The sequence below is a fragment of the Bacteroides sp. ET71 genome (genome assembly GCF_023336905.1).
GTDB lineage: Bacteria > Bacteroidota > Bacteroidia > Bacteroidales > Bacteroidaceae > Bacteroides.
This window is the reverse complement of sequence record NZ_JAMBLS010000001.1, coordinates 173,015-230,685: the sequence shown is the minus strand read 5'-3', so window position 1 is coordinate 230,685 and position 57,671 is coordinate 173,015. Positions and strand designations below refer to the sequence as shown.

The window sequence follows — 57,671 nt, the reverse complement described above, 5'->3', positions numbered from 1 at the left end:
ATTTCCCGATTTTTTTTCTTATTGCTGATGTGTGCTCTTGGGGGCAGGCATCCGTTTTTTATTCAGCCTCCTTTTCAACCAGTTTATGGGCCGGTATGCGGATGACCTTCTCCTTCTGTTCGCGGATAACTGTCAGTTTCATCTCCTGTTGCTGTCCGGCAGATTGCTTCAGATACTTGTGCAGGTCAGCAAATCCTGTGATGCGTACTCCGTTGATGCTTTGCAACAGGTCTCCGCTTTTCAGTCCCGAAGAAGCGGCAGTTGATTCTTCCTCCATTTCGCCGAAAGCGATTCCTGCTTGGTCAAACCCCACGCCAAAAGCCGACAAGCCATAGCCTTTGACTTCGGTGATGGTAGCTCCCATCCATTTTTGCGGAGCGGTGTCCGGGGTGGTCTGCTTTATGCGTGGTATCGGCAAGATAGGTTTCCGGGCCATCTGCTTGAGCCAGGCACTGCGTACGCCGAACTCATTCATGGAGAAATTCTGAAACCCGATAGCCTTGGCTGGTGAATCCTGGCTGACCCGATAGTCTCCTTGGGCAGTATTTAGGAAAAGAGGGTCGCCGTAACGCGAATGCGGGTCTGCTCCGTTTGCACGAAACTGCTCCATGTCCTGCTTTCCACCTACAAAGAAGTTGCGGTCTAATTCTTTGCCCCACTTGTCGTTGGCCTTTAGGTCGCTTTGCATGGCGGCAGGCTGATAGGCTGTAAAGACGATGTTGTGCATGAATACGTCGCCGTTGTCATGCGGCCAGACATGCGGGTGCAGGCTATTGTTCACAATAATGTTGTTGGTTACGATGCGGTCATAGCCTTCGCGCATTTTCAGTCCACCGTTCAGGAGCAGGTTGTTGTAGATTCGGTAGTGGCTGGAGCCGTCATCCAAATCAATATCCCAACCGTGGTCGCAGCGCCAGCGGTTGTGTCGGATGATGTTGGGTTCGGTCATATCCCACCACGTCATTTCCGGATTCCGGTCCACCAATCGGGCAAAGGTACGCACGTCCGGTGTCCAGTAACGGTCTCTTCCCCAGGAGTTGAAGCTACCGTGGTCTCCGGTTTCAAGCACCGTGTTGAAGATGTCGCAATATTCAATAAGGTGTCCTCCGAAAGTACCTTCGCTGATGTTGATGCCTGCACGCGGCACATCGTAGATAGAGCAATGGCGGACGGTTATTCTTTTCGACATAGAGATTTGTATGGGAGCGGTCTGTTTCTCATCCCGTCCTGTTCGGGTAATCAGGCAGTCTTCTACGAGGCATTCCATGGGGTAATTCTGTCCTTTGGGGCCGGGCAGTGTGTCCATGTGGGCATAGTCTTGGTTCCCGTAGCGGAACAGAGGGCTTCGTACCATCTGCGGGTCTCCTACGAAAGCGATGCCGTTGGCACCACTGTCGTGAATGTAGCACTCCCGGATGGTGATGCGACGGTTGTAGTTGTTGATGAAAATGGTATTGCCGCCTACCTGGTCGAACTCACAACGGGTCACCTGGCAGTCTTCTGCTCCGTTGTAGACGATAGCTCCTCCGCGGTAAACGGTCCAATCCGAGCGTAACAGCGGTTCCTTGTTTTCCATGAAAGTACGGCTGCTGTGCCTGAACACCAGTCCGTCCAGGTTGACACCCGTTACCGGTGCCTCTTGCGTACCGTTGAATTCTATCAGATGTTTGAGTCTGACTATTTCCGTGGTGGCTGCTTTCATGTCAGTTCCCGGTCCGGGTATGAAGCATAGTTCTTTTTCTTCCGGGTTGTAGAACCATTCTCCGGGTGCGTCCAGTTCTTCTTGGATATTCTCTACCATGCGATATACCGGATGCATGGGTGAGGGGCGGTTGTTTTGCCAACCTCCTTCCAACAGCAGAGAGTCTTTACCGGCTTTTCCTGTGATGAGCCAGTGCATATCGCCCCAGAGAGCGGTGTGCATGGCATGTACAATGCCTCCTTCCGGATGCTTCCAGCGGGTTATCCGCTGCGGGGTTAAAGGGGCTTGGGCGGCATCATATACGGCATTGTGTTCTAACGTCCAGGTGTCGAACACATTCTTTCCTTCTCCCGGTGTTGCGTTGGGGAAGCGTGCCATACGTTGCCTTTGTCCATTGATGTAAAGTTGGTCTATCTCAAAAGTGTCCGGCAATGTGGCCGCCCAAATGCCTTTGCCGCGTTGGTGCCATGACAGGCTCAGTTTCAGCCCGCCGCTGAGGATTGCTTTACCGGGATGTTGGGCGCGGTAGGTTACCGTGGCAGGATATGTCTTGCTGTCTTGTGCTGTAAAGCAGAAGGTTTCCGGCAGGTAATAGGTGCCGTCACCGATAATGACTTCTACGTTCGTATCGGGACGGTAAGTACGGGCGAGTTCCTGCGCTTTCTTGAGGGTGGCTACGGGTTGTTCCTGAGTGCCCGGCCATTGGTCTTTTCCTTGCAGGGATACATAGATGGTTTGTGCCCAAGTCCCGCTGATAAATGCCAATAGTCCTATGCAGGCAGCGGCTATTCTTTGGGTCCGGTTGACTTGGCAGTGCTGTTCTGTTTGTTTTCGCATGTGTATTCAGGTTAAGTGATTGATAAGAAGAAGGTCAGTCGGGAAGGCACAGAGAGAATCCTTGTGCTGTGCCTATCCGACTTCGTTGTTCTATTTCTGCAAGAACTCCGCAAACCGCTCCAGTCCTTCCAGCATCCGGCTGCGCGGGCAGGCAATGTTCCATCGCATGTAACCTTCGCCTTCGGAGCCATACATGGTACCGGCATTGAGCCAGAGTTGTGCTTTCTCCAGGAGAACGTGTTCCAGCTTTCCCGAAGACAGGTGCAGGGCTGTGCAGTCCATCCACTCCAGGTAGGTCCCTTCCAGTCGGGTGAGGGGGAATTGGGGCAGGTGTTCGGCACAGAAGGCGTGGAAGGCACGGTCGTTTTCCTCCAGGTAGGCGATTAGTTGGAGCAGCCATTCTTCGCCTTCAGCGGAATAAGCAGCCTCGGTCGCGATGACACCGAAGGGATTGACATCGCACACCTCGTTGATATTGATGGCCCGGTCGATGCGTGCGCGGATGTCGGCATCGGACGAGATGATGCTGGCTATCTGCAGGCCTGCGGTGTTGAACGCCTTGCTGGGCGATACGCAGGTGATGGAGTTGGCCAGACATTCCGCAGACACGGAGGCAAAGGGCGTATAGGTATGGCCGGAGAATACCAGCTCGCAGTGTATCTCGTCTGACACGACCCGCACGCCGTGGCGCAGGCAGATGTCGTTCAGGCGTGCCAGCTCGTCGCGCATCCAGACACGTCCGGCGGGGTTATGCGGATTGCAGAGCAGGAGCAGCCTGGCACGCGGGTCGGCAGCCTTGCGCTCCAGGTCGTCGAAGTCCATGCGGTACGTATCGCCCTCGCGCCGCAGCGGATTGGCCAGCAGTTCACACCCATTGTTGCGGATGGAGGAGAAGAAGCAGTTGTAGACCGGCGTCTGGGCAATCACCTTGTCGCCAGGCACGGTCAGCCCCTTGATGATGGCCGAGAGGGCAGGCACTACGCCCGAGGTGTACATAATCCAGTCAGTCTGCATGCTCCATCCGTGCCGGCGGGCAAACCAGGAGGCTACGGCTTCGTAATACGTCTGAGGCACGCGTGTATAGCCAAAGATGCCGTGCTCCACCCGCCGGCGCAGGGCTTCGGTGATGGCAGGGGCGGTGCGGAAGTCCATGTCAGCCACCCACATGGGCAGCACGTCGGCATCGGCAGCCGAGTCCCACTTGTAAGAGTTTGTGCCACGCCGTGTGATAAGTTCGTCGAAATTATAGTCCATAGTGTTCAGCAATTAGTAGTTAAGTAATTGTTCACATTTTTATATTATGAATGAGGATTTAGTTAGGACGCAAATAGTAGCTGCCTTTTACGTAATCATTCCGGTTTAGAGCCTTTCGTTTAAAAATCGCTCTCTCTGTCATGTTGAGTATTGTTCTCCCCCGTTTGGCGGGGGAGAACAACGCCCGGGGCAATGGTTACATCTGTGGTCATCTGTTATATCTGTGTTATCCGTGGTTTAAATCCTCATTTATGGCACAAACTGAATTTCAGCGTCTACTGTCGGCTGATTTTCATCCATTTCCCCCTTTCCAATCTTATCAGGAAGATAAGGCCGCGGAAGCAAAGCTCGATGCACATAGCCAGCCATACTCCGTTCAGTCCCATCGAAGGAGCCAGGGCGGCAGCCAGTGTCAGTCGTACAGCCCAGATGCTGAAGAAGTTCATCAGGCAAGGCACCAATGTGTTGCCTGCACCCACAAACACGCCGTAGGCCACGATGGCGGCGGCGAACATCGGCTCGGCAAAGGCTTCGATGCGCAAGGCCTCCACTCCTAAGCGCTGCACCTCGGCATCGGGTGTCATGCTGCCCATGATGAGCGGCGCCCCCACGTAGAGTATGACGCCCATCACCCCCATCACTGCCATGCCCATGCCCACGGTGATGCGTGCAAAGCGGCGTGTCAAGTCCTTGCGCCCGGCACCCAGGCTTTGGCCCACCAGGGTAGTGGCGGCATCGGCAATGCCGTAGCCGGGCATGTAGCACAGGCTCTCGGCGGTGATGCCGAACGAATTGGCGGCAATGGCAAAAACGCCTAGCGGTGCCACGATGACGGTGGTCATAATCTGTGCGCCGCAGATGACGATGTGCTCCACACCCATCGGCAGACCAATGTGCAGGGCCTTGCGCACGGTGCCCCACGTCGGACGGAAACTGCCCCGTTCGCCTTTCAGCTTCAGGTCGTTGGAGCGGGCTATCAGATACCACATCATCAACCCGGCCACCACGGCTTCGGCTGCCGCAGTGCCCAACGCAGCGCCTGTCACGCCCAGTCCGGCGCCCGGCATGTGCAGGCTGAGGCCGAACCACTCCACCTCGCGTGTGGGAAAGATAAGGAAGAAGTTGAACACCACGTCCAGCAGACACATCAGTACGTTGAGCAATCCCGGCACCCGCATATTGCCGCTGCACCGCAGCATGCTGCCCGCCAGGAAGTTGAGTTGGAGCAGCGGGAGAGAAAGGGCGAAAATCAGGAAGTAAGCGGATGCCCCTCTGTTGATTTCCTCTGTTCCCCCCAGCCATACAGGCAAGCTTCCGCTGATTAAAGCCCCGATGCCTGCCAATGCCAAGCTGAAGATGGATACGGAAAGAATGGCCTGCCGCAAGACAGCCCGTGCCTCGGCCAGACGTGACGCCCCCACATGGTGTGCCACCTGCACGGAAAAACCCGTGGCTGCTGCGCTGCAAGTCCCCCAGAAAAGCCAGGTAGTGGTAGACACCAGTCCGATGCTGGCTGCGGCGCCGGCACCCAAGCGGCCCACCATGGCTGCGTCGATGTATTGCATGGCAATGGCCGATATTTGTGCCACAATGCTGGGGATGCTGAGCTCTACGGTCAGTCGCAATTGCTGTCGCAGGGTCATGGCCTGACCGTTGCGGATGAGCAATAAAAGGCTGTCTGTCTTGTCTTTCTTCATAACATCGGCAAAGGTAGATGTTTTTTATGGTTTGGCAAATACCCGAATTACGGAAGCTGTGGTTTCAGTGCCTCATTATCCCGTCCGCCTCTGTCTGAAGCTTGCCGGATATGTCTTTTTGAGAGACTCTCCGGCAGGTGTTTCTCTCTCCACAAGCCCGTACCAAATTCGTACCTTGTCCCTACCTCGTCCTTGTCTTATAACAGGGACGAGGTAGGGAGGAAGTAGGGAGGAGAAACGACTTTGGTAGGATTTTGGGCTAGATATAAGAAGGTACTGAAATCTAGTTTATGCATTGTGTAGTATCTGTCATGTTGAGCGGAGCGCAGCGAAGTCGAAACATCTCTCTAATACTTTTCAGACGTATAGTGGGATCCTTCGACTGCGCTCAGGATGACAGAGAAAATGAATTTTAAACAGACTTTAAGCCGGAAAGACATTTTTGAAGCCAATTATCGCCTTCCGAGGCTTGTCTCATGCTTTCCGAAGTGGCTTTAGAGAAAAAAAGATAAAAAAAAGCATTTTTTTCTTGGTGGAACGAATAATATTAATCATATTTGCACCGTATTTCGTACGGAGCCAAGGAAAGGAAAGGAATAATAGCGAAGGCAAAAATACGGAAAAATAGCATAAATAACATAGTATTAATCAATTAAAATTAAACAACAATGGAGAAAGTTTTGAATTACGTGGCTCCCGAAGTGGAGATTGTAGAAGTGGAGGTTGAGAAAGGGTACAACTTCAGTATTCCGAAGGATGAAGAATGGTAACCTTATTGGTGGAGTAAGAGAATAGAAATTTATTAGTAACAAAAGCAAGAGGCTATCATAGCAAGACGGTCTCGCAAAAAAAACAAGAGAACCAAACAAATTTATAAGTAACATGAAGAAAAGAGTTTTATTCAGCGCATGTGCACTGGCAGCCTGCTTCGCCGCTTGTACAAACGACGATTTTCAGACTGAACAAAACAACACCGTCATTAACGAGGCAGGTGAAGTGATCGGTGCAGACCTCGTGTCGTCCGGCATGAAGATGAATATCAATGACGGATCGGCCGATACCCGTATTAATGAGAATGGACAATGGGAGACGGGTGACCAGATTGGATTAGGTTGGTACAAGTACAAAACTGCTATTGATAAAGAGCAGCTTTATTCTGACTGGGCAAGCGGCTCAGGTTGGACTACTGACAATAACCTTTATGCCAATATCCTCTTTACATTGCAAAGTGATGGTTGGTGGCAAACACAGGCCGACGTTTATCAAGGTGCTTACTTCGCTTACTGGCCTTTCCAAAGAATGACCTCCGGTAGCAAGCTGAAGGTTGTTGCTCCAAACGATGTGCCTCAGACCGACGATTCTTTCAAATCTGATGTTTATAAGAACTCTCTTTACCTCTCTGCTCAAGACTTCATTGAGTATGCCGATGTAGACGAGAGCACAATGACTTTGGAGAGCGAGTTCGTTCTCAGTCCTATGGTGAACGCCATCGGTGTAGTTGCTACTCCGGAAGCTAAGATCGCTTCAGATTATCTGAAGAGCATGATCATCACGGAAATGCAAATCAGCGTAGGTGGTTCTAATAATAATATTATTACGCCTTCTGCTACTTTGTCTCCTCGCTACTTGCCGAAGACTATCAATGATGATGGTTCTGCACGTGGTGACAAAGAACTGAGAGAAGAACTGGATAAGGCTGCTGTAGCTGCTACCGGTACCAGTAAGGCTATTCTTACTGACCAGGCTCCTAAGGTTAACTATCTGCGTACTGCTATTGCGAACAATAACTTTACGTTGGCAAAGAACAACACGCTGCGTGCTTTCGCTTTCCCCTTCCAAAAGGGTGCAACATATACGGATCGTCAGTTCCCCTCTGTAAAAGTTACTGTTAAGAGTGCAAACGGTGATTGGAAGCTGGGTACCTTTGCTGTAAACAACACTAACAGTGAAACACTTGCTACTAACTTGAAGCAGATGTTTGACGATGCTCAGAGGGGTGAAAAGTTCTCAATGGTTCAGAACATCTTGGGCGAACCGGGTTCCAGAGGTGTACCTCAGACTCCCGAGTCTATGACTGCTAACCTGACAGTTAAGGACTTTACTCCTGCTACCAGCGGCATCAAGACAGTTAAGCACTGGAACGACTTGGTAACTTTGGTTAATGAGTTGGAAAATGCCGGTAAGGTATTTGCCAACAATCAAGTAGTATTTACGCTGGGTGGTGACTTGAACTTCATCGAAAATGGTGAACAGCTCAAGACTCCGGATAATGTTGACATCGTGCTCAACACGGGTAGCCGCAAGTTGGTCATCAATGGTGAAGTAGAATGGCCCGCTCACTTGATTACTAACGACACTCGTTATACTACGAACATCGTCGTTAATGAGGGTGCTACACTGAAAGTTGGTATCGACCGTAACGAAGTGGTTAACCTGATTGCTTCCAGCATTGAAAACAACGGTACTATCAAGGCTGGTGCAAAGGCTTCTATCTCTGCTGACAAGAACAATCTTACCTATGGCAACAAGTTGGAAAACAACAATATGGTTATCGTAGAATTCGGTGCATACGTTTATCCCGCTGTTGGTCAAGAAGGTATCATTGCTTACGAAATGGATAACAATGAGCCTAATACTATCGGTGAAATCAACACGTTGATGGAGCTGGAGTCAAGCAATAGCCAGAAGGGTTATGCACAGATCAACACGCTGATCCTGAGCAATGGTGTTGAGCTGGATCTGAACGCTCAAGCACGTGCAGCCGGCGAAGGTAACAGATACGAAGAAGGTTCTAATGCAGAATACCTCAACTCTCTGGAGAATATTGACATCATCATGCGTGGTGCTTCTATCGTTCGCAAAGCTGGAGGTAAGTACAGCAAGGTGGCCGACATCACGGTTGAAGAAGGTGCAAACACGATCACTGACGTAGAGCCGCAAGGTAACATCGATATCTTGAAGGGTAGCGAACTGACGCTTGCTTCTGAAATTGCTATTCCTCTGGTTGATGATGGTACTCCTCTGGTATTGGCAGACGATGCTGTTATCAACAACGAAGGTACGCTGTATGTGAACAACACTACTACTACGAAGGATTTCATCAATAAGGTTGGTACAGTTAAGGTAGAGAGCGATGAGAAACTCTACTATGTTGACCAGTATATCCAAGGCGGTATTGCTGACGGTACTGTAGAAAAATCAAGCGATCCCAATGCAGCGTTGGCACAGGAAGTTAAGTCTACTTTCGATACTTATGCAGCAGCAATTAGCGCCGTTAGTTTGGATGATGTAGTAACTGATTTGAACTCTAAAGGTCCTAATCTGTTTGACCATCTTCCTGGTAGTGATGAACCTTGGGCTTCTGCTGCCTTCTATATGGCACTGAGCGAGTGGATGAAAGCTGTTACAGGTGAAGGACTGGCTGAAAGTGGTACGCCTACTGCAATTTCAGTTCAAATGCTGACTCTCTTCCAGAGCCAAAGTGGTATCATATTGCTTTAAGACAAGCATTGACTGATAAATAATTAAAGAAGGCCGCCTCAAAAACAAAATGGGGCGGCCTTTTTTTCAACAACAAATCAGTGTTCATCCGCACAATCAGTGCCATCTGTGGTTTAATCCCATTCCGTTCACCCATTCATGAACAAGCTCAAAATACAATTAGCTTGGCAGCACCGCCGCTTCCTCCTGAAAGCCGTCGGCATTGGTCTTGTGGTAGGCCTGTTTATCGCCCTCTGTATTCCCAAAGAGTATGAGGCAGGCATCCTTCTTGCCCCCGAGAGCATCAGCGAACGCACAACCAATGATGCCCCGGAAGGTTGGTCGGGCACCTTCCTGAACGAGACCAAGGAGCGCGACGCCATCACCCCCGACTACTACCCGCACATTGTCAGCTCGCCCCTTTTCCTCACCGCCCTGTTCGACATCCCCGTACAGACCATTGACTGTCCTCCTGACAGCACCCTTACCCTTTACAACTACATCGACCAACACCAGCATCGCCCGTGGTGGTCCTTCTTACAGACCGCTTTCAGCAAGGTGGTCGGCCTTCTCACCGGCTCTTTCTTCGACAATCCCCGCAAGGTGGAGAGCAACTACACCGCCGCCCTTTCAGACAGCATCCCCACCATCCTCGCCCTCTCTGCCAAGGACACGGGTATCGCCTCTGCTATCAATTCCCGTATCAGCATATCGCCAGACGTAAAGACCCGCACTGTCAGCATTGCTTGCCGTATGCAAGACCCGCTGGTAGCCCGCATAGTGGCCGATAGTGTAAGTCGTCGCATACAGGCCTATGTCACCGAATACCGTACCAATAAAAAACGGGAGGCCTTGGTTGCTGCCCAAATATTGCAACAGCAAGCTCGAGAAAAATACTATCAGGCGCAAGAAATACAGGCCGCCTTTGAGGATCGCAACCGTAATCTGGCTACCCGTAATGCTCAGAAGGAACTCGTCAAGCTGCGTATCCTGACTGCGCAAGCTTATCAAGAATATACCCGCACCACTCTGCAAATGCATGCCGCAGAAACACAAGTCATCCGTGTGCGTCCGGTCTTTGCCGTCATACAGCCTGCCACGACGCCTGTCCGTCCTGCTTCGCCTTCGAAGGTGAAATACATGGCGGCCTTTGCCTTGCTGGGCCTGCTGACAGGATATGCCAGGATTGGTTTCTTCGGAGTTAAAAAGAAAATAAGCGTCGGCAAGAGCGTGTATTAGGAGATGCTGCATCTTTGCGGCACGCCATCACACGTTTTCTGAATGTTTTTTTAGTATGTTGTATAGTAAATGTGCCGCAGGATGCGGCACCTCCTATAGCACCTGGTGAATGTGCCGCAAGGATGCGGCACTTCCTATGTCTCCTATATCGCTAACCTTTATGGAGCAGGGGAAAGATTTCTTCCCACGCATCGCACAAAGCCTGCATGGAGGGGAACAGCAAGTCGGCACCGGCATCCAGCAGCACTTGTCCGTCCAGCGGACCGGTGTTGACAGCGATGGTGAAGATTCCGGCCGCGTGTCCGGCTTGTACGCCGATGGGGGCGTTTTCCACTACGATGGCTTCGTGGGCTTGTACGTCGGCTTTTTGGAGCCCCATCAGATAGGGCTCGGGATTGGGCTTTCCGTGCTTCACGTCGAAGGCGGTCACCATATGTTCCGGGGTGAAGATACCGGGATAGTGGTGGTTGAGGCGGTCCAGCAGCGAGCGTTGGCCCGAACCTGTCACCAGTACGGGGGTGAGGCCGACACCTGTCACCTTTTGCAACAATGCAGGGGCGCCGGGCATGGATACAGGCTCGGGATAAGTGCTGAAGGCTTCGCTTTTCTCGGCATAAATCTGTTCGATGAGTTCGGGCGGCGCATCGTGTCCATACTGCCGGTTGTAGGCGATGTTGATGGTCGATGCCCCTGTGCGTCCTTCGTGCAGGAACGCTTCTTGTCGGCTGAAGCGCAGGCCGTGTCGGTTCATCACAGTGGCCCAGGCTTCGGCGTGGTAAGGCATGGAGTCGAACAAGACGCCATCCATGTCGAAGAGGACGGCTTTCAAACAAATCTTCTCTTGTCTTGTAGTTTTCAGGTAGTTTCTTATAGCCTCTTGGTACATATATGTATGGAAGAGTTGGTAAAATGAAAGGATGCCCGGCTTTTTGTCGTCCGAACATCCTCTCTTGGGTTTATGTTTTGCTTACATTGGTTTAGAGTCTTGCCTGGATAGCTTTCGAGGCTTCCTCATAGCCCGGTTTGTTAAGCAGGGCAAACATGTTCTTCTTGTAAGCTTCTACGCCCGGCTGGTTGAAGGGATTCACGCCCAGCAGGTAGCCGCTGATGCCGCAAGCTTTTTCGAAGAAATACAGCAGGCCGCCGATACTTGTTTCGTCCAAGGCGGGGATAGTGAGGCGCAGGTTGGGGACACCGCCATCCACATGGGCCAGTTGAGTGCCCAGTTCGGCCATCTTGTTTACTTCGTCTACGCGTTTGCCGGCCAGGTAGTTCAGGCCGTCCAGATTTTCTTCATCGCTGGGTACTTGCAGCTTGTGGTTAGTATGTTCTACGGAAATGACAGTTTCGTAAATGGTGCGTTCACCTTCCTGAATCCATTGCCCCATCGAATGAAGGTCGGTAGAGAAGTCTACGGCTGCGGGGAAGATGCCTTTGTTGTCTTTACCTTCCGATTCGCCATACAGTTGTTTCCACCATTCGCTTACATAATGCAGTTTCGGGTTGAAGTTCACAAGGATTTCAATCTTCTTGCCGTTTTTATAGAGTTCATTGCGAGTGGCGGCATAGATGGCGGCAGGGTTCTCGGCAAAGGGTACGTCTTTGCCACAAGCTTTCTCCATGGCTACGGCGCCGGCTACTAACTTCTCAATGTCGAATCCGGCTACGGCGATGGGCAACAGTCCTACGGGCGTCAGTACGGAGAATCGTCCGCCTACATTGTCGGGGATGATGAACGACTTGTAGCCTTCTTTGTCAGCCGTTACACGGGCGGCGCCTTTCTTGGCGTCGGTGATGGCTACGATGACTTTCTTGGCCATCTCTTTCCCACGCTGGTCTTCGCATTGCTTGCGTAGCAAACGGAAAGCCAATGCTGTTTCGGTGGTCGTGCCTGACTTGGAGATGTTGATGACGCCGAACTTTTTGCCTTTCAGGTATTCGGTCAGTTCATACAGATAGTCTTCGCCGATGTTGTGTCCGGCGTAGAGGATGACGGGAGCATCTTTCTTCTCCTGCAACCAGGTGAAGCTGTTGGACAGAGCTTCGATAACGGCACGTGCGCCCAGGTAGCTGCCGCCAATGCCGGCAACGACTACGACGTCGCAGTTTTCACGCAGTACTTGTGCGGTAGCTTTCAAGTCATTCAGGTGTTCCTGTGTGATGGAAGAGGGCAGGTGTAGCCATCCCAGAAAATCATTACCCAGTCCGGTGCCGTTTTCCAGCATGTCTTGTGCTTCTTTTACCTGCTTTTCATAAGCGCACACATTTTCCTTGGAAATGAATCCGAAGGTCTTTTCAATGTTCAAAGTAATCATAGCTCAATGTTTGTTATATATAAATGTATATATGGTTAATCCGCTACCGGAACGAGTCCGTCAGCAACTTAATCTCGATAGTGGGGGAAATGCGTTCGTAGAGGATGTTGTAGACAGCGTCCAGTATCGGCATGTTTACGTGATAGTGCTTGTTGATTTCCTTGATGCACTTGGTGCCGTAGTAGCCTTCGGCAATCATTTCCATCTCTATCTGTGCGCTCTTCACCGAATAGCCCTTGCCAATCATGGTGCCGAAGGCCCGGTTGCGGCTGAAGTTGGAATAGCCTGTCACCAGCAGGTCGCCCAGGTAGGCCGAATCGTAGACATTGCGGTTCAGCGGGTAGACGGTGGTGAGGAAGCGGTTCATCTCCTGCACGGCGTTAGACATCAGCACGGCCTGGAAGTTGTCACCGTATTTCAGGCCGTTGCAGATACCGGCGGCAATGGCATAGACGTTCTTCAGCACCGAGCCATATTCAATGCCGGCCACGTCATTGCTCACCGAGGTTTTGATGTATGAACTGGCAAAGCGTTCGGCTATAAGCGAAGCTTTGGATGTGTCCGGACAGGCGATGGTGAGGTAGGAGAGTCGTTCCAATGCCACTTCTTCCGCATGGCAGGGGCCGGCAATGACGGCGATGTTTTCGGTCGGCACGTTATACTCCTTGGTGAAGTATTCCGACACGATGAGGTTGTCGTCTGGCACGATGCCTTTAATGGCCGTGATGATGAACTTGTCCTTTATCTTGGTCTTCAGCTTCTTCAAGTGTGACTTGAGGTAAGGTGACGGCGTGACGAATATCAACGTGTCTGACTCCTTCACCACGTCGTTGATGTTCGAACTGAAGCTGATGCGCTTGATGTCGAACTTGACGCTTGTCAGGTAGGCCGGGTTATGCCCCAGCCGTTTGAAGTCGGCGATGCGGTCGTCACGTCGCATATACCAGTTGATTGTCTCGGTTTTCGAGAGGACAATCTTGGCGATGGCCGTTGCCCAACTGCCCCCGCCCATCACGGCTATCTTTCCGGGGAGTTTCATTTCTCAATCTTTTCAATCCAGGCTTGCACGTCGGCCACGCTTGGATTGGCCAGTTCCAGTTTGTATTTCTTGTTGATTCCGCAAATGTCCATGTGAAGTTTCTGCGGGTTGACGTCTTTCATGTCGCTCACCAGGTTGTAGCCGGCTTTCTGGATGACGGGCACCCAGTCGGCAGGGATTCCCAGTTCGGTGTATTTGGCGGGAGCGTCCTTGGGGGCGACTTTCTCCGGGCGCATCTGCGGGAAGAAGAGCACCTCCTGGATGAAGGGCTTGCCCGTCATGAGCATGGTCAGGCGGTCAATGCCGATACCGATGCCCGACGTGGGTGGCATGCCGTATTGCAGTGCCTTGAGGAAGTCCTGGTCGATGAACATGGCTTCGTCGTCGCCCTTCTCGCTCAGGCGGAGCTGCTCTTTGAAGCGTTCTTCCTGGTCCAAGGGGTCGTTCAATTCGCTGTAAGCATTGGCCAGTTCCTTGCCGTTCACCATCAGTTCGAAACGTTCGGTCAGGCCGGGCTTGCTGCGGTGCATCTTGGTCAGTGGCGACATCTCCACGGGATAATCCGTGATGAAGGTGGGCTGGATGAAGGTGCCTTCGCAGAACTCGCCGAAGATTTCATCTATCAGCTTGCCTTTGCCCATGGTGTCGTCTATTTCCATCTTCAGTTCCTTGCAGATGGTGCGTATCTCGTCTTCTGTCTTGCCTTCCAGGTCGTAGCCCGTCTTTTCCTTGATGGCCTCAAGGATGGGTAGGCGTCGGTAGGGAGCCTTGAAGCTGATGGTCTTGCCGTCTATCACCGTCTCCGGGCAGCCGTTCACGGCAATGCAGATGCGCTCCAGCAGCTTCTCGGTGAAGCTCATCATCCAGTTGTAGTCCTTGTACTGCACGTACAGTTCCATGCAGGTGAACTCCGGATTATGGCTCTTGTCCATGCCCTCGTTGCGGAAGTTCTTGCCAATCTCGTAGACGCCTTCGAAGCCGCCCACGATGAGACGCTTCAGGTAGAGCTCGGTGGCGATGCGCAGGTAGAGGTCGATGTCCAATGAGTTGTGGTGGGTGATGAAGGGCCGTGCACTGGCACCGCCGGGGATGGATTGCAGGATGGGTGTTTCTACCTCGGTGTAGCCGGCTTCGTCGAGCACGGCGCGCATGGTGCTGATGATTTTAGAACGCTTCAGGAATGTGTCCTTCACGCCATCGTTCACGATGAGGTCTACGTAGCGCTGGCGGTAACGCAGTTCGGGGTCTTCGAAGGAGTCGTAGGCCACGCCGTCCTTGTATTTTACGATGGGCAGGGGGCGCAAGCTTTTGGCCAGCACGGTCAGCTTTTTGGCATGTACGCTGATTTCGCCCGTCTGTGTGCGGAACACGAAACCTTCGATGCCTATGAAGTCGCCCAAGTCGAGCAGGCGTTTGAACACTGTGTTATACATGTCCTTGTTCTCGTCCGGGCAGATGTCGTCGCGTGTGATGTACACCTGGATGCGTCCTTTCGAATCTTGCAATTCTACGAAAGATGCTTTGCCCATGACGCGGCGGCTCATCATGCGTCCGGCGATGGACACTTGGCGCGGTTCGGCGTCGTCTTTGAAGTCCGCTTTTATGTCGGTGGAGAAAGCATTGGTTACATACTCGGCGGCGGGATAAGGGTCAATGCCCAAGGCGCGCAGCTCGTTGAGGCTGTTGCGTCGGATGATTTCCTGTTCGCTCAGTTCTAATACGTTCAAGTTCATATCGCAATATTTCATCAATTTGGGTACAAAAGTACAAAGTTTTTTTATTTTCTCGCGCTTTTCCGGTTAATAAAGTAGGGATGGTGCTTCAAAACTTCGGTGTTGAGCCTGACTTTTTGTCGGAAAAGGCGGGCTGGGGAGGCGTTGTTTGTGCCAAGCGCGATGGCCTTCCTTCTTGTTCGGCGTTTGCTCCTCTTGTGTTCGGTGTAGCCTTGCTTCTTGTTCGTCTCCACGTGTCCGGTTGTCGGGACGGAACAAACGAATCTTGTTCTGTAAGGAAATACATTTTGTCACGTGACAGATAATTATTACTTTTGCATCCGTCTTTATTCACCATTTTGGTCATTCAATGGAAAAGAAAACTACAAGCAAGGAGAAGGAGCCGGGGCTCTCGTTCGCAGGCCGGTTGAAAGCTGTGTTCAAGAACGAAACAGCCCGTTTTATCATCGGGTTGCTGCTCATCATATTTTCTGTCTATTTGTTGCTGGCTTTCATGTCGTTCTTCTTTACGGGAGCGGCCGACCAGAGTATCCTTGAGAACGCTACGGCCGAAGAACTGGCTTCGGTGAACAACGGTGTGAGCAATTACGCCGGTTCGCGTGGGGCGCAGTTGGCCAGTTATTTCATCAACGACTGCTTCGGCGTCGCCTCGTTCTTTATCCTGGTTTTCCTGGCTATGGCCGGGCTGAAGCTGATGAAGATTCGGCGCGTGCGCCTGTGGCGCTGGTTCATCGGTTGCACGGTCTTGCTGGTGTGGTTCTCCGTCTTTTTCGGTTTCGCCTTCCGCCATCAGTACCAAGACTCCTTTGTCTATCTGGGCGGCCTGCACGGCTATAACGTAGGCAACTGGCTTGCCTCGCAGGTGGGCGTGCCGGGCGTGTGGCTCATCCTGCTTGCCACGGCCGTCTGTTTCCTGGCCTATCTCAGCGCGCGCACCGTTGCCTGGTTACGCCGCCTCTTCACGCTGAGTTTCCTGAAGCGGAAGCCGAAGGAAGAAAAGTTTGAAGCCGGCGAAGGCGAGGTGCCCGAAGAGTTTGACACGTCGTGGGGCGTGCAGCGCAAGAAGAAAGAAGAAGCACCCAAAGACTCCGGTGAGCCGAAGCCGATGCCTGCCGAAGTGGAAGAAGCGCCAGAGGAGATAACACTCGACCTGGACATACCGGCTGAGAGAGTGGACGACACACAAGCTTCGCCTGCCGGCGTCGACGTGCCCATCGACATCGAGGTGCCGCAGTCCGACCCCGTGGTTTCCGTCGTTCCCGCATCTGCCGCTGCCAAGGAACCGGGGTTCGAGATAGAGTCGCATGCCGACGAACCGGTCGTGGAAGAGCGAGAACCCTACAACCCACGGCTCGACCTGGAGCACTATCATTTTCCCACGCTCGACCTGCTGAAACATTTCGACGAGTCCGAACCTGTGGTGAACATGGAAGAGCAGAATGCCAATAAAGATGAAATCGTGAAGACGCTCCGCAGCTTCGGCATCGAAATCAACAGCATCAAGGCTACCGTTGGCCCCACGGTGACGCTTTACGAAATCACCTTGGAACCCGGCGTCCGTATCTCGCGCATCAAAGGCTTGGAGAATGACATCGCCATGGCCCTCGCCGCCCTAGGCATCCGCATCATAGCCCCCATCCCCGGCAAAGGTACCATCGGCATCGAGGTACCCAGCAAGAAACCGCGCATCGTTTCGGGGCAGAGCATCATTGGCAGCAAGAAGTTCCAGGAGTCCACCTACGACCTGCCCATCGCCCTGGGGAAGACCATCACGAACGAAGTCTTCATGGTAGACTTGGCCAAGATGCCTCACATCCTCGTGGCAGGTGCTACGGGACAAGGTAAATCTGTCGGACTGAACGCCATCATTACTTCCTTATTATATAAGAAACATCCGGCCGAACTGAAATTCGTGTTAGTCGACCCGAAGAAAGTAGAGTTCAGCATCTATTCCGTCATCGAACACCATTTCCTGGCCAAGCTCCCTGACGAGGCCGAGCCCATTATCACCGACGTCACCAAGGTAGTGCAGACGCTCAACTCCATCTGCGTGGAGATGGACACGCGCTACGACTTGCTGAAAATGGCGCACGTGCGCAACGTCAAGGAATATAACGAGAAGTTCATCAACCGTCAGCTTAACCCCGAGAAGGGGCATAAATACATGCCCTACATCGTGGTCGTCATCGATGAGTTCGGTGACCTTATCATGACTGCCGGCAAAGACGTCGAACTGCCCATCGCACGCATTGCCCAGTTGGCACGCGCCGTAGGCATCCACTTGATTATCGCCACCCAGCGACCTACGACCAACATCATCACCGGTACTATCAAGGCCAATTTCCCGGCCCGTATCGCTTTTAAGGTATCGCAGATGATAGATTCGCGTACCATCCTCGACCGTCCGGGGGCTGATAAACTCATTGGACGCGGTGATATGCTCTTCCTGCAAGGCGCCGAACCGGTGCGCGTGCAGTGTGCTTTCATCGACACGCCCGAAGTGGTCAACATCACCGAATACATTGCTCGCCAGCAAGGATATCCCACCGCCTTCTTCTTACCCGAAGTGGAAGATGAGAACGGTGGAAGCAGCCTGGAAGGGGTAGACATGGACCGGCTCGACCCACTGTTTAAAGACGCCGCCCGTCTGATTGTTTCCAGCCAGCAAGGGTCTACGTCGCTCATCCAGCGTAAATTCTCCATCGGATATAACCGTGCGGGGCGTATCATGGACCAGTTGGAAAAGGCCAATATCGTAGGGCCCGCGCAAGGCAGTAAGCCGCGCGAAGTCTACTTCGCAGACATTGTGATGCTGGAAGAGCATTTGAATAATTATTAAACTCTTGATAGATGGGAAAAAACAGCATACTTTCTTATTGCCGTTGGCTTGCGTTTTGCTTCTTCGCCTGCTGCTGCCTGGCTGTCTGGGGACAAGAAAACGAAGCCCGCGACGTCATGCGCCGCACGGCCGATGCCTTCCGGCGGGCAGGCGGCATCCGGGCTACATTCTTGGTTCATTCGTCCGAAGGAAACACCTCCGGTACCATTCAGTTGAAAGGAGAGAAGTTTGTGTTGGAAGCCGGGGGAATGACCACTTGGTTCGACGGGCGCACGCAATGGACTTACCTGAGTTCGTCTGACGAGGTGAACATATCCGAACCTACTCCCGCCGAGCTGCAAACCCTCAATCCCTACGCCTGGCTCTCGCTCTATGACCAAGGCTATGCGTTGCAGCTCCTTGCGGGCGGCACATCCGATGTCTATCAGGTTCAGATGACCGCTACTTCTTCCGAAACGCCCATCGAGAAACTGCTGGTTTGGATTAAGAAAGACACGTTGCTCCCTTCGCGCGTCAGCCTGACTTTGGCAGGCAGCTTCGAGCCCACAGTCATAACCATCCGCGATTGTCGCGTCAAGCAAGATTATGCCGATTCTTTCTTTACGTTCGACCGCCGGGCGTATCCTACGGCCGAAATCATCGACTTGCGCTGAGGTCCGTCATTCAAACGGAGGCTGCACCGTCTGCCGGAAGGAGATGCTTTGTAAACAATGTCTCACTCTTTAAATAATGAACTGAAAATGGAAACAGAACAAGTAAAATGCCTGATTATCGGTTCCGGACCTGCCGGCTATACCGCTGCCATCTATGCCGGACGGGCCAACCTCTCTCCCGTGCTTTATGCAGGTTTGCAGCCTGGTGGGCAGTTGACAACGACCACCGAAGTCGAGAACTTCCCCGGTTATCCCGCCGGCATCGGAGGCCCGGAACTGATGGAGGACTTGCGGAAGCAGGCCGAACGTTTCGGGGCAGACATCCGTTACGGAGAAGCTACGGCGGCAGACTTAAGTTCTTCTCCCTACAAGATAACGATAGACAATGAGAAAGTCATCGAAGCACGCACAGTGATAATTGCCACCGGGGCTACGGCTAAATATTTAGGTCTGGACGATGAAAAGAAATACGCCGGAATGGGTGTCAGCGCATGTGCTACGTGCGATGGTTTCTTTTACCGCAAAAAAGTGGTGGCCGTGGTAGGCGGAGGTGATACGGCTTGCGAGGAAGCATCCTACCTGGCCGGTCTTGCTTCAAAGGTCTACCTCATCGTGCGGAAGCCTTATTTGCGAGCTTCGAAGGTGATGCAGCAACGCGTGTTCAACAATCCGAAGATTGAAGTCCTTTTCGAACACAATGCCGTAGGCTTGTATGGCGAAAACGGTGTGGAAGGCGTGCACTTGGTGAAGCGTCGGGGCGAGGCCGATGAACAGTCCTATGACTTGCCCATCGATGGCTTCTTCCTGGCCATAGGTCATAAGCCTAACTCAGACATCTTCAAACCGTGGTTGGAAACGGACGAAGTGGGCTACATTTTGACCGAGCCGGGTACGCCGCGTACCAAGTTACCCGGAGTGTTTGCCGCAGGCGATGTGGCAGATCCACATTATCGCCAAGCCATAACGGCCGCGGCTTCGGGCTGTAAGGCTGCCATAGAAGTTGAACGATATTTGTTAAGCTGATTCATCCTATGAAAGTACTTTCTTGGACTCTTCCATTGCTTCCGTGCCTGTGTACAACATCGAGTCTTGCTGCGCAAGAGCGCCCCAATGTGCTCTTTATATTGGCAGATGACTTAGGTTATGGAGATTTAAGCTGCTACGGGCAAGAGCGTTTCGAAACGCCGGCCATTGACGCCTTGGCTCTCGAAGGCATGCGTTTTACTCAGGCTTATGCGGGCACTACGGTCAGTGCACCCTCGCGTTCCTGTTTGCTGACAGGCATGCACAGTGGGCACACTTATGTCCGTGGAAACATTGAAAGGGAACCAGAAGGACAATATCCTTTGCCGGCGGAAGCGCATACTATTTTCCATGTATTTAAGGAAGCGGGGTACAAGACTGCGGCTTTTGGTAAATGGGGCTTAGGTTTTGTTGGAACCACGGGTGATCCGCAAGCACAAGGCTGCGATACTTTCTTCGGTTTTAATTGCCAGCTTTTGGCGCATAGCTATTATCCGGACCATTTGTGGGACAACAGTCAGCGTGTCGACCTGAAGGACAATGTCCTTCAGGTACAATACGGACGTGGAACGTATGCTCCGGATCTTATTCACCAGAAAGCCTTGGAATACTTGGACAATGCCTCGTCGGATGAACCTTTCTTTCTGTGGTATCCTACCATCTTGCCTCATGCAGAATTGATTGTGCCCGAGGACAGCATTATCCGTAAGTTCCGCGGTAAGTATCCGGAGAAAGCTTTCCAGGGTACTGAACCCGGTCATCCGGCTTTCCGCAAAGGAGGCTATTGTACTCAGCTTTATCCGCATGCTACTTTTGCATCGATGGTGACCCGCTTGGACGTTTACGTGGGGCAACTGGTGGAGAAGCTGAAAGAAAAAGGTTTGTATGACAATACTATCATCATCTTTGCCAGCGATAATGGTCCTCATAAGGAGGGAGGTGCTGACCCGGATTTCTTTAACAGCAACAGTATCTATCGGGGGTATAAGCGCGACCTTTATGAAGGCGGCATCCGTATCCCGCTGATTGTTTCTTGGCCGGGGCATGTGCAGGCGGGTACGGAGACTGATTTTATGTGTGCCTTCTGGGACATGATGCCTACGTTTTGTGACATACTTTCTTCCGATATTCAGACTTCTGTTGAGGCTTTGGACGGTATCAGCCTTTTGCCTGTGTTGACGGGGCAGGAAGGGCAAAAAGAGCATGATTATCTTTATTTCGAGTTTCAGGAACAGAATGGCAAGCAGGCTGTACGCAAAGGTGTTTGGAAGCTGATATACCAGAATATAAGGGGCGATAAGCCGTATTATGAATTGTATAACCTGGCTGCTGACCCTTCAGAGCGGCACAATGTCATTGACCGCTTTCCGGACATCGCCGCGGAACTAAAGGAGGTGATGAAAGAAGCCCACGTGGAAAGTAATGATTTTCCCCTGCTGTAAGACATGGGCGTCGAAAGGGGTTAGCCTATCTTGCTAATCTTTTTCAGGCGTTCTTCTTCTATGATTTTGATTTTTCTTCCGTCTATGGCAATCAACTTCTCGGTAGCGAACTGCGACAGTGTGCGGATGGCATTGGAGGTTGTCATGTTGGAGAGATTGGCCAAGTCTTCGCGAGAGAGGTAGATACTTAGTGTGGAGCCGTCTTCTTCCAGGCCGTAGCTATCTTTCAGGAAGAGCAGCGATTCGGCCAGGCGTCCTCGGATGTGTTTCTGTGTCAGGTTGACCGTGCGTTCGTCTGCCACGGTCAGGTCGAATGACAACTGTTTGATGAAAAAGAACGCCAGGTCGTTGTTTTGCGTGATCAGCGTCTTGATGACGGCCATGGGGATGAGGCAGATGAGTGATGATTCGAAGGCAGCGGCTGCGGTAACGTAGTCTTTCCCGGCAAAGAACGCACCGTAGCCAAAGTAACCTACCGGTTTGATCATGCGGATGATTTGGCTGCGCCCGCCCACGCCGTCTTTATAGATTTTCACCTTCCCGCTCAGCAGGCACATCAGGTGGGTAGGAGTTTCTCCTTCACAATGTATGACTTCGTTTTTCTTGTAATTCTGAAGCGTGAAGTTGTTGGACAAGAAGGTCTGTTGCTCTTTTGTCAAGAGTGACCACATGTCGGCCATTAGCTCGGGAATGTGTACGTCTGAAAGGGTTGTCTTTACCATAACTGCTGCACAACTGTGTTATACAGCACAAAAGTAGTAAGAATAAATCAAATATTGCATATTTGTGACGAAAAGATGCAGAAAAAAGAGGATAAGTCTTGAAAGTTACAGGTGCGTATTGGTTTATTTCGTGCTGTGCAAGCACTGTTTTTCAGACGAAGCCGCCTGCCCCGCTCAAGAGAAAACGGGGCAGGACGGTTCGTTTTTTGTTTTACTTCGTGAACAGCAGTTCGCGATACTTGGGCAGCGGCCAGATTTCATCGTCGATTTCCATTTCCAGATGGTCGATGTGGTCGCGTATGCTTCCCAAGTAGGGGCGCACGGTCTCTTCGTAGGCGAAGGCGCGGTCCTTGTAGTGGGGCAGGTGATTGGCCACCTTGCGTGCCTCTATCATGTCGCGTACCAGCTTCTTGATGGCTGTGACGCGGTGCGAGATTTCGCGGATGAGTTCCTTGCGGTCGGCGCTGAGTTCTTCGTATTCCTCGGGAGTGAAGGTCTCGCGCAGGCCGCGCAGGTTCTCCAGCAGGCGGTTCTGGTAGATGACAGCCGTGGGGACGATGTGGTTGATGGCCAGGTCGCCCAGTACGCGGCTTTCAATCTGTACCTTCATGGTGTACTTCTCCAGCTCTACCTCGAGGCGGCTGTTCAGCTCGGTTTCGTTGAAGATGTGCTCGCCTATCAGCACGGCCTTCGACTGGTTGTCTACGTAGTGCATCAGTGCTTCGGGCACGTGGCAGATGTTGGTCAGTCCGCGGCGGGCGGCCTCCTTTTTCCACTGTTCGGAGTAACCGTCGCCCTCGAAGCGGATGGGTTCGGAGGCGATGATAGTCTCCTTGAGCACGCGGAAGATGGCTTCGTCTTTGCCGGTGCCTTCTTCCATCAGGCGGTCTACGGCTACTTTAAATTCGTTCAGTTGGTTGGCCATGGCGGCGTTGATGGCTATCATGGCGGCGGCGCAGTTGGCCGACGAGCCGGCGGCGCGGAACTCGAAGCGGTTGCCGGTGAAGGCAAAGGGAGACGTGCGGTTGCGGTCGGTGGTGTCGAGCAAGATTTCGGGGATGCGGCCGATGCCCAGCTTCAGCGTGGTCTTTTCTTCGGCAGTCATCTTGCTGTCGCTCACCTGGCGGGTGATTTCGTCCAATATACCGGAAAGCTGTTTGCCCAAGAAGATGGACAGGATGGCAGGCGGTGCCTCGTTGGCGCCCAGGCGGTGACTGTTGCCTGCGCTCATGATGGAGGCGCGCAGCAGGTCTTGGTTTTTGTAGACCATCATCAGCACGTTGACCAGGAAGGTGAGGAACAGCATGTTGCCCTTGGGGTTCTTGCCCGGTGCAAAGAGGTTGACGCCCGTGTCGGTGCAGAGCGACCAGTTGTTGTGTTTGCCGCTTCCGTTGACGCTGTCGTAGGGCTTTTCGTGCAGCAGCACGGCGAAGTTGTGTTTGCGGGCAATGCGTTTCATCAGGTCCATCACCAGTTGGTTGTGGTCGTTGGCCAGGTTGACATTTTCGAAGATAGGAGCCAGCTCGAACTGGTTGGGGGCCACTTCGTTGTGCCGGGTCTTGACGGGGATCCCCAGTTTATGGCATTCAATCTCCAGTTCTTTCATGAAGGCGGTGACGCGCGGGGGGATGGAGCCGAAGTAGTGGTCTTCCAATTGTTGGTCTTTGGCCGAGGAGTGTCCCATCAGTGTTCGTCCTGTCAGGCAGAGGTCCGGGCGAGCGTTGTAGAGCGCCAGGTCGACGAGGAAATATTCTTGTTCCCACCCCAGGTTGGAGAATACCCGGGTGACGTTCTTGTCGAAGAGCTGGCAGACGTCGGTAGCCGCGCGGTCGACGGCAGCCAATGCCTTGAGCAGCGGGGTCTTGTAGTCAAGCGCTTCGCCCGTATAAGAGATGAAGATGGTGGGGATACAGAGCGTGTCGTCGACGACGAAGGCGGGCGATGATACGTCCCACGCCGTGTAGCCGCGTGCTTCGAAGGTGTTGCGGATGCCTCCGTTGGGGAAGCTCGACGCGTCGGGTTCTTGCTGGATGAGCAGTTTGCCCGAGAAGCGCTCGATGACGTTCCCTTCGTCGCTCAGTTCGATGAAACCGTCGTGTTTCTCGGCCGTGCCGTCGGTCAGCGGCTGAAACCAGTGGGTGTAGTGGGTCACGCCGAGCGACTTGGCCCAGCTCTTCATGCCGTTGGCCACCAGGTCGGCAGCTTCGCGGTTGATGGCGGTGCCTTTCTCGATGGCGTCGGTAACAGCCTTATAGGCCTCGCGCGGCAGGTATTCCTGCATCTTTTTCAGGTCGAAAACGTGACTGCCGTAATAGTCGGACAGTCTCTCCGATGGAGGAGTTACTTCAAGAGGCTTGCGGTTGGCAAGCTCTTGTAAAGCGAAAAAACGCATTTTAGACATAATGGGTCTTGTTTTAGTGGGTTCTCGGGCGCAAAGTTAGGTATTTTTCTCTAAACACCTCCTAAAAATAGGGGGTATTCTTCGGAAAAAGTGTGTTTTTTCTTCTGTTGCCCCCTTCCCCTCTTTCCCTCTGCCTGCCGTGGAAACGGGGATTTTTTGCGCCTGCTCTTCGGGACGGCTTTGCTTCTTCCGGACAGGAGCCGCGGCCTCTCCGAACACGAGGCATGCTTTTGTCGAACACGAGGCAGAAGCTGATGCTCAGCGCGTTGTGCCTGCCCTCATTTGTAGCCTGTATGCTTTGGGCGAGAGGCCTGTGTACTTCTTAAAGAAACGGGTCAGGCACGACTGGTCGGCGAAGTTCAGTTGTGCGGCAATCTCGGTGGCCGACAGGGTGGGGTTGTTCAGCAATACCTTGATTTCGGCCACGAGTTGTTCGTCAATCAGTTGCTTGGGTGTCTTCCCGTCCAGGTATTGCGTGGTGGCTTCGTAAAGGTAGCGTGGAGTGATGCAGAGGCTGTCGGCGTAGAAAGGCACGAGGTGCTGGCGTGTGCCGTGTTCGCGTACCAGTTGCATGAAGCGGTGGCAAAGCTGCTGCTTGCGGCTGAAGGTGCTGCCTGCGGCTGCCTGCTTTTCGGGGATGGTGTTGAAGAGCCACATCAGCAGGCTTTGCAGGTAGTTCTGCTCGTGTTGTGCCCGGAAAGGGGAGTCGTTGTCAACAAACAGCATCTGTGCCATGTCCATCCATAGCAGCATCTCGCGCCACGTCTTCTGGCTTCGTGCGTCGGGCGTGTGGTGGTAGCACGGATGCTCGTGCGTATAATTAAAATAAGGTGTGTCGATGGGCAAGATAGCCTTCAGAAAGAGGTCTTGCGGGAAGAGGAGCACCCGTGACCGGAAGTCGGGCGAAGCCTCCATCACTTCTATCAGGCTGCCGGTCAGGAAAATCAGTTCGGTTTCGGCATCGAACTCGTATCGTTGCACCCCTGTGGAGACGAGGGCGCGTCCTTGCGTACAGACCAGGTAGATGCCGCAGCGGAAGTGGCAGGGGCTGTGTTGCAGGCTGGCGAGGTCGGTGTCCAGGCAGCGGATGCTTGCGGTGTCGGTCGGTAAAGTTTCGGTCATAAGGAATCAATTCTTTAATCGTGGGGCAAAATTACTAAAAAACGGCGTTTTCTTGTCGTTCTGTTCCGGATTTGCCATGTTTTACGAAGTTTTCGTCATGGCAGAAGTCCAGCTTTCGCCGTAATTTTGCCGCCGGAAAAACAAGGTTGAGAATGAAGACGATTTGTAAGCAAGATACCAAAGGATTTATGCTGATGTTTCTGGGCGTGCTCAGTGCGTTCGGCCCCTTCGTGATGGACATGTACCTGCCGACGCTGCCTGCCATGGCAGGCTATTTCCGCACCACGGCGTCCAACGTCCAGTTAGGATTGACCACCGGCATGGTCGGCCTGGCCGTGGGGCAACTGCTGTTTGGCCCGCTGAGTGACCGCTACGGACGTCGCCGCCCGTTGCTGGCGGCCATGGCTTTGTTCTTGCTTGCCACGCTGGCTTGCCTGTTTGCGCCGAACATTGCCGTCTTCGTAGCCTTCCGTTTCGTGCAAGGTGTGGCCGGTGCCGGCGGTGTGGTCATTTCCCGCTCCATCGCTGCCGACCGCTACGTGGGCCACGAGCTGGCCGCCATGCTGGCGCTGGTCGGAGCCGTCAACGGTGTGGCCACGGTGGCCGCTCCCGTGGGTGGAGGCATGTTGGCCGCGCTGGGCGGTTGGCACGCCATCTTCTGGTTCCTCCTGGCGCTGGGAGCCGTTCTGCTGGCTGCCTGCCTGTGGTTTCGCGAGTCCTTGCCTGTGGCGCGACGCACGCAGGCCAACTGGAAAACCCTGTCGGGCACCTTCCTGGATGTCTTGCGCAACCGGGCCTACCTTTCTTATATATTGCAATACGGCTTTGCTATGTCCGTGCTTTTTGTCAACATCGCCTCGGCACCCTTCATCATGCAGCAGCACTACGGACTGACCCCCTTGCAGTTCAGCCTGTGTTTCGGCATCAATGCCGTGGGCATGGTGGTTGCTTCTACGCTGGTGGCCAAACTGCCTTCGTTGCAACACGCTTTGCATTTGGGTAATAACGGTTTGCTGGTGGTATCCCTCCTCTTGCTGACGGCTCTTTCCACGAAGTGCGACTTCTGGTTGTACGAACTCCTGTTGTTTTGCCTCCTCTTCTTGGTGGGACTGTCGTTTACTTCGGCCAGTGCCTTGGCCATGGATTGCGAACGCCGCAACGCCGGTGTCGCTTCGGCTCTGCTGGGCGTGATAGCTTTTGCTTTCGGAGGCATTGTGTCGCCGCTGGTCGGCCTGGGCGACATCATGCTGACCACCGGCATCCTGTTCTTCGCCGGGTCGCTCTGTCTGTGGGTGTGCGGACTGCCTGTGCCTGTGCTTCAATTGCTTCGCAAACACATTTAAGGCGGGCGGACTTTGTTTTTCCGCATCATTCTCTTGCATCTTTCCGCAAAATCCTCTATCTTTGCTCCGTCTTGTTCCGTCAGGCCCATTCGGGCTGCCGGATGAAAAGGGAATCGGGTGAAAGTCCCGAACAGTCCCGCTGCTGTGAGTTTCCAAGGCGGGTGTGTCACACTTTTAAGCCACTGTCTCTCGGGAGACGGGAAGGCGGCACGCCCGGGAACGAGTCAGAAGACCTGCAAGGCAAAGTCGAAAAACCGTCCGTTCGAGGAAAGCGGGTGGTGCGTGCAATGTTTATCAAGAACAGTCTTTGACGGTTTATGCGGAGAAGAATGAAGATGCGGCTGTGCTGTGTCGCAACCTTTTTTATCACAGCTTCCGGTGCGTTTGCCCAAGAGGCAGACACGGATTCGGTGGTGAAGACTGTCCGTCGTCTGGGCGAAGTAGTGGTGCGTGCCCCCTTCGTAGTCCGCGAGACGACGGCCACGTCGCCCTTTCAATCCCTGTCGCGCTCGGAGTTCGACCGGCTGGGCATCACAGACATGGCCGATGCCTTGCGGCGTTTCTCGGGCGTGAACATCAAGGACTACGGAGGTGCCGGGGGCATGAAGACGGTGTCTGTACGCAGCCTGGGCGCTCAGCACACGGGGGTGGCCTACGACGGCATCACGCTGACCGACTGTCAGAGCGGGCAGATTGACTTCTCGCGCTTTTCGCTGGACAACGTGGCCGACCTGTCGCTCACGGTGGGTGACAACGACGACATCTTTTTGCCGGCGCGCACCGTGGCCTCGGCGGCTTCCATCCGCTTGCAGACCCTTCAGCCCGACTTCGCAGACCAATCGTGGCACGTCAATGCCGGAATGAAGACCGGTTCCTTCGGCTTGGCCAATCCGTTCTTGCGCTACGACCAGCGGCTTGCCTCGAAAGTCTCGATGTCTGTCTTTGGCGATTTCATGCGGGCCGACAACCTTTATCCCTTCACCTTGGTCAACGGCGTCTACAAGACCCGCGAGAAACGGGAAAACAATTACATAGAGACTTGGCGCGGAGAGTGGAACCTGTATGCCCGTCCTAACGACCGTTCTGTGCTGAACGGCAAGGTCTATTACTACGATTCCTTCCGCGAACTGCCCGGACCGCTGATTCTCTACAACAGCACCAGCCACGAGGAACTGACCGAACGGAACTTGTTTTCGCAACTGCACTACCAGACCTATTGGGACAACTGTTGGTCGCTTCAACTGAACGGAAAGTTCAACTGGGCTTACTCGCACTACCACGACCAGGGCAGCGAATATCCCGACGGAGCCATGAACAACCGCTACTACCAGCGCGAGTATTACGCTTCGGCCGCTGTGCTCTACACGCCGTGGGAATCCTGGGCTTTTTCCTACGCTGCCGACTATTCGTTCAACAACCTGACTTCGGATGCCACGTCGGGCGTCCGCCCTTACCGTCATACGGTGTTGCAGACCCTCTCTGCCCGCTACCGCACGCCGCGCCTGACGCTGACCGCCTTGTTGCTGGCCTCTATCTATCAGAACCAAGCCCGTGGCGGCGAGAGTGCCCGCGATGCCCGCCGTCTGTCGCCCTCGGTGTCCGTCTCGTGGAAGCCGTTGGAGAATGTCGACTTCCGCCTTCGTGCTTCCTACAAAGACATCTTCCGCGTGGCCACCTTTACGGACAATTATTTCGGCCGTTGGGGCAACAGGGACGTGAATCCCGAGATTGCCCGGCAGTTCAACATGGGGGTGACTTACGGCAAGGCTTTCCGGAATTTCTGGCTGGAAACACTGACCTTCTCGGCCGACGGTTACTATAACTATGTGAAAGACAAAATCGTATCCATCCCCTACAACATGTTCTTTTGGACAACTACCAATCTGGGACGTGTGGACATCGGAGGAGCGGACGTGAACGCGGAAGCTGCCTTTCGCCTGGCCGGCAAACATCGTCTTTTGGCCGCGTTGAATTATACCTGGCAACATGCAGTGGACAAGACAGACCCCTCTTCTCTGTATTACAAAGACCAGATTCCTTATACGCCGGAACATTCCGGTGCTTTCTCCGTGACGTGGGAAAACCCGTGGGTGAACCTCTCGTGCCATGCCACGGGCAGCAGCGAACGCTATGCTTCGGTGCAGAACATAGCTTCCAACCGTCTGTCTGGTTATGTGGAGTGGGGCATTGCTCTCTACCGCTCGTTCCGTTGGAAGGGCGTATCCTGTTCCGTGCGTGCCGATGTGCAGAACCTTGGCGACAAGCAGTACAGCATCGTGAAGAACTATCCCATGCCGGGACGTTCGTACAAACTGACGTTTAGTATCAACCTTTAAATAGTAGAAGTTTATGAATTGGAAGAAGCATCTGAAACATTTGGTTTGGGCCTTGGCTGTGCCCATGCTGTTCGTTGCCTGCGATGACGATGACAATCCGGGCGGTGGTGGTGATGACGACCAGAATTTCCGTGCCGAAAGCGGAGTCTATGTGTTCAACCAAGGCAATCAATCCGCCGGCATCGGCGGATCTTTGTCGTTCATCGATCCGTCCACTGCATCCTACCGCAACGATGTATTCTTGCTGGTCAACGGACGCGAACTGGGTTCTATGCTGCAGGACGGCGTGGTGTTGGGCGACAATCTGTACATAGCCGTTAATGGGTCGAACACCGTAGAGGTAGTGAACAAGAATACCGTGCAAAGTGTAGCGCAGATTCCGACGCCCTCAGATTTGGGCGGGCCGCGCGACGTGGTGACGGATGGCGAATACGTCTATGCATCAATGTACGGCGGTTACGTGGTGCGTATCGACCCTGCGACAAACGAGATAGACAATACGGTGCAGGTAGGTCCCAATCCAGAGGAAATGGCCGTGTTGGGCAACTATCTCTATGTGGTCAATTCGGACGGGATGAACTGGCCTCCCGCCAATTGCAGTGTCTCTAAAATCAATCTGGATGATTTTACGGAAGTCAAGAAGATAGAAGTGGGCAACAATCCGAACAAGATTGTGGCACATGCTGCGTCCGGCAAGCTGTTTGTAGCCTGCTGGGGAGACTTTTACAACAATCCGAGCTCGCTCTGGACCATCGACGCGGCAAGCGATGAGGCTACAGACTTGCAGGTATCCGTCACATTTATGTGCATCTCCGGCGATGTCCTTTACACGATTTACGATTCCTACAACGGACCCGAATCCGTCCAGTATGTCACTTATAATGCGACGGACAACAGCGTATTGGATGATGCCTTCATCCCGGCAGTGACGAGCAGCAACGGCTTCGTATCTAACCTGGTGGACAGTCCCGCAGGCATCACGGTCAATCCCGCCGACGGGCATATTTTCATTGCTTCTTATGTAGATGACCCGGTCAATGCCTATACTTTGCCCAGTTATGTCTATGAATACAACGCGCAGGGTGAAGTCCAGCGCAGTTACGACGTGGGCGTGGGAGCTGCCAATATGCTGGTATTGGAATAAACACAAGATGCGACATAGTTACTATTTATTTGTAATGGTAGGTTGGGCTTTGTTCCTTGTCGCCTGTGGCGGCAGGGGCAAAGCCTCTTTGGCTTTGTCGGGAGGGGATACGCTGAAGTTGCATTGGGCCAAACAACTGACGATAGTTGACTTTCCGGACTATACGGTCGTCACCTTGCGCAACCCGTGGGATACGTTGCAAACTCTGCATACTTATGTGCTGGCTCCAAAGGAAAAACAACTGCCGGACAGCCTTTTGCCGGAAGGTACGATAGTACGGATTCCTCTGTCTAATTCCTTAGTATATTCCGCTGTGCACTGTGGACTGTTGGCAGACTTGGATGTGCTGGAGGCTGTCGGAGGGGTGTGTGATTTGCGCTACATCAATCAGTCTCAAATACTTGACCGACAAGCACAAGGGTTGGTTTCAGATTGTGGTATAAGCACTAACCCGGATATTGAACGCATCATTCAGTTGAACCCCGATGCCATCCTGCTTTCGCCTTATCAGGACAGTAACGGATATGGACGGGTAGGCAAGTTGGGGATTCCTCTTGTAGAATGTGCCGATTATCTGGAAACTTCGGCTTTAGGCCGTGCCGAGTGGATGCGGTTCTACGGTCGCCTGTTTGGTGTGGCCGAACGGGCCGATAGCTTGTTTGCCGAGGTGGAAGAGCATTACCGCCAATTGTGTTTAAAAGCTCGCCTTTCGTCTGTTTCGTTGTCTGTGTTTGGCGACATGAAATACGGGTCGGTATGGTACGTGCCTGGCGGCCGTAGCCCGATGGGACAACTCTATGCCGATGCCTGCGGTCGCTATGTCTTTGCCGACAAGTCTACCAGCGCCTCCCTGCCCATGAGCTTCGAAGCTGTGTTCGACCGGGCGCATGATGCTGACGTCTGGCTCATTAAGTATAATCGCGAGCGTGATTTGACTTATGCTGATTTGTGTGCTGATTATGCAGGTTATGCTGAATTTAAGGCTTTCCGTCGGCGTAACGTTTACGGTTGCAATACGGCCCGAGTCAATTACCACGAAGAGACCCCTTTTCGTCCCGATTATCTTTTATCTGACCTGATACAGATTCTCCATCCGGATTTGGACGGTTTGGGTGGGTTACGCTATTTTTGTAAGTTAAACGAAGAATGATGTGATAGGCAAAGCTTGTAAATACGGTGTCTTGCTGGGGACGGCTATTCTGCTGTTGTTTGTGGCCAATCTGTTGGTCGGTTCAGTATCTATCCCTTTAAGAGCGGTGGTTCGTATTCTGCTGGGTGATGATGCCGGCCCTTCCAGTTGGCACTTTATTCTTTGGGAAGCCCGGTTACCACAGGCGTTGACAGCTTTGCTTTCCGGCAGCGCTTTGGCTGTGTGCGGGCTGATGTTGCAGACTGTTTTTCGGAATCCGTTGGCAGGTACTTCCATCTTGGGTGTCAATTCCGGTGCCGGTTTAGGTGTGGCGATAGTCATGTTGTTGATGGGTGGAGCCATGCCGACTGGTATTTTCTCGTGCACCGGTTTCTTTTCGGTGTTGGCCGGTGCTTTTATAGGTGCCATGTTGGTGATAATGCTCTTATTGTTTTTTTCTACCCTGATAAAGAGCAATGTGATGTTGCTTATCACTGGTATGATGGTGGGCTATTTGGCTTCTTCCGCAGTCTCCTTGATCAATTTTTTTGCTACCGCCGAAGGAGTACAATCTTATACAATATGGGGCATGGGACATTTTGGCGGCGTTTCTCTCCATCAGATGCCGGCCTATGCCGCTGTCGTGTTGTTGGGATTGCTGGGGGCTTTTCTGTTGGTAAAACCACTCAATGCACTGTTGCTGGGTGACCGGTATGCCGAGAATCTGGGCGTACATGTACGTCGGGTACGTAATATATTGTTGTTGGCAACCGGTCTTCTTACGGCGGTGACCACCGCTTTTTGCGGGCCAGTTCTTTTCATCGATTTAGCTGTTCCACACGTTGCTCGTCTTTTGTTAGGTACGGCCAATCATCGTCTGCTGCTACCTTTCACAGCTTTATGTGGAGGAGCAGTAGCTTTGCTTTGTAATCTGTTGTGTGCCTTGCCTTCCGCTTGGGGGCTCATACCCTTGAATGTGGTTACGCCTCTTATGGGAGCTCCCGTCGTTATCTATGTTATTGTAAACCAGCGTCTTAATAATCAGCAACGTTGAATCCTTTCATTTCCTTGAGGCAAACTTGACGAAAGTCAATTCGTCGTACAGTGGAAATGTCTATTTTTGCGGCAGTATTAGTTTTTATAGATTAAAAGATTGGAGCTATGAATTTACCGGAAGAACCGATGATGCTGTACAGCTTCATCAATTTGAAATTGCGTGATTATTATCCTTCTTTGGATGCTTTGTGCGAAGATCTGAATGTAGAGAAGGACGATATTGTGCGGAGACTTAAAGCTGTAGGTTTCGAGTACAATCCTGTCAAGAACAGGTTTTGGTGATTGAACCGCTTTCATGCGAATAAAATTTTTGAAAGCCAACCGATTCCAGCGTGAATGGGTTGGCTTTTTTTAGACCGGCAACCGACTGGTTGCGACAGTTGAAAAATGTTCTCTCTCTGCAACTGCTGTCATTGTTGTTAAAGTATTAAATCCAATTTGCGTAAATGACAATAAGTATCCCCATTGGATTGTCAATATAAATCCTTTGCTTTCTGTTAATATATTGAAAATATCTTTTATATAATATTCTTATTCTTTGTGGAAAAACTATTTTTGCAGAAAATCATATTTCTATAAACGCTTAAAAGCACGTGGAGGTTTCTTTTGAGAAAACGCTAATAGTGTATTTATTTGGTCTTCAAAGAGATATATGCTTTGAAGGGAGCCAGAAATATGCCATGTATGCTTCTGCTAACTGATTTTTTGCAATGACTGTTGCGGAGAATATTATATGTTGGTTTGCTATGTCCGCCCCTTATCAGAAGGAGTTGGAAGCGCAAAAACTGTTGGACAAAGCGTCTGTCGAGAGTTTTGTTCCTATGTGTTATAAGGTAGTAATGCGGAATGGCAAGAAACTTCGTGCATGGCTTCCGGCTGTCAGTAATTTGATATTTGCGCGGGCAACCAGACCGATGATTCAGGATGTCAAGAAATATATTCCTTTTTTGCAATATCTTACGCGGCCGGAGGGAGGCAGGAATATACCTATCATTGTCCCGGATGACCAGATGAATCAGTTTATTGCGGTGTGTCGCTCCCGTGAGGAAAAACTTACTTATCTGACGAGTGATGAGATTAACCGTCTGGGAAAGGGAACGCGGGTACGTATTGTAGGGGGAGTATTTGATGGAGTGACAGGGTCTTTCATGCGTGTAAAAGGTTGCCGTCGTAAACGGGTTGTCGTGCAAGTGCAAGGCATTGTGGCGGTGGTATTGGCAGAGGTGCAACCGGATTTGATAGTAGAAGTGATAGATTGATATAAGTCTTTTTGATTCAAGTGGAGGATTTATGCATGTTTTGCTGTGGTTTCAATCGTGTGCGATTGTGGCATTAGCTGTATATGTTTTTTATGTCAGGCGGAAATCTGCACGTTCGGATTCGCAGAAGAAAGGTGAGGCTTTATCGTCGGAACCGAATGAAGAAAAGATGCCTGAAGCCTTGTCTATGCCTGTGGATACGGAGGAAAAAGAGGCAGATAAGGTGACTTACATTTCCGATGCGAAGGATGTTTCTGACAGGGAATTGTTTGAACGCATACATCACCTGATTGTCAGCGACAAGCTGTTCCTTGACCCGGCTTTTTCCAGAGAACATGTCATTAAACTTGCTTTGGTAAATAAGAATAAGGTGGCAAAGATGTTCCGGCAGTTCGCTCACACCAATTTCAACGGTTATGTGAATGCCTTGCGCCTGGAATATGCTTTGGCTTTGATGCACAGCCAGCCGGAGATGCCCATCAAAGCCGTTGCCTATGACGCCGGTTTTAACAGTGTCCGTACGTTCTACCGGGCGTTCGAGAAGGCGTATGGCAAGACGCCGGTCGAATACAAGGCTTCTTTGCCGGTTTCTATTAAGAAAGAAGTAAAATGATTTTTCAGATAGCGGGTTGCAATTTGTCGGTGGATGACGATGGGGAAATGCTGGAGCGATTGCCTAATTTCGCTCCTTTCCGGATGTCCGATGTCCTGTCCGTTTCTTCAGTCCGGGATGCGTGTGCCGTCCGTTTGGGGTGTAGCTTTCCTTTGTGTGCGGCAGAGCCATCCTTTGTGTCCGCGCCCGATGGGAGGGAGATACGCGTGTGGTTTACGCCGGAATACTGCCAGATGTCCTTGCAGATGCCGGGCGAAACGCATGCCTGCCATTTGCAGGCGGACAGGCATTGGCGGCAGGTGCAGACCGATTTGGGTTTGCATACTCCCATAGACTATGGCGTGCTGAACGATTTGCTGATGCTATCTTTCATTTATAATGCAGCTTTTGCCCGCGTGGTGCTGATACATGCCTCCTGCATAGCCATAGGCGATGAAGGGGTGGCATTTATTGGGCCATCGGGCATAGGGAAAAGTACCCACTCTCGTTTGTGGTTGAGATATATACCGGGAACGCGCTTGCTGAACGATGACCAACCGGCCATGCGTTTGTGTCCGGACGGGACAGTGATGCTCTACGGTACTCCGTGGAGCGGCAAGACGCCGTGCTACCGCAACGAAGGCGTCCGTTTGCGCACCCTTTTCCGTATGGAACAGGCCTCTGAGAACAGCATCGCCCGTTTGGGGGGCATCGCAGCTTTCCGCATGTTGCTGGGGGCCTCTTCGTTGATGGGGCGCGACGGAGTTACCTTTGCTGTCATCAGCGAAACCCTGTCGCAGATAGCCGGCCTCATTCCCTCTTTTTTGCTCAAGAACCGTCCGGAGGAAGCTGCCGCACGCCTGAGCCATGAAATGTATAGCCAATGCCGCACCTCCTAAGAAAACGGAGATTTACTGATTATGATTATAGCCGTAGATTTTGACGGAACCATCGTGGAACACCGTTATCCCGATATCGGTCCGGAACTGCCGTTTGCCATCGAGACATTGAAACGCCTGCGCGATGAACACCACAAGCTCATCTTGTGGACCGTGCGCGAAGGCCGTCTGCTGGACGAAGCCGTCCGCTTCTGCCGCGAAAGAGGGCTGACTTTCTATGCCGTGAATGCCAACTATCCGGAAGAAAGCCGACAGCACGAAACCTATACCCGCAAGCTGAAGGCCGACCTGTTCATCGACGACCGCAACCTGGGAGGCTTGCCCGACTGGGGAATCATTTACCGCATGGTGCACGAGGGATTGACCTATGACGCCCTGCATGACAACCTCCCGGCGTATGATTCTCCGGCTTCCGGCAGTTTGCTCAGACGGCTTTTCCGTAAGAAATGATTTTGATACATAACGCATAAACTCTGATAATCTTTAGAAAGATACATATGAAGAAACTGTTTTTGTTGATTGCAAGTGCGGCCCTCCTGGCCTCGTGCACCTCCTACAAACATGCCCTTTACCTGCGCAATGACAAGGCGCTGCAAGCCTCTTTGCAAGAAGGACGTCTGCCGGAATACCACGTCATGCCCAAAGACGAACTGACCATTGTTATCAGCACCTCCGACCCCGAGGCATCCGCCCCGTTCTACCGCAAGATAGGGCAGAGCAAGTTGCAGACAAGCAATGTCGGTCAGGCTTACGACAATGCCAAGTTGTTGGACTACCTGGTGGACAGCAAAGGATACATTGATTATCCTATCCTGGGACGCTTGCGCGTGATGGGATTGACCACGCATGAATGTGAAGACCTGATACGGCGGAAGTTGCAGCCTTATTTGAACGAGGTGCCCAATGTGACAGTGCGTGCATTGAACTATACGGTCAGCGTGTTGGGCGAAGTCAATAAGCCCGGCACGTATTCTGTGAGCGACGAGCGGGTCACTATTTTTGAGGCATTGGCCCAAGCCGGTGACATGACGCTCTTTGCCCGGCGCAACGACGTGCAACTGTTGCGTGAAGACTCTTTGGGACGTCACACAGTGACCCATCTGGACCTGACGGATGCCGGCATCGTAAACTCGCCCTATTATTACCTGCAACAGAATGACGTGGTCTATGTGAAGCCCACCAAGGGAAAGGTGCGCTCCAACAAGTTGAACAACAACTCCTCCATCTGGATTAGCCTGGCCAGCCTGGCCGCTACCATTGCGTCATTGATTATCATTTCCCTCCAATAAAAACTTCTTTGTCCACATGAAAGAGAATCTATACGAAGACTTCTTCCAGGAGAACGAAAAGAAAGTCGATTACAAAACCATTATCTTTGAATACCTGTTGTACTGGCCGCTCATTCTTTTGGGTCTGGTGGCATTTGTGGCCGGTGCATACATCTATCTGCGCTACCAGCCACCGGTTTATACTGTCGCTTCGGAACTGCTTATCAAGCAAGGAGATAAAACCAAGTCGGCATCCTCTTCTTCTTTGGCCTATATGCAAGACCTGGGCATGATGTCCATGGCCAACAACTTCGACAATGAGGTAGAGATTCTACAGTCCTATACGTTGATGCGGAAAGTGGTCAACACGCTCAACCTTTATGTCTCTTACCGCGAAGAGGGGCATTTCCGCTATGATACCGAGCTTTACAAAAGGTCGCCCGTGCAACTTTGGATGGCTCCGGATGAGGCCGAACGCCTGCCCTCCGCCTTGCAGGTGCAGTTGGACTGCACACCGTCGGGGCAAGTGGATGCCACGGCTTCTTTCCGGGTGAAGGATGAAGAATATACCGTCAGCAAGTCTTTCCCGCAACTTCCGGCCGTGTTCATCACTCCGGTGGGCACCCTGAGCCTTTCGGCGGCCACTGACAGTATCCTGGCTCGCCTGGACGAACCGCGTACACTGCAAATCACCGTCGTTCCTCCCTCCTCGGCGGCTGCGGCTTGTCAAAGTCGGTTGCAGGCAGAGCCGACAGGCGAATATACGTCCATCGTGCGCCTGTCTTACAACGATACCGACATCCGCCGGGGCATGGACGTGCTCAACGCCCTGGTGAACCTCTATAACAACGATGCCAATGAGGATAAGAACCAAGTAGCCAGCCGAACGGCCCAGTTCATCGACGAGCGCATCCGCATTATCAATGAAGAATTGGGCACAACGGAAAGCGAGTTGGCCGACTACAAACAACGGGCTGGGCTGACCGACCTGAGCACCGATGCCCAACTGGCTTTGCAGGGCAGTAGCGAATACAACAAGAAAAGGGCCGAGAACGACACCCAGCTCCGTCTGGTGGCTTTCTTGCGCAGCTATCTTGACAATCCCGACAATCGCTACGAAGTCATTCCCGCCAATGTAGGCCTGACAGACGACGGGCTGGTCAATGTCATCTCACAGTATAACGAGATGCTCATCGAACGCAAACGCCTGTTGCGCACTTCCAACGAACGCAATCCGGCCGTTATCAACCTCGACACTTCCATTGCTGCCACCCGCAACACCGTGCTGACCACCGTGGCAAGCGTAGAGAAAGCCTTGCAAATCACCCGCAACAATCTCGACTTGGAAGCCCGCAAGTATCAAAGCCGCATCAGCAACGCTCCCCAGCAGGAACGTGAACTGGTGACCATCACCCGTCAACAGGAAATCAAGGCCAACCTCTACCTGATGCTCCTGCAAAAGCGCGAGGAGAACGCCATCACCCTGGCCGCTACCGCCAACAACGGACGTGTGGTGGAAGAACCGCGTGTGCAGGGGCTTGCCGCCCCCAACAGTCGGAACATCTACATGGTGGCCTTTGTGTTAGGTTTGGCCTTCCCCATAGGCGGTATCTACCTCTCCCGTCTGTTGCGCTTCAAGATAGAAGGCCGTGCTGATGTGGAGCGCATTACCGACGTGACCATCGTAGGCGATGTGCCCTATGTCAAGGAAGCGGAAACGCATCCCATCGTCGTATCCGAAAACAAGAACGGCCTGATGGAAGAAGTTTTCCGCAATGTGCGCACCAATCTGCAATACATGTTGCAGGAAGGGCAGAAGATAATCCTCTTCACTTCCACCACCCCCAGCGAAGGTAAGAGCTTCACGGCTGCCAACCTGGCTGTCAGCTTCGCACTGATGGAGCGTAAGACGCTTATCGTGGGCATGGACATCCGCAAGCCGGCCCTCAACCGTCTGTTCTCCCTCTCCCACAAATCGGCCGGAATTACCCAATACCTGGCTTCACCCGCCTCGACCGACCTGTTGGCGCTTTGCCAGCCTGTTCCTGTCTCGCCCTATCTCTATGTCCTGCCCGGTGGTGCCGTTCCGCCCAACCCGACGGAACTGGTGGCCCGCAAGTCGTTGGACGAGGCGTTCGCTTTGTTACGTCAGCATTTCGACTATATCATCTTGGACACTGCCCCCATCGGCATCGTCACCGACACCCGCCTTATAGCCCGTGTGGCCGATGTTTGTGTCTATGTCTGCCGTGCCGACTTCACCCACAAGAACGATTATGCCCTTATCAACGACCTGAAGCAAGACAAGAAACTACCCACTCTGTGCACGCTCATCAATGGCATAGACATGAACAAACGTAAGAACGGCTATTACTATGGTTATGGCAAATACGGCCGTTATGGCAAGTATGGCTATGGCAAGAAGTATGGGTATGGCTACGGGTATGGGTACGGGAAAAAGTAGTATTTCTTTCTATCAAAGTCGTTCCTCCTCCCTACATGCTCCCTACCTCGTCCTTGTTATAGGACAGGGACGAGGTAGGGAGAAGGTAGGGAGAAAAAACGATGCAAGTGTGGTTTTGGAGGGGGAGAAGACGGTTGCCTTGGATGGCGGGGAAGGGCAGGTTAAAAAGATAGAAGTTAAGGCATCTTTGCCTCATGGTGTCAAAACTCGCATGCCGCAAGGATGCGGCGCCTCTTATGGGTGCGATGGTTGGTAAATTGCGGACATTCATATTTGGAAATCTTCGCTTGAATGTATATATTTGCGAGTTGGAAACCTGAAATGTGAAATAAGATGGATGACAAGCTTCAAAACCGCATCACTTACATGGTGTATTGCATCAATGCTTTTGCTGATCGTTATCGTTTGACGGCTAAGCAGGCTTTTGCTTATTTGAATCGTTTCAAGGGTATGGAATTTTTGGATGAATGCTATGAAGCAGAGCACCAGTTGTCATTGGAAGATGCTGTCAATGACCTTTCCATTATTTGCAAACGAAACGGAGGAGGATTGGGATGATTACGCTGTATCATGGCTCAAATGTAGGGATTGATCTCATCTGTCTTGATAAATGCAGCCCTTTCAAAGATTTTGGGAGAGGTTTCTACTTGGCTGATATTGAAGAACAGGCGTGGCAAATGGCAGTTCGTCGTACACGCATTGCGGGTGAAGGAGAGCCTACAGTGACATCATACGCTTTTGATGAGAGCCTGCTTGAGCATCCTTCGTTGCGTGTAAAGGTTTTTACTGAACCGACAGAAGAGTGGGCATTGTTTATTTTGGCTAATAGAAAAGGGCTGGAAACACAACAATTTGATATTGTAGTGGGGCCGATTGCAGATGATGGTGTTGCATTTCAATTGGAACGCTACTTGAAACATCTGATTACGCTGGAAGTACTGGTGCAAGAATTAGTCTACAGGAAATTGAACCGGCAATATTTCTTTGGAACAGAACTATCCATCTCAAAACTCTTGAAATTATGACGGAAGAAACTCGTTTCTTAATAGATTCATTAGTGGAGCAGCTTGCTTTAATGGCGATGGATGAATATAAATTGCCTATGCCGAAAGCGTTAGAGCTGGTTTATAACTCTCAATTATACGATAAAATCATGGATTTGGAGACGGGATTGTACTATCAAAGCGCGAGATATAATTATGAGTTGTTGCGTCATGAGGTCAGGTATGGGAAAATAGTTTGATAATTTTTCTTTGCTCGGCTATTGCGTTGGCCATAAATTGCAAAAAATAATTTTTTGATGTCAGCATCTCGGCTTTCTAAGAGCATCCAAAATGCCAAGGTTGCTCTTCTCTTTTATTTCCTGAACCTGGTTCTGCAATTCTTCTCCCGAAAGATATTCCTGGATTATCTGGGGAGCGAGGTGTTAGGATTGAACACCACGGCGCAGAACCTTTTGGGATTTCTCAATCTGGCAGAATTGGGAATTGGTTCAGCCGTGGCTTACAACCTGTATAAACCAATTTATGAGAACAACAAACAGGCAATTAATGACATTGTATCCATTCAAGGCTGGTTATATCGGCGGGTGGCCTGCGTGGTCATTGCTGGTTCCTGTATTTTGATGTGCTTTTTCCCGTGGATATTTGCAAAGGCCCATGTGCCTTTGTGGTACACGTATGCTACCTTCATTGCTTTATTAATAGGTGCATTGTTGAGTTATTTCGTCAATTATAAGTTAATTGTCCTGTCGGCAGACCAAAAGGAATACAAAATTACCTATTGCACGCAAGGGGTAAAGATTGCCAAAGTCCTGTTGCAGATATTAGCCATTATGACGTTGCCCAATGGTTATGTCTATTGGATTGCGTTGGAGGTGATAATGGCAGTCGTATCTTCAGTGATTCTGAACAGGACGTTGAAAAAGGTGTATCCTTGGCTCTGTCCGGTGATAGAAAATGGAAAGAAGCTGGAATTAGCATATCCGAGTATTATTCGGAAGACAAAACAAATATTTTTTCATAAAATAGGTAGTTTCGTTTTGTATCAAACCAGTCCATTGGTAATTTATGCGTATGCTTCTTTGACGTTAGTGGCTATTTATGGTAATTATATGCTGATAGTTACTGCGGTTACATCACTGATGAATGCTTTGTTAAAAGGTCTCAATGCTGGAGTAGGTAATTTGGTAGCAGAGGGGAATAAAAAGAAAATCAAGTCAGTTTTTTGGCAGTTAACTACTTTGAAGATGTGGTTGGCATCGGTGGTTTGTTTTGCATTTTACATGTTGGGACATCCTTTTATAAAACTCTGGGTGGGAGAAGAGTATTTGATGTCGCAATCAGCATTTCTTGTACTTCTTGTCATTACTTTTATTCAACTTTCCCGAACAAATGATATTTTTATCAATGCTTATGGATTATTTCAAGATGTTTGGGCACCTGTGGCAGAAGCATCTTTGAATTTGGGATTTTCTATTTTGTTGGGTTCTCATTATGGTTTGACAGGTATTCTTTGTGGAGTGTTACTTAGTTTGTTGACCATCATTTGTATTTGGAAGCCTTATTTCCTTTATTGGAAAGGGTTCAAAGAGAGTGCGTGGGAATATGTTTTGCTATACCTCAAGAAAATACTCCTTTTGTTGCTGGTATTTGTTGTAGTTGTTAGAATCTGCTTCCATTTCATGGACTTGCCTGCTGACACCTATTTGCAATGGCTAGCTTATGCTATATGTACAGTTTTATTATATAGCGGTGTAAGCTTGGGGATTTTTTATCTCTTTGATGTTTCGTTGCGGAGTGCAGTCAAACGTTTTTATCAGATCTTTGTTGCTAAATTCGTTAGAAGTGAAAAATAGGAGGTGAGGCATCCTTGCCTCATTAAATCAAAAATAAAGTGCCGCAGGGTGCGGTACCTCCCTTTTGTAGAGAGTAGATATATAGAGCATATGCCTAAAATTTCAGTTATCGTTCCAGTATATAATGTAGAGCCTTATTTAAGGCAGTGTGTAGATAGCATTTTGAATCAAACCTTTACGGATTTTGAGTTGTTGCTTGTCGATGATGGGAGTACAGATTGTTCCGGAGCAATATGCGATGAGTATGCTAATAGAGATTTTCGGGTGAAAGTTTTTTATACAGTTAATAGAGGAGTGAGTGCGGCACGAAATCTTGGAATAGATAAGGCATCGGCGGAGTGGGTTACGTTTGTGGATTCTGATGACTTTGTGGAAAGTGATTATTTAGAATCGCTAGATAAAGGAGAAAGTTGTGAACTGTCATTTGTTGGAATAAGTAGGTACAATATAGATAATAAATCAAGGCAAGTGTTAGTAAAATTCCATTCTGAATTTATTTTCAGAGAACAATTAGGGAAAAAAGTAGTGGAACTTGATTTGTTGGCTGTAGGATATGCTTGTGGTAAACTCTATAAAAAGGAGATTATAGATTCAAATCATATACGTTTTGATGAGAGGGTAAGAATACATGAAGATCATTTATTTTATTATGATTACTTAATCTATTGCCAAAGTATTTATTTGAGTGATTCAATTTGCTATAATTATACCTGTCAAACAAATGGTACTTCACTTTCTCATATTGTTGCACCTTATAGAATGCTTCTTACTGCTTCCGATGGTTTTGTCAGTCGATATCCAACCCTATTTAAGCATTTGGGAATAACAGATATTGCTTATGTAAAAAGGATTACAACAGAATACGGAATTTCTACTAGAAGAGCTGCTGTTTATTCTTTATACTATTATAAAGAGAATACTTATACAAGACTTTCGTTCTTTGATGAACAATCACCCATATTTCTGAATTTGTATAGGAAATATGGTTATAAACCAGGATTCTTCAAACATTGGTTGCTTTATATGTTTTTGTGCATGACTTGGATTCCTCCCCAATTTAAAGATTGGGTCTTGAAAGGAATATATAAAATGTGATTGTATATCGTAATATAAATTCAAAGTCTAAATATGATACCCAAATTGATTCATTATTCCTGGTTCTCCGATGAATCTTATCCTCAGCATATTAAGGAACTTATGGCTACGTGGAAAGTGCATCTTCCCGATTATGAGTTTATGCTATGGGATTCGTCAAAATTAGCTGCTGTAAACAATATTTTTGCCAATGAGGCAATTAGTGTCCGTAAATGGGCTTTTGCGGCAGATTTTATCAGGGCTTATGCTGTTTATACGTATGGTGGAATTTGGCTTGATACTGATATTGAAGTGTTCAAATCATTTGACTCCTTCTTAAATGACCGAATGTTTATAGGCAGAGAAGCTAATTTTCATGAACGTCCCAAGAAACGGTATTTGACAGCTCATGTTTTTGGGGCAGAAAAGGGGCATCCTTTTTTGAAAGATTGTTTGGACTATTATGCACATAGACATTTTGTTACGGCAACGTCAGAAAGGTTACCAATAGAAATGCGTTATGATATGATCATAATGCCTGAAATATTAGCCAAAATAGCGATTACCAATTATGGTTATGATGCCGATGGTTATCAAGATAAGGAACAGTTGCTGAAAGAAGGCATACATGTGTATCCTTCGGACTATTTTGATGCACCTCGCTATAAAAGTATGGAACGAGTCGTTTGTATCCATCGGGCCCAAGGCGCATGGCGCTCTAATAAACCTATAGTAAAACCTGATTATACAAGTACTAATCCATATAAAAAAGATATCAAGTGGTTGATACGTACTTTGTATGATAACTCTAATGCTTTTCTTACGAAATACTTGCATATAAACATCATTAAAGTATAATGAGGAAATTGAGAATTAATATTTTGTCTCCTGGTCGTTTTCATGTCTGCGATTTGGCACGTGAATTGGACAAGCATGGTTTTGACGTCAGGTTCTATTCTTTTGTGCCTTCCGGGCGTACTCAAAAGTTTGGACTTCCTAAACGTTGTAGCTCTTCAATTATAGTTCTTATGGCTCCTTTCCTTCTGATGGAAAGAGTATTTTTCCCAAAAGCTAGGTGGAGTAAACGTATGCGCATTTGGATACAAGACATCGTTACTGGATTGTATATGCGTAAATGTGATGTTTTAATCGCTATGAGTGGAGATTTCCTCTATGCAGTAAAAAAAGCCAAACGACAAGGTGCACTTGTTATACTGGAAAGAGGTTCTAAACATATATTGGAACAGCGCAGAATTCTAGAAGCTATTCCTTCACTTTGTGGAAAGAAACCTGTACCGGATATAAATGTTATACGGGAAATAGAAGGATATAGCATAGCTGATTTTATCTCAATACCGTCTTCTCATGTAAAGGACAGTTTTATATTTCATCATTATCCAGTGGAGAAATTATTTGTGAACCCTTATGGAGTTGATTTATCGATGTTCTATCCTTCATTTGGATTTGAAAAGGAATATGATATTATCATGGTAGGCGGGTGGGGATATCGTAAAGGTTGTGATTTGATATATGATGCAATTTTGAGGACAGATTATAAGTTTCTGCATGTAGGAGGACTTGTAGATATGCCGTTCCCTCATCATCGACAATTTACTCATATAGATTCGGTTGACCAAGTACAGTTGGTGAGCTATTATAAGAAAGCAAAAATCTTTGTTTTACCTTCTAGGGAAGAGGGACTAGCCATGGTGCAAGCGCAAGCAATAGCTTGTAATTTACCTATTGTTGGCTCTCGAGATTCAGGTGCAGTAGATTTGAAAGATATGGTGGAATATCCAGAGTTCATTGTAATATTGGAGACTTATACGGTTGAAGCCTTGATAAAGGCGATTGATGAGGCGATGGAAAAATATGTGAATTTGAATAACCGTATTTATGCAGGTAGAGGGGTGGGAAACCTGACATGGGAGGCTTACGGCAAGAGATATGCTGATTTCTTGCATAAAATAATTGATTAACTATGCGAATTCTTTCTGTTGGTTCTTTGTCCGGTTTGAGTAATACTTGTCTGCATAGACATTGGGCGTTAAAAAGAATTGCAGATCAAGTGGATGAAGTAAATACAACTGTCAGGCCGTGTACGTTGTGGTATCGTATTGCTTATCATTTGTTCTTGTTTGGATTTCCGATAAAACTTCCGGAAAATAGTCATGAGAATCAAGTAATTAGAAATTTTGTTGCCAACAATACATACGAATTGGTTTGGATAGATAAAGGAATCACTATTTATCCGGAAACCTTACGATATATCAAAGCAAAGTCTCCTTATACGCTCATTGTGAGTTATTCTCCGGATAATATGGCATTGCGCCATAACCAATCTTACCAATATTTGCAATGTATTCCTTGGTATGATTATGTCGTAACTAATAAATCTTACATTCAAGAAGCATTGAAGAATTTAGGTGCCAAACAGGTGATTTTTGTCAACAATAGTTATGAACCTTCCTTTCACTATCCGAGAAAATTGAACGACATAGACAAAGAAAGGTTGGGAGGTGATGTCGGTTTTGTGGGCGCATGGGAACAGGAGAGATGCCAAAGCATTCTTTATTTGGTAGACCATGGGATAAATGTTCGTGTATTTGGCGGTGGAAAATGGTTGAAATATAGAGATTATAGTCCTAACTTACGTATTGAAGAGCATGGCTTACACAAAGATGATTATGCAAAGTCCCTTTCTGCCTTCAAGATTTCTCTTTGTTTTTTGCGCAAGATGAATTTTGACTTGCAGACCACTCGTACCGTAGAAATTCCTGCCTGTGGTGGCTTTATGTTGGCAGAACGGACTGAGGAGCATCTTGCCATGTTTAAGGAAGGAGAAGAAGCTGCTTATTTTTCCGATAACGAAGAATTGTTGAGACAATGTCGTTATTATTTGTCTCACGAAAAGGAGCGTAGATTAATTGCCGAAAAAGGGATGCTTCGCTGCATAACAGATGATTATTCCAACGAAGGGATGATTAGAAAGGTTCTTTCAATAATAAATGAGAAGAAATGACAGCCGTCATATTATTGCATAAGATATTGAAAATCATCCTCTATATTTCCATTGTGGCGGAATTGTGTGTGTTTCCTTCTTGGGAAAATGTGAGTGGATGTGTTATGACATTTTTCTGTTGGCTGATTTTTGATACGTATTTTTTGAAGTCAACAGTAATTTGCAAGTATCCTTTTGCTTTCCTGATGTTCATGAGTATGTTCTTCTATCGCTTTTTGCCTTTACCTGCCACTTTACTCGAAGGAAAGCCAATTACCTACGGTCTACAGTTGCCTTTTTATACCTTCTTTTTCGAAACTTTGTTGTTCATAGTTTCTGCATTGGCGTTTAGAGCCTCTTTTATGAGGGGACGTCATGACAATTTGTTGCAGTGCTTGTTAAAGAAAGGGCATTTTTACGAGAACTATCCGGTATCGGTCGTATGGGCTATTGGGTTGGTAGGGCTTTTGGTACGTCTATATACTTTCTCCATGGGCGATATTCAATACGGCAACGTCTTGGGTAAATTGCTGAGCGGATTAACTTTCTTAATGTATGCACCGATAGTATTATTCTTCCCTAGGCTTTATGGGAATAGGAATTTGCAAATAAGTGATGCTATGAAAACAGTCTTGATTGGTTATGTCGTGATGCTCATCTTGTTCGGTGTGGCCAGCAACAGTAGAGAGGGATTGATTGCTCCTTTTGCTTTGCTGGTTCTTTTGTATTTTTTGCAAGTCTGTAATAGAAAAGAACCTCTGGTCAAATACTTGTCTCCCGTCAAAATAGTTGTGGGAGGCATGGTCGTTTATTTATTATTGGGACTTTTGGCTGATCTATCTACAGCGATGTTGTATAATAGATTTTTCCGCTCCCAAGTAACAAAAAGGGAATTGCTTGCAAGAACAATGGATACTTATGAGGACAAAGATTTGATAGTTTCATTAAGAAGGTTGGCAGAACGGGAACAGAGTAAGAAGTTGGTAAAGTATGATGAGGGATGGACTGAATCCTATGTTAATAATTTCATGTTAAATCGTTATTGTAATATTCGTATAACAGATCAAACATTGTATTATGCCTTCCAATTGTCACAAGAAGATAAAAAGAAGATGCGAACTCACTTTTATAATCGAGCTATTTTGTCGTTTCCTACGCCGGCTTTAGATTTTATGGGTATTCATTTGAATAAAAACGATTTTGATTATTCAAGAGGAGATTTATTGTATGCGTTAGCACGTAATGAAAGCATTTTCCCAAGTTATCGGGTAACAAGCCATTTGGGGGATGGACTGGCGACTTTTGGTTATTTTTATTTTGTCATTCAATTTCTGCTTTTCTTTCTCGTATTCAAATTGTTGAATACACTTGTCTATTACTTCTCAAACTCAAATGTTTATTCTTTATATGGTTTGATTAGTTTGTTCGTTTTCTTAGGAATGTTTCGTAATGCAAATGGATGTATTGATGATTTGGGATATCTTTTGCGGGGGTATTGGCAGGGAATATTAATTTTTGGAATAGTGACATATTTGGTAAGAATGTTTCTCGAAATAATCAATAAGAATAATTTTTCTGATAGTAAACATTCCTTTTGAAAGTATGTCATCATTAATGAAAATTGAAATATTGTGATGTTGGATTTTGCATGATAGATTACGTAATTATGGAAGTAGTATATATTAATAGGAATCCTCAATGTGGATATAGCATACACAAAGTCTTTGCTAATATGATTCCTTATCTGCTTAATAAAATTAATGTGTTTTCTATTGATGTTGTTGGCTTAAGCGGATCCGTTAGAGATGTTTTGAATAATATCAAACAAGTAAGAAATATAGCAAACCTTCATCCTAATGCGATATTTCATATAACGGGAGATGTTCACTATATCACTTTGGCTTTATGGGATAGAAAGACAATAGTGACAGTTCATGATATTGGTCGTATTAAAAATATTAGCTGTGTTAAACGCTTTTTTTATTGGATTTTAAGAGTACTCCCATTACAATTTGCTTCAAGAATAGTTTTTATATCAAAATTTGCAGAACAGGAAGTCTGTCATTACATTCCTTTGTCGCGAAATAAGATATCTATTATACCAGATTCGGTAAGTGATAATTACCGATTTGTAGAAAAGTATTTTAATCAAGATAATCCTACTATATTGCATATTGGAACGAGGCCTCATAAAAACTTGTCACGAACAATAGAAGCCTTATCTACTATTCGCTGCCATTTAAGAATTATTGGAAAGATCTCGAGAAATGATTTATATCTGTTAGAAAAATATGGAATAAATTATTATAATGCTTATGATTTAAGTGAGAATGACTTGCTAGAGGAATATAAAAATGCAGATATAATAAATTTCCCTTCTCTTCATGAGGGATTTGGAATGCCAATCATTGAAGCCCAAGCTATGGGACGTATTGTTATTACTTCGGATATAAGTCCAATGAGGGAAGTCGCTGGAAATGGAGCTTGTTTATGTGATCCTTATTCAGTAGAAAGTATTAGGAGTGTATATTGTAATGTACTGAAAGATAAAATATATAGAGATGATATTATTTCTAAAGGATTGAAAAATGTGATGCAATATAGAAGTGAAATTGTAGCAAGGAAATATTTAGATTTATATAATCGACTATATGAAAATTAGAATATTAGATTGCACATTCCGTGATGGAGGTTATTACACGAACTGGGATTTTGAGGATAACCTTGTTGATGCCTATATTATAGCGATGAATAAATTGCCAGTTGACTATTTGGAAATAGGTTATCGAAATAATCCTGTCCAAGAGTACATAGGTAAGTTTGGTTATACCCCTTTTTCGGTATTAAAACATTTGCGCGATTTATCGAATAAGAAGTTAGTGGTTATGTTAAATGAAAAAAGTGTTATAGCTAATGACTTGGATAAATTGCTGCTTCCTATTCAAGGATTGGTAGATATGGTACGTATAGCTGTAGCCCCAGAACGTATTGAACAAGCTATTGTTTTGTCAAAAATAATAAAATCTCTAGGGCTTGGAGTAGGCGTTAATGTCATGTATCTATCGAAGTGGAAAGAAAACAATGCTTTTCTTTCCAAATTGAGCCAGATTGAAGATTATGTGGATTTGTTTTGTATGGTGGATTCTTTTGGAGGTATTACTCCTAAAGAATTGAGAAGAATATTTTGTATGGTAAGGAAAATGCTTGCTTGTCAAATAGGATTTCATGGACATAATAATCTTCAATTGGGATTAATTAATACATTAACAGCTATAGAATGTGGGGCTGATTTGGTAGATGCTACGATATTGGGTATGGGAAGAGGAGCCGGTAATTTGAATATGGAATTATTGTTGACGTATTTAAATAAGAAGGATGGATTGGAAGTTGATTTCAATATATTGGGAGAATTGATATCTGTTTTTCAACCATTGTATCAAAAATATACATGGGGCACAAACTTGCCTTATATGCTTTCCGGGGCTAATTCTATTCCACAAAAGGAGGTTATGTCATGGTGTATGAATCGTACTTATAGTTTTAATAGTATAGTTCGGGCATTGGATAATAAGCGCATACATGTAGAGGATAATGCACATTATGAATTGCTGAAACGACATACGGTATGTGAGGTTCTTGTAATTGGTGGCGGAAGATCGCCGATGGAACATCTTGATGCAATAAAAGAGTATCTTGAAAAGAATCCTCATATAGCTATTATTTTTGCTACTTCGAGATATGTAGCTTATTATACTGATTTATCGAATGAAAAATATTACTGTTTAGTTGGTAATGAAGCAAAACGATTAGCTGCAAATTTGTCATCAGATAAATTTAATGGTATTTGTATTTTGCCTCCTTATCCTAGGCTGATGGGGACTGAAGTTCCTGAGTTTGCGGAGAATTGTACGTATGAGTTACCTTCTGTTGATTTTATAAATTGTTATAAAGATTCTTGTACGGTGATAGCATTACAGACTGCTCTCTTTTTTAATGCTTCTATTATTAATTTAGTCGGATATGATGGATATCAAGGAGAGAGCCTTTCCGCAAAAGATTCTGAATTGGCTCATGAAAATAGTTTTATTTTCTCAAAATTCCCGACACAGAATGTTGTGTTGAGGTCGCTTACTCCAACATCCTATAGTGAACTGAATGTTGAGTCTATCTATCAGTTTTTGTAAACATGTTATTGGGAACTTTGTATAATGGATAAAATAGCCTTTTTCCTTCCAACACGTAAAGGTAGTGAGCGTGTGAAAGATAAGAATACTCGTCCTTTTGCTCATATCAATGGTGGTTTGATTGAAAATAAACTGCAACAATTGACTGCATCGAAGCGGATAGATGAAATAATTCTTTCAACAAATGATGAAATATGTATAAATATTGCATCGAAATATATTTCAGATAGACGGCTTAGAATTATTCCACGTCCAGAATCTTTATGCCTTAGTTCAACAAATTTGCAAGATTTGATTCGTTATGTGCCAACAATAACTGAAGCCGAACATATTTTGTGGGGACATGTGACTACACCTATTTGTGGGGCGGAAATGTATGATAGGGCTATTGACGTATATTTTTCGATGTTGAAGAAGGGATATGATTCTTTGGTTTCTGTAGTTGAATTGAAGAATTTTCTTTTGAATAAGCAGGGAAAGCTCATTAATAATACGACACCTTTGCTTTGGCCTCGGACGCAGGATTTGTTTCCATTGTATGAAATTAATCATGCAATGTTTATAGCTTCAAAAGAAATTTATGTGACAACAGGAAATCGTATAGGTAAAAATCCCTTTCTATATCTTATGAATAAATTGCAATCATTCGATATCGACTGGGAAGAGGATTTTGCCATTGCAGAGATGATTTTTGAGAGAAATAGGTTATGATGCTGTTATAAGGTTATGGATTTTTGGACGTTAATGTTACGCAAAGATGATTTCATATTGTCTTTGATAGAGAATATTCGTAAAGTTAAGTTCTGCTTAAATCCAACTCTATGGAAAATAAGTAAAAAGATGAATAGTTTGCCTAGAGATGGACGAGGAGAGAATTTATATATTGTATTAAATGCTCCTTCACTAAAAACACAGGATTTAAGTGTTTTAAAGGGTACTAATCTTATGTTTGTGAATCGGGGTTTTATGCATCCAATGTATAAAGAGTTACAACCGAAGTACCATGTATTTATAGATGCTAAAATGTTGAAGGGGGTATGGCCGATAGCTTGGTTGGATAAAATTTGGGAATTGAGCCCTGATACAAAAATAATCTTGCCATTGTCTTGGTATAATGATCCTCTACTCTGTTCATATAGGAAAGATGCAAGAATTTATTGGCTAAAATCTTATTTACCTTTTTATAACCTTGGGGTTTCGGGAGCATGCTTTGATTTTGCTATACAGCAATTATTTGATACAATATATTTTACTGGGTTTGATGCAACTGGGATTGCATATGAAATGATTCAGTCTTCGGAAAGCCATTTTTATGGGAATGATGAAGAGTTGATGGGAAAATCTACATCTCAGTTGGCTATTGATCTTTTAATGCATTCTAGACATTTGCATGACTTGAATAGATTGGCGAGTTATTGTGGAAAACATTCTATAAAGGTTGTAAATTTGACTAATGGTGGGTTATTGGATATGTTCTATCGAGAGGCTCAGATTCCATTGTTGAACGATGTTTATTCCTCAATACAGTCAGAATCTTAGTTGATTTTTAAACAAACTAAAATGTATTTTGGTTACTACGGAATATGTATTGGAGAGAGTCTGCGACAAAGGTGAACGTGAGTTTTTGACTGGGGTAGGCGGATTATAATATGCAGACAACTTGTCACGACAATCGTCAGTCTGCCATGTCGGAGCAGATTCACAAAGCGGAGGCTGTGCTTTGACGGATGCAGGTTTAGAAATTAAATGTACAATGAAGTTTGTTAGGAGATAAGATGCCAATGAAAGTCATTCATTTTGTCACAGCCATAGATCGCTCTTTGGGAGGGGTCTCGATGTATATGCAGCTTTTGACAAAAGAGTTGGGCAAAATAGTGGATTTAATTGTTGTAACGCGTCCAACTCAGAATCCGTTGTTGTTGGAAAATTGCAAAGTTATATATTTGCCATTACCTGTAAGTCAGCTTGGGAATTTTAGAAAACAATGGATAGATATACTGGAAGAAGAACATCCGGATGTGGTACATATCAATGGCATTTGGATGATTCAAACGTGGATTATCCAAAGAGAGGCTTTAAAGAGAGGGATAAGGACATATATTACCCTTCATGGCATGCTTGAACCTTGGATTCTAAATAGGCATCCGTTGAAGAAAAAGTTTGCACTGTTTTTATTTCAGAAGAAAGCATTGAAAAGCGCTACTGCGTTGATTGCTACGGCTGACAGTGAAAAGGAAAATATTCTTCAGTTGGGATATAATATGAATGTCATAACTATTCCCAATGGTGTTGATGTCGCAAATGTAGGGGTAAAGAAGGGGTGGAAGATTAACAAGCGTATTTTGTATATGTCTCGACTACACCAGAAAAAAGGTATCGAACTATTACTTGAAGTCTTGGAAGATTTGAAAGATAGGTTGAGAAACTATGAGGTGATTATAGCTGGAGAAGGTGAGTCGGTTTATGTTGCATCTCTAAAAAAACGTGTCGGGCAGATAGATTTGGTGAATATTGTTTTTGTCGGTGGGGTTTATGGAGAGAGTAAATGGGAATTGTATCGTAATAGTGATTTCTTTATCCTTCCTTCTTACAGTGAAAACTTTGGGTATGTCATAGCAGAATCTTTGGCTTGTGGTACCCCCGTTATTACAACCCAAGGTACGCCATGGAGAGATTTGGAAACATATCATTGTGGCTGTTGGGTAAGACGTGACAAGGATTCTTTGAAACAGGCTGTTTCCCGTTTGCTTTCATTGAGTGATGATGAATTGAAGAAGTTGGGGAGTAATGGAAGGAAATTGGTTGAAGAAAAGTATTCTACTAAAAGTGTGGCTGTGAGTTTATATAATATGTATCTGCAAGATAAGGTGTGATCATGGAAAAAGATTTGTGGTTTGTGCGTGATGCTAAAACGCAGAATGTAACAAGAAGATATAAAATTAAATTGTTGGTTTGGAGATGTGTAGATACATTGCTGTTTAAAACCAGTTTGAATCCTTTGACTCAATGGAGGGTATTTCTCTTAAAGTGTTTCGGTGCAAAAATAGGGAGAGGATGTTATATCTCCCCTAAAAGTACAATCTTTATTCCTTGGAATATTGAAATTGGTAATTTTGTGTCTATTGATGACTATGCTTATATTAAGCCACGTACTAAGATTTGTATTGGAGATTATGTAAGCATATCCAATTTTGTACATATAATACCTGGGGGACACGATGTCCGTTCTCGAAATTTCGCATCGGATTTGTCACCCATACACATTGGCAACGGCGCATTTATTGGGGCTGATTCTTACATTGGAAAGGGGGTTACGATCGGTCAGATGGCCGTAATAGGTGCTAGAAGTGTGGTGTTGAAAGATGTTCCTGAGAATACAATCGCTTTCGGAGCACCCTGCCAAGTCAGAGGAGAGCGGATACCTGAAGAAGAATATAAAAAGTATAGGTATAATTATATTCCTCCCGAAAAAAGGCAGAAGAAATGCTGATCCTATATCGCAAAGTAGCAAACCAATAAGCTTCGTTATCAGTATGGATTATATGCATTTTCAATCACCCTACACGACGGCCAACCGCGTGAAGAGGATGCTGTGGTGTATTTGCTGGACGTTGTTGGCGCGTCCTTTCCCCAAGAGCACATTTATGCCGTGGAAACGCTGTCTGCTGCGTTTGTTTGGGGCTAAGGTGGCTGATACGGCTAATGTCTATGCTTCGGTCTGTGTTTTCATGCCATGGAATTTGGTGATGAAAGATCATGCCTGCCTGGCCTCCGGGGTGGATTGCTACAATGCTGCGCCGGTAGAGATTGGTGTCAATGCTACGGTGTCTCAGCGTAGTTTCCTGTGCACGGCTTCGCACAATATTACCTCTTCTCGTCACGAGCAGATAGAAAGGCCGATTGTCATAGCCGACCGTGCCTGGGTGGCCGCCGAGGCCTTCATCGGGCCGGGCGTGACCGTGGGCGAGGGAGCTGTGGTGGGTGCACGGGCTGCTGTGTTCAAGGATGTGGAGGCGTGGACGGTGGTTGGGGGGAATCCGGCGCGGTTCATCAAAAAGCGGGTTATATGTTCTGAAGAGTGAAAGGGAATCGTGATTCTCTATTGGGGTGTATAGAAAGTAGGAGGTTGTCTTGAGATTCCTCGGCTACGCTCGGAATGACAGAATAATAGTGCCTTTTTATACTGGACATATCTGTTATTATCTTGACTTTTAACGAAGAATAGTAATTTGTATGTGTAACAATTCCATCGCCGCCATCATCCTCACCAAGAACGAGGAAAAACACATTGCCCGTTGCATCCGTTCGTTGCAAGGCGTATGCGAGGAAATTTGGGTGGTCGACTCCTTCAGTACCGACCGGACTTGCGAGATCGCGGGGAAGCTGGGGGCAAAAGTTGTTCAGCATCCGTTTGAAAATCAAGCCAGGCAGTTTAATTGGGCATTGCAGCAGTTGCCGATAGTTACGGATTGGATTTGGAGGGTGGATGCTGATGAGTATGTAGAGTCGGAATTGGCCGCGCAGGTGCTTGGTCGTTTGGCAGAGGCTGATGAGGATATAACTGGTGTATATGTAAATAAAAAGATTTATTTTATGGGCCGGCCTTTGCTGCATGGAGGGTGGTATCCGGCTCCACAGATAAAAATCATACGGAGGGGGTATGGTGCTTGTGAGGATAAATGGATGGATGAACATTTGATTGTGTTTTCCGGCTCAACGATTTACATAGACGCTGACCAGTCAGATGATAATCTGAACGATTTGACTTGGTGGACACAGAAACATAACAACTACGCCAGTCGGGAGGCCGTGAATATGTTGTTGATAGGCTATGGATTGGATAATCAGTCAGCGGAAGTTCGTCCCAGATTCTGGGGCACCGACGCCGAGCGCAAGCGTTGGCTGAAGCTGAAATACGTGAAAACCCCCTTGTTTCTTCGTCCTTTCCTGAATTTTTTCTATCGCTACGGCCTGAGGGGCGGTTTCCTGGATGGGCGGGAAGGCTTTATCTGGCACATCCTGCAAGGCTTTTGGTACCGGATGCTGGTGGATGCCAAGGTCTACGAATTGAAGAAACGTTTCCACTTCGACCCGGATTTAATTAAACAATATCTATTGGATAATTATATTTCTGACCACAGATGAAACACGGATTATGCAGATAATCACGGATGTGATGGTCCATATAAACAATCGGTGACAATCTTCGAGTAATCTGCGTCGTCTGTGGTCAATTTGGTGCGCATCTTGTCGTGAAAATATCCATTATCACAACGTGTTATAACCGCGAGGCCACTATCGCCCAAGCCATCGGGAGCGTGCTGGCACAGACGCATCCGGACATTGAGTACATCGTGGTGGACGGTGCCAGCCGGGACGGCTCGCTGGAGGTCATCCGCAGCTACGGCAACCGTATCGGCCGTCTGCTCTCGGAGCCTGACCACGGCATGTACGAAGCCATCAACAAGGGACTGCGCCTGGCTACGGGCGACGTGGTGGGACTGTTGCACTCGGACGATTTCCTGTTCGACCGGCACGTTGTGGCCGACATTGCCGCCTGTTTCGAAAGGACCGGAGCCGATTTGGTGTATGGCAACGGGTTGTTTGTCGATGCAAGAGATACGGAACGGGTGGTGCGCGATTGGGTGAGCGGGCCGTATCGGCGCTGGAAGGTGGCGTGTGGCTGGTTGCCTCTGCATCCCACGGTGTACATCCGGCGGGAGGTGATGGAGAAGGTCGGGGCGTATGACGAGCATTATAAGATTGCCGCAGATACGGATTTCCTGTTGCGTTGTCTGTATGAGAGGCACTTACGGGTAGCCTATCTCGACCGTTACGTGGTGCGGATGCGCATGGGGGGGCTGTCTACCGATAAGGCCCGCCGCAGGCAGATGTGGCGCGAAGATGTGGAGATTTACCGCCGTCACGGCTTCCCGGGTGTGTTGCTGAAATTGCTGAAGATGGGCTGGAAGGTGCCGCAGTTTCTCTCAGTTAACAAGTTGACAAGGGGACGAGTTAATAAGTTGACAAGGGGACGAGTTGACGAGGGGACAAGGCTTCAGGCAACTGAGACCTTGTTAACTTGTCTCTCGTCAACTCGTCAACTCGTTCCCTTGTCAACTTTTTTCTATTTCCTCCGCCTGGGCCTTTGGGGTGAAACTCCGGAGGAAGAGGAGATGCCTTTGGATGAAGGCGACTGGCAGCGGCTCTTTGCACTGAGCCGCGAACAGGCCGTGTCGGGCCTGTGGATAGACGGCGTGTCGCAGACGGCGTGTCGTCCTTCGGAGGCTTTGTGGACGCAGTGCATTTTCCATCTGTTGCACATCGAGCGGATGAATGTTTCGCTGGCCAGGGCTGAAAAAGCGTGGCTGGACAGGCTGGTGGTCCGAGGGATAGAGGCCGAAGTGTTCAAGGGCAGTTCGGTGGCCTGTTGGTATCGCAAGCCACAGTATCGCAGTTATGGCGACATCGACCTCGTGGTGCGCCGGGGATGGGAACGTGTGGAGGCCTTTCTGCGGGAGGCCGGTTACGTCTATCGGCACGAAGAGGACAGCCTGGCTTTGCAGGACGGGCGGGTGGCGGTGGAGCTGCATCCCTGTCGGGAGACGGTGTATAATCCCTTTCTGAATGTCCGTCTGCAACGGATGCTGGCGGCCGACCGGTGGGGCGTGGAGCTGTATGTAGCCTGCCTGCTTTTGCACGTGCGGCGTCATGTGCTGAGCTATGGCATCGGCCTGAAGCAAGTGTGCGACGTGGCGGTAATGCTCCGTCGGGCGCCGTTGGACGGAAGAAAGCTGGCGGAGGTGTTGAGAAGATTGCATCTGGTGAGGTTTAGCCGGGCGTTGTTCGGGTTTATGGAAGCCCGTTTGGGAGAAGGCTTCCGCTTTCCTTTCCCGCCCCTGCATGGCCGCCCGGAACGGTTGCTGGAAGACATCTTGTTCAAAGACGGTTACCGGTTGAAGATGGAGCGGGAAGCCCTTTCGGCCGACAGACGGCAGGCTTGGAAACGGATTGGCGGCAATGCTTGCTTCTGGCTGGTCCGCAGTGTCCGCTTGTGGCGGTTGATGCCGGGCGAGGCTTTCTTCTTTTTGTGTCAGAAGGCTGCCGGGCGTCTGTTCGGACGCGGACATTGAAATGTCTGGACAAGGATTGGACAATTTAGCAACAGGCAGTGACTATCTGTCTATCCATGCTTTGGTTTTTTCTTTTCCTTTGCGCGCAAAACGAAGCTGAACGGCAAGCATGATAAGGATGCAATCATATAATCAGTTGGTTGAAGTCACGGTCATCACGTTGGAAACGTTGCTGTGCGGCGCTGCGTTCCAGCTCTTTTGTCTGTTGCTGGACAACACGCATTGGGCAAAGGTGCTGAACGCACCGAAACTGCAAATCGTGTTGACGCTGATGCTGTGTTACTTGTTGTGCAGTGCCCAGCGTTCCGTCATGTTGTACAAGCGGAAGGTGTATGCCTATCAGATTGTGACGGTGGTGTGTTGGAATGTCTGTTCGTATGCGGTATTGGCGGGCGTCATCCTGGCCATCGGCGACTACATGGACGTGTGGTCTT

Annotated in this window: 47 protein-coding genes and 1 riboswitch (1 of these 48 cut by a window edge); of the genes, 37 read left to right on the top strand and 10 right to left on the bottom strand. The window is 48.6% G+C overall.

Annotated elements, in window-relative coordinates; all coding sequences use genetic code 11:
- Positions 1 to 58 precede the first annotated feature (58 nt).
- The 3 genes from M3090_RS00940 to M3090_RS00930 form a co-directional block, all read right to left on the bottom strand.
- Positions 59 to 2,539 (bottom strand): right-handed parallel beta-helix repeat-containing protein, encoded by a 2,481-nt coding sequence (locus M3090_RS00940; RefSeq protein ID WP_249053524.1) that lies wholly within the window; start codon positions 2,537 to 2,539, stop codon positions 59 to 61.
- Positions 2,540 to 2,629: 90 nt separating this feature from the next.
- Positions 2,630 to 3,793, bottom strand: coding sequence for a MalY/PatB family protein (locus M3090_RS00935; protein ID WP_249053523.1), 1,164 nt, complete (start codon positions 3,791 to 3,793; stop codon positions 2,630 to 2,632).
- A 275-nt stretch (positions 3,794 to 4,068) separates the two neighbouring features.
- Entirely contained in the window at positions 4,069 to 5,490 is a 1,422-nt protein-coding gene (locus tag M3090_RS00930) for an MATE family efflux transporter (RefSeq protein ID WP_249053520.1), read from the bottom strand.
- Positions 5,491 to 6,372: 882 nt separating this feature from the next.
- Here M3090_RS00930 and M3090_RS00925 point away from each other — a divergent pair.
- Both M3090_RS00925 and M3090_RS00920 read left to right on the top strand, forming a co-directional pair.
- Positions 6,373 to 8,991 carry a hypothetical protein gene (locus tag M3090_RS00925; protein ID WP_249053518.1) on the top strand — a complete coding sequence of 873 codons (2,619 nt, stop codon included), beginning with the start codon at positions 6,373 to 6,375 and terminating at the stop codon, positions 8,989 to 8,991.
- Between the two features lie 138 nt (positions 8,992 to 9,129).
- Positions 9,130 to 10,209: a hypothetical protein gene (locus tag M3090_RS00920; protein ID WP_249053517.1), complete on the top strand. Its 1,080-nt coding sequence runs from the start codon at positions 9,130 to 9,132 to the stop codon at positions 10,207 to 10,209.
- Positions 10,210 to 10,360: 151 nt separating this feature from the next.
- Here the strand turns inward: M3090_RS00920 and M3090_RS00915 are convergent, their stop codons facing one another.
- The 4 genes from M3090_RS00915 to lysS all read right to left on the bottom strand — a co-directional run bounded on the left by M3090_RS00915 (position 10,361) and on the right by lysS (position 15,290).
- Positions 10,361 to 11,095: an HAD-IA family hydrolase gene (locus M3090_RS00915; protein ID WP_249053516.1), complete on the bottom strand. Its 735-nt coding sequence runs from the start codon at positions 11,093 to 11,095 to the stop codon at positions 10,361 to 10,363.
- Positions 11,096 to 11,186: 91 nt separating this feature from the next.
- Positions 11,187 to 12,524 (bottom strand): glucose-6-phosphate isomerase, encoded by a 1,338-nt coding sequence (locus tag M3090_RS00910; RefSeq protein WP_249053514.1) that lies wholly within the window; start codon positions 12,522 to 12,524, stop codon positions 11,187 to 11,189.
- A gap of 43 nt (positions 12,525 to 12,567) precedes the next feature.
- Positions 12,568 to 13,563, bottom strand: a complete 996-nt coding sequence (locus M3090_RS00905; RefSeq protein WP_249053513.1) for an NAD(P)H-dependent glycerol-3-phosphate dehydrogenase — start codon at positions 13,561 to 13,563, stop codon at positions 12,568 to 12,570.
- Positions 13,560 to 15,290: a lysine--tRNA ligase gene (lysS, locus tag M3090_RS00900; RefSeq protein ID WP_249053587.1), complete on the bottom strand. Its 1,731-nt coding sequence runs from the start codon at positions 15,288 to 15,290 to the stop codon at positions 13,560 to 13,562. Before lysS ends, M3090_RS00905 begins: the two co-directional genes overlap by 4 nt.
- Positions 15,291 to 15,645: 355 nt before the next feature.
- Here lysS and M3090_RS00895 point away from each other — a divergent pair, with 355 nt between their 5' ends.
- From M3090_RS00895 to M3090_RS00880, 4 genes are all read left to right on the top strand, one after another.
- Positions 15,646 to 18,135, top strand: a complete 2,490-nt coding sequence (locus tag M3090_RS00895) for a DNA translocase FtsK (RefSeq protein ID WP_249053512.1) — start codon at positions 15,646 to 15,648, stop codon at positions 18,133 to 18,135.
- 11 nt (positions 18,136 to 18,146) lie between these two features.
- The gene (locus M3090_RS00890; RefSeq protein ID WP_249053511.1) at positions 18,147 to 18,788 is read left to right on the top strand and encodes a LolA-like putative outer membrane lipoprotein chaperone; all 642 of its coding nucleotides are present in this window, start codon (positions 18,147 to 18,149) and stop codon (positions 18,786 to 18,788) included.
- An 87-nt stretch (positions 18,789 to 18,875) separates the two neighbouring features.
- Positions 18,876 to 19,811, top strand: a complete 936-nt coding sequence (gene trxB / locus M3090_RS00885) for a thioredoxin-disulfide reductase (RefSeq protein ID WP_249053510.1) — start codon at positions 18,876 to 18,878, stop codon at positions 19,809 to 19,811.
- An 8-nt stretch (positions 19,812 to 19,819) separates the two neighbouring features.
- A complete protein-coding gene (locus M3090_RS00880) occupies positions 19,820 to 21,253 on the top strand; it encodes an arylsulfatase (protein ID WP_249053509.1) in 1,434 nt (477 codons plus the stop codon).
- Between the two features lie 20 nt (positions 21,254 to 21,273).
- Here M3090_RS00880 and M3090_RS00875 read toward each other — a convergent pair whose 3' ends face one another.
- From M3090_RS00875 to M3090_RS00865, 3 genes are all read right to left on the bottom strand, one after another.
- Complete coding sequence (locus tag M3090_RS00875; RefSeq protein WP_249053508.1) at positions 21,274 to 21,975, bottom strand: Crp/Fnr family transcriptional regulator; 702 nt, start codon at positions 21,973 to 21,975, stop codon at positions 21,274 to 21,276.
- Positions 21,976 to 22,186: 211 nt separating this feature from the next.
- Complete coding sequence (locus M3090_RS00870) at positions 22,187 to 24,376, bottom strand: glutamine synthetase III (protein ID WP_249053507.1); 2,190 nt, start codon at positions 24,374 to 24,376, stop codon at positions 22,187 to 22,189.
- A gap of 258 nt (positions 24,377 to 24,634) precedes the next feature.
- On the bottom strand, positions 24,635 to 25,498 hold the full coding sequence (locus M3090_RS00865) for a helix-turn-helix domain-containing protein (RefSeq protein ID WP_249053506.1): 864 nt from the start codon (positions 25,496 to 25,498) through the stop codon (positions 24,635 to 24,637).
- Positions 25,499 to 25,650: 152 nt separating this feature from the next.
- On the opposite strand from M3090_RS00865, the gene M3090_RS00860 reads away from it, so the two are divergent.
- The 31 genes from M3090_RS00860 to M3090_RS00710 form a co-directional block, all read left to right on the top strand.
- Positions 25,651 to 26,841: a Bcr/CflA family efflux MFS transporter gene (locus tag M3090_RS00860; protein WP_249053505.1), complete on the top strand. Its 1,191-nt coding sequence runs from the start codon at positions 25,651 to 25,653 to the stop codon at positions 26,839 to 26,841.
- Between the two features lie 54 nt (positions 26,842 to 26,895).
- Positions 26,896 to 27,097, top strand: a riboswitch (cobalamin riboswitch).
- Positions 27,098 to 27,158: 61 nt separating this feature from the next.
- Positions 27,159 to 29,177 (top strand): TonB-dependent receptor plug domain-containing protein, encoded by a 2,019-nt coding sequence (locus M3090_RS00855; protein WP_249053504.1) that lies wholly within the window; start codon positions 27,159 to 27,161, stop codon positions 29,175 to 29,177.
- A gap of 13 nt (positions 29,178 to 29,190) precedes the next feature.
- Positions 29,191 to 30,321 carry a YncE family protein gene (locus M3090_RS00850; RefSeq protein ID WP_249053503.1) on the top strand — a complete coding sequence of 377 codons (1,131 nt, stop codon included), beginning with the start codon at positions 29,191 to 29,193 and terminating at the stop codon, positions 30,319 to 30,321.
- 7 nt (positions 30,322 to 30,328) lie between these two features.
- Positions 30,329 to 31,471 (top strand): ABC transporter substrate-binding protein, encoded by a 1,143-nt coding sequence (locus M3090_RS00845; protein ID WP_249053502.1) that lies wholly within the window; start codon positions 30,329 to 30,331, stop codon positions 31,469 to 31,471.
- A gap of 4 nt (positions 31,472 to 31,475) precedes the next feature.
- On the top strand, positions 31,476 to 32,504 hold the full coding sequence (locus tag M3090_RS00840; RefSeq protein WP_249053586.1) for an iron chelate uptake ABC transporter family permease subunit: 1,029 nt from the start codon (positions 31,476 to 31,478) through the stop codon (positions 32,502 to 32,504).
- Positions 32,505 to 32,611: 107 nt separating this feature from the next.
- Positions 32,612 to 32,788 (top strand): DUF4250 domain-containing protein, encoded by a 177-nt coding sequence (locus M3090_RS00835; RefSeq protein WP_249053501.1) that lies wholly within the window; start codon positions 32,612 to 32,614, stop codon positions 32,786 to 32,788.
- Positions 32,789 to 33,216: 428 nt separating this feature from the next.
- Positions 33,217 to 33,765 (top strand): UpxY family transcription antiterminator, encoded by a 549-nt coding sequence (locus M3090_RS00830; protein ID WP_249053500.1) that lies wholly within the window; start codon positions 33,217 to 33,219, stop codon positions 33,763 to 33,765.
- A 67-nt stretch (positions 33,766 to 33,832) separates the two neighbouring features.
- Complete coding sequence (locus M3090_RS00825) at positions 33,833 to 34,378, top strand: helix-turn-helix domain-containing protein (protein WP_249053499.1); 546 nt, start codon at positions 33,833 to 33,835, stop codon at positions 34,376 to 34,378.
- Entirely contained in the window at positions 34,375 to 35,256 is an 882-nt protein-coding gene (locus tag M3090_RS00820) for a hypothetical protein (RefSeq protein WP_249053498.1), read from the top strand. Before M3090_RS00825 ends, M3090_RS00820 begins: the two co-directional genes overlap by 4 nt.
- Positions 35,257 to 35,277: 21 nt before the next feature.
- Entirely contained in the window at positions 35,278 to 35,706 is a 429-nt protein-coding gene (locus M3090_RS00815) for a BT0820 family HAD-type phosphatase (protein WP_249053497.1), read from the top strand.
- A 47-nt stretch (positions 35,707 to 35,753) separates the two neighbouring features.
- Positions 35,754 to 36,545, top strand: coding sequence for a polysaccharide biosynthesis/export family protein (locus M3090_RS00810; RefSeq protein ID WP_249053496.1), 792 nt, complete (start codon positions 35,754 to 35,756; stop codon positions 36,543 to 36,545).
- A 16-nt stretch (positions 36,546 to 36,561) separates the two neighbouring features.
- Complete coding sequence (locus M3090_RS00805; RefSeq protein WP_249053495.1) at positions 36,562 to 38,988, top strand: GumC family protein; 2,427 nt, start codon at positions 36,562 to 36,564, stop codon at positions 38,986 to 38,988.
- Positions 38,989 to 39,321: 333 nt separating this feature from the next.
- A complete protein-coding gene (locus M3090_RS00800) occupies positions 39,322 to 39,546 on the top strand; it encodes a DUF3791 domain-containing protein (RefSeq protein ID WP_249053494.1) in 225 nt (74 codons plus the stop codon).
- A complete protein-coding gene (locus M3090_RS00795; RefSeq protein WP_249053493.1) occupies positions 39,543 to 40,013 on the top strand; it encodes a DUF3990 domain-containing protein in 471 nt (156 codons plus the stop codon). The genes M3090_RS00800 and M3090_RS00795 overlap by 4 nt, the downstream gene beginning before the upstream one ends.
- The gene (locus M3090_RS00790; RefSeq protein WP_249053492.1) at positions 40,010 to 40,231 is read left to right on the top strand and encodes a hypothetical protein; all 222 of its coding nucleotides are present in this window, start codon (positions 40,010 to 40,012) and stop codon (positions 40,229 to 40,231) included. Before M3090_RS00795 ends, M3090_RS00790 begins: the two co-directional genes overlap by 4 nt.
- A 54-nt stretch (positions 40,232 to 40,285) precedes the next feature.
- Entirely contained in the window at positions 40,286 to 41,845 is a 1,560-nt protein-coding gene (locus M3090_RS00785; RefSeq protein WP_249053491.1) for a lipopolysaccharide biosynthesis protein, read from the top strand.
- Between the two features lie 90 nt (positions 41,846 to 41,935).
- Positions 41,936 to 42,940, top strand: coding sequence for a glycosyltransferase family 2 protein (locus M3090_RS00780; RefSeq protein WP_249053490.1), 1,005 nt, complete (start codon positions 41,936 to 41,938; stop codon positions 42,938 to 42,940).
- A gap of 33 nt (positions 42,941 to 42,973) precedes the next feature.
- A complete protein-coding gene (locus tag M3090_RS00775) occupies positions 42,974 to 43,777 on the top strand; it encodes a glycosyltransferase family 32 protein (RefSeq protein WP_249053489.1) in 804 nt (267 codons plus the stop codon).
- Entirely contained in the window at positions 43,777 to 44,898 is a 1,122-nt protein-coding gene (locus M3090_RS00770; RefSeq protein WP_249053488.1) for a glycosyltransferase family 4 protein, read from the top strand. The genes M3090_RS00775 and M3090_RS00770 overlap by 1 nt, the downstream gene beginning before the upstream one ends.
- 2 nt (positions 44,899 to 44,900) lie before the next feature.
- Positions 44,901 to 45,941, top strand: a complete 1,041-nt coding sequence (locus M3090_RS00765) for a glycosyltransferase (RefSeq protein WP_249053487.1) — start codon at positions 44,901 to 44,903, stop codon at positions 45,939 to 45,941.
- Complete coding sequence (locus M3090_RS00760; protein ID WP_249053486.1) at positions 45,938 to 47,518, top strand: hypothetical protein; 1,581 nt, start codon at positions 45,938 to 45,940, stop codon at positions 47,516 to 47,518. The genes M3090_RS00765 and M3090_RS00760 overlap by 4 nt, the downstream gene beginning before the upstream one ends.
- A 68-nt stretch (positions 47,519 to 47,586) precedes the next feature.
- Positions 47,587 to 48,582 carry a glycosyltransferase family 4 protein gene (locus M3090_RS00755; RefSeq protein ID WP_249053485.1) on the top strand — a complete coding sequence of 332 codons (996 nt, stop codon included), beginning with the start codon at positions 47,587 to 47,589 and terminating at the stop codon, positions 48,580 to 48,582.
- Entirely contained in the window at positions 48,572 to 50,104 is a 1,533-nt protein-coding gene (locus M3090_RS00750) for an aldolase catalytic domain-containing protein (RefSeq protein ID WP_249053484.1), read from the top strand. Before M3090_RS00755 ends, M3090_RS00750 begins: the two co-directional genes overlap by 11 nt.
- Before the next feature lie 24 nt (positions 50,105 to 50,128).
- A complete protein-coding gene (locus tag M3090_RS00745) occupies positions 50,129 to 50,815 on the top strand; it encodes a cytidylyltransferase domain-containing protein (RefSeq protein ID WP_249053483.1) in 687 nt (228 codons plus the stop codon).
- Between the two features lie 15 nt (positions 50,816 to 50,830).
- Positions 50,831 to 51,643, top strand: a complete 813-nt coding sequence (locus M3090_RS00740; RefSeq protein WP_249053482.1) for a hypothetical protein — start codon at positions 50,831 to 50,833, stop codon at positions 51,641 to 51,643.
- 242 nt (positions 51,644 to 51,885) lie between these two features.
- Entirely contained in the window at positions 51,886 to 52,977 is a 1,092-nt protein-coding gene (locus M3090_RS00735) for a glycosyltransferase (RefSeq protein WP_249053481.1), read from the top strand.
- A gap of 2 nt (positions 52,978 to 52,979) precedes the next feature.
- A complete protein-coding gene (locus tag M3090_RS00730; RefSeq protein WP_249053480.1) occupies positions 52,980 to 53,594 on the top strand; it encodes a DapH/DapD/GlmU-related protein in 615 nt (204 codons plus the stop codon).
- Between the two features lie 52 nt (positions 53,595 to 53,646).
- Positions 53,647 to 54,186 carry a putative colanic acid biosynthesis acetyltransferase gene (locus M3090_RS00725; RefSeq protein ID WP_249053585.1) on the top strand — a complete coding sequence of 180 codons (540 nt, stop codon included), beginning with the start codon at positions 53,647 to 53,649 and terminating at the stop codon, positions 54,184 to 54,186.
- Between the two features lie 151 nt (positions 54,187 to 54,337).
- The gene (locus tag M3090_RS00720; protein ID WP_249053479.1) at positions 54,338 to 55,249 is read left to right on the top strand and encodes a glycosyltransferase family 2 protein; all 912 of its coding nucleotides are present in this window, start codon (positions 54,338 to 54,340) and stop codon (positions 55,247 to 55,249) included.
- A gap of 107 nt (positions 55,250 to 55,356) precedes the next feature.
- Positions 55,357 to 57,237, top strand: a complete 1,881-nt coding sequence (locus M3090_RS15965; protein WP_249053478.1) for a glycosyltransferase — start codon at positions 55,357 to 55,359, stop codon at positions 57,235 to 57,237.
- 109 nt (positions 57,238 to 57,346) lie between these two features.
- On the top strand, positions 57,347 to 57,671 hold the 5' end (the start) of the coding sequence (locus tag M3090_RS00710; RefSeq protein ID WP_249053477.1) for an undecaprenyl-phosphate glucose phosphotransferase. 1,082 nt of this gene lie beyond the right edge of the window; the window shows 325 of its 1,407 coding nt (coding positions 1-325); its start codon is at positions 57,347 to 57,349; the stop codon falls past the right edge of the window.

Coding starts and splice junctions, on each gene's coding strand:
- M3090_RS00735 (WP_249053481.1), top strand. CDS start 51,886: ATGAAAGTCATTCATTTTGTCACAGCCATAGATCGCTCTTTGGGAGGG.
- M3090_RS00860 (WP_249053505.1), top strand. CDS start 25,651: ATGAAGACGATTTGTAAGCAAGATACCAAAGGATTTATGCTGATGTTT.
- M3090_RS00845 (WP_249053502.1), top strand. CDS start 30,329: ATGCGACATAGTTACTATTTATTTGTAATGGTAGGTTGGGCTTTGTTC.
- M3090_RS00775 (WP_249053489.1), top strand. CDS start 42,974: ATGATACCCAAATTGATTCATTATTCCTGGTTCTCCGATGAATCTTAT.
- M3090_RS00920 (WP_249053517.1), top strand. CDS start 9,130: ATGAACAAGCTCAAAATACAATTAGCTTGGCAGCACCGCCGCTTCCTC.
- M3090_RS00805 (WP_249053495.1), top strand. CDS start 36,562: ATGAAAGAGAATCTATACGAAGACTTCTTCCAGGAGAACGAAAAGAAA.
- M3090_RS00795 (WP_249053493.1), top strand. CDS start 39,543: ATGATTACGCTGTATCATGGCTCAAATGTAGGGATTGATCTCATCTGT.
- M3090_RS00875 (WP_249053508.1), bottom strand. CDS start 21,975: ATGGTAAAGACAACCCTTTCAGACGTACACATTCCCGAGCTAATGGCC.
- M3090_RS00925 (WP_249053518.1), top strand. CDS start 6,373: ATGAAGAAAAGAGTTTTATTCAGCGCATGTGCACTGGCAGCCTGCTTC.
- M3090_RS00835 (WP_249053501.1), top strand. CDS start 32,612: ATGAATTTACCGGAAGAACCGATGATGCTGTACAGCTTCATCAATTTG.
- M3090_RS00855 (WP_249053504.1), top strand. CDS start 27,159: ATGCGGAGAAGAATGAAGATGCGGCTGTGCTGTGTCGCAACCTTTTTT.
- M3090_RS00850 (WP_249053503.1), top strand. CDS start 29,191: ATGAATTGGAAGAAGCATCTGAAACATTTGGTTTGGGCCTTGGCTGTG.
- M3090_RS00865 (WP_249053506.1), bottom strand. CDS start 25,498: ATGACCGAAACTTTACCGACCGACACCGCAAGCATCCGCTGCCTGGAC.
- M3090_RS00905 (WP_249053513.1), bottom strand. CDS start 13,563: ATGAAACTCCCCGGAAAGATAGCCGTGATGGGCGGGGGCAGTTGGGCA.
- M3090_RS00830 (WP_249053500.1), top strand. CDS start 33,217: ATGACTGTTGCGGAGAATATTATATGTTGGTTTGCTATGTCCGCCCCT.
- M3090_RS00915 (WP_249053516.1), bottom strand. CDS start 11,095: ATGTACCAAGAGGCTATAAGAAACTACCTGAAAACTACAAGACAAGAG.
- M3090_RS00770 (WP_249053488.1), top strand. CDS start 43,777: ATGAGGAAATTGAGAATTAATATTTTGTCTCCTGGTCGTTTTCATGTC.
- M3090_RS00930 (WP_249053520.1), bottom strand. CDS start 5,490: ATGAAGAAAGACAAGACAGACAGCCTTTTATTGCTCATCCGCAACGGT.
- trxB (WP_249053510.1), top strand. CDS start 18,876: ATGGAAACAGAACAAGTAAAATGCCTGATTATCGGTTCCGGACCTGCC.
- M3090_RS00815 (WP_249053497.1), top strand. CDS start 35,278: ATGATTATAGCCGTAGATTTTGACGGAACCATCGTGGAACACCGTTAT.
- M3090_RS00720 (WP_249053479.1), top strand. CDS start 54,338: ATGTGTAACAATTCCATCGCCGCCATCATCCTCACCAAGAACGAGGAA.
- M3090_RS00765 (WP_249053487.1), top strand. CDS start 44,901: ATGCGAATTCTTTCTGTTGGTTCTTTGTCCGGTTTGAGTAATACTTGT.
- M3090_RS00895 (WP_249053512.1), top strand. CDS start 15,646: ATGGAAAAGAAAACTACAAGCAAGGAGAAGGAGCCGGGGCTCTCGTTC.
- M3090_RS00800 (WP_249053494.1), top strand. CDS start 39,322: ATGGATGACAAGCTTCAAAACCGCATCACTTACATGGTGTATTGCATC.
- M3090_RS00880 (WP_249053509.1), top strand. CDS start 19,820: ATGAAAGTACTTTCTTGGACTCTTCCATTGCTTCCGTGCCTGTGTACA.
- M3090_RS00870 (WP_249053507.1), bottom strand. CDS start 24,376: ATGTCTAAAATGCGTTTTTTCGCTTTACAAGAGCTTGCCAACCGCAAG.
- M3090_RS00810 (WP_249053496.1), top strand. CDS start 35,754: ATGAAGAAACTGTTTTTGTTGATTGCAAGTGCGGCCCTCCTGGCCTCG.
- M3090_RS00820 (WP_249053498.1), top strand. CDS start 34,375: ATGATTTTTCAGATAGCGGGTTGCAATTTGTCGGTGGATGACGATGGG.
- M3090_RS00780 (WP_249053490.1), top strand. CDS start 41,936: ATGCCTAAAATTTCAGTTATCGTTCCAGTATATAATGTAGAGCCTTAT.
- M3090_RS00760 (WP_249053486.1), top strand. CDS start 45,938: ATGACAGCCGTCATATTATTGCATAAGATATTGAAAATCATCCTCTAT.
- M3090_RS00790 (WP_249053492.1), top strand. CDS start 40,010: ATGACGGAAGAAACTCGTTTCTTAATAGATTCATTAGTGGAGCAGCTT.
- M3090_RS00745 (WP_249053483.1), top strand. CDS start 50,129: ATGGATAAAATAGCCTTTTTCCTTCCAACACGTAAAGGTAGTGAGCGT.
- M3090_RS00755 (WP_249053485.1), top strand. CDS start 47,587: ATGGAAGTAGTATATATTAATAGGAATCCTCAATGTGGATATAGCATA.
- M3090_RS00935 (WP_249053523.1), bottom strand. CDS start 3,793: ATGGACTATAATTTCGACGAACTTATCACACGGCGTGGCACAAACTCT.
- M3090_RS00725 (WP_249053585.1), top strand. CDS start 53,647: ATGCATTTTCAATCACCCTACACGACGGCCAACCGCGTGAAGAGGATG.
- M3090_RS00750 (WP_249053484.1), top strand. CDS start 48,572: ATGAAAATTAGAATATTAGATTGCACATTCCGTGATGGAGGTTATTAC.
- M3090_RS00910 (WP_249053514.1), bottom strand. CDS start 12,524: ATGATTACTTTGAACATTGAAAAGACCTTCGGATTCATTTCCAAGGAA.
- M3090_RS00890 (WP_249053511.1), top strand. CDS start 18,147: ATGGGAAAAAACAGCATACTTTCTTATTGCCGTTGGCTTGCGTTTTGC.
- M3090_RS00740 (WP_249053482.1), top strand. CDS start 50,831: ATGGATTTTTGGACGTTAATGTTACGCAAAGATGATTTCATATTGTCT.
- M3090_RS00940 (WP_249053524.1), bottom strand. CDS start 2,539: ATGCGAAAACAAACAGAACAGCACTGCCAAGTCAACCGGACCCAAAGA.
- M3090_RS00730 (WP_249053480.1), top strand. CDS start 52,980: ATGGAAAAAGATTTGTGGTTTGTGCGTGATGCTAAAACGCAGAATGTA.